The sequence below is a fragment of the Bacillus sp. RC51 genome (assembly GCF_044908115.1).
Taxonomy (GTDB): domain Bacteria; phylum Bacillota; class Bacilli; order Bacillales; family Bacillaceae_G; genus Bacillus_A; species Bacillus_A mycoides.
In genome coordinates this window covers 57,672-110,348 of the sequence record NZ_JBIYCW010000017.1, presented here as the reverse complement: position 1 = coordinate 110,348, position 52,677 = coordinate 57,672, and the positions used below count along the sequence as shown (strand labels likewise).

Here is a 52,677-nt window from a genome sequence, read left to right as displayed (position 1 = left end):
GGATCTCCATGCTATTGAATTAGTTAATTTTTTAGATTCATATTCTCTATTTTTTATCACCCGCATTGTAGTAAATGTAGTCATGGATATAAAAAGTACTATACATAATAACAAAATATAAATATTATAATTCATCCTTCCGTACTTACAGTATAAGGCTAACTCATAACAAAAAATGCCGTATACAATTATTAGTATTGGATTTGTTACTAATGACAGAAGTAACCTTTTTGCATTTTCCCTAAATATAGAAATCACTCCTAATTACATGAATTACTGATATTAAGTATACTTTATTGTAAAGTAACAAAAAAGCTATTTAATCTTGCCGCCAAAAATACAATAGACATCTGTCTATTAAAGCCGTTTAAAAATCTAGTTGTTTCATAGACAATGGATTTTTGAGTGAATACTAAAATTGCTTCATTTGGGAGCCAAATAATGAAAATGAACCCTCATAATAAACATAACAAATAGAGTATTTGCATTTAAACTCTATAAAACTCAAATGTATTTTTTTCTAGACATATTGCTTCATCGGAATTTTTGATAATAATATCAAAACATTGACTGTATGGATGCATAAACACTTCGTACTGAATCCGACGTTCTGCATGAGACCGCCTTAAATAATTGATATCGGCTCTCCTTTCAGCAATATCGCGGCTAGACCTTCTCATTAATTCTGTTTCACCATCTGCATAGAAGTAAATTTTTAAATCAAATAAATCGGGATTAATAAAATGCGACACTCATTCCTTCTACAATCATTAGTTGAATAACCTAAGGCTGCTTCGGTAGCCATTTTTGTACCAACTGGCAGTTTAGTTTTCAATATGTGAAAAGGGATTTCCAAGTAATTAATTGAATATACATTTATTGTTTACTAATTTTTAGGAGGTCCCTTTATGGGAGATAAGCTTTACTGTATTGCTATCAAGTTCTTAATGAAGAAAGACTAGGAGTTTCGCACGGTTCTATAATAATTTATAGTGATGCTGTGACGGGAATGTCGTACACCAAGCTATTAAGGATTCAATTAATGAGTTAAAACAATGGTTGCTTTTATTCCAGTCAATCCCTACTGTTGAAGAAACGGAAATTATCCTGAGAAATGCCCATATAGATTTTTTAAAAAGAGAAAGCTTTCGCTATCTTATCTATCATAAGGATACTAATGATTTTATTGGAACTGCTAGCCTTCACGGAATTAATTGGAAGATTTCTAAATGTGAAATTGGATACTGGATTAACACGCAATTTAGTGGCAAGGGATATATGACAGAGGTAGTAAGTGAGTTAACAAACCTTGGATTTCAGTTACTCAAATTTAGAAGGATTGAAATAAGATGTGAATCTACTAACACTAAAAGTCGTACGATCCCTGAAAAACTAGGTTTTGAGCTTGAAGGGATATTACAGAATTTACGATACGGGAAAGCCCACGCAGGACTTTAGTCCGTCTTTAGACGTGGGATGAAAGCATCGTTTTTGCATAGTAAAACATGGTATACTTTATTCATAGTCATGCAAAAGACTCTAAAACGACTGTTCTCTGAAAATAGAATACATATGAGGTTGGGGTAGCCAATTCTTCTACTCCGTAAAATGTATTAAGTCGTCATGCAAAAGACGTAAAAACATTTGAGAACGAACAATCTGTACGGTATGGTCACAGTACCGTAGCCCACGAACCTATATGGTCTGTTGTGGGAGTGGTGATGGCACACCGCAATCTTGCACGTCAGCGATACCAGAAATGGACTTCGCCTTTGGTAGCAAGAATCCCACTGACGTTAGTCAGCTGGCCCCTTTAGGGGTGGGAGTGTCAAGTAATGAAGATCTTTCAGCTGACAGTAAAAAACTAACTGATACCTGCATCTATGCAAAGATAAATTAGATTAAAAGTTTAATACTCAATTGAGTATGTTTACACAGTTTATTCCCCTTCTAATCCGTTATTATGATTTGTTTAGAACTATAGTACATCAATATGTTTAAAATGAAATGTACTGAACTGGTATATTCTATTAAAACAAGAAGATTTACTTCTCATATTAATAACATCAGTATTATATACAAATGTTACAATCATTTTATAAATAAATTACTTCATGAAGTTATGAAATTAGGACCGTACATATTAGAAATATGTACGGTCCTTTTGTTTACTAGTACTTATCTAACCTAAAGATAAGTATGTGCTTCTTTTACAATTTGAATTTCTTTGTAAGCTTCTTATATTTTCTATATGAACGTCTAACAATGTTTAACATGAAATACGGTATTTTAACAGGGAAAGGCAATTTATAAATGAAAGGCAAGTAAAAGGTGAAATATGCCTTTTCTAAGTCTCTCCACTTACTATCTTCTTTTGTTTTTAAGAAATCAGATACATCGACTACATATCCCCTTCCGTTTTCCATCATCACATTTTTTCCGTGAACATCACAAGGAGTTAATCCTTGCTCCCTTGCATACTCTATAGCTTCATTGATATCAAGGATTACCTGCTTAGGAATTTTAATCCCCTTATGAATAGCATCGTATAAGGTAATCTCTTTTAAACGTTTCAATACTATGAAATTCTCTCCTTTATACATAAGCTTCGAATAAGAAGGATGATTTCCGATTCTTCGGTATACTTCTGACTCTTTTTCAATTCCTTCTCCTTCTCGCGCGTAAACTTTCACTACCCAATCTTTGTATTCTTTGTGCATAAATACTGCGGCATAATTACCTGTCCCTAAACACTTCCAAAGTCTAGGAATATCTTTAACTACTATAGGCTCGAATTCATCCTCACTTCTTATGCTTACCTCTTTTAATAATTCGTCCTTTATCAATCTCACAAAACTATTTATACTCATCATTTCCACTCCGGTTTTGCTACAAGGGGTACTACCCCATACCCACCAAGTTAAAAAGTACCTTCTTTCCTAATACGAAAAAAATGAGCAGACTTCACTAAGTAACTAACTTTAGCGAAATAAAATTTTCATTTAGGGGGGTACTTCAAAACCTTAAAATGGATATTCTACGCAAATATATATTATTGATACAATAAGTTATGTTAACTTCACATGATTATATTATACAAAAACTCAGCAAATACCGTTACAAAAAGTGTACAAGCCATATCTACTCTCTCTAAATAGTTTATTGCGAATCTATTTTAAGGAGAATTCTTACATCACAATTTCATAAATCTAAGGTTTCAAACTATTCATTACGAAAAAAAGACCGTATCACTACGGTCCTTTTCTCGCTCTTATGCAAACACTATGACTGTGTAACTTTATTAGAAACAAGTAGTTTTTCAATACATATAGGTAACATATCTAATAACGTTTCAAATGCGTAATTTACGTCCAGACGCTCCGTCCATTGATGTGCATCTTTTCCTACTGGTCCCATATTTAATACTGGAACGTCAAACTCTTCTAATTCCTCTAGTGGAATCGAATAACCTTTATCCCATAATGGCATATTGTCTACGAGAGAACTCATTGAATCCAATGGGTTTTGTAAGCCCACATAGCTTAAATCTGAAATTCCTCCAAAATAATTTTGGTTTTCAAATGTAATGCTATGATTATAGTGGGCATACTTTTCCATTTCTACAACTACCTCTTTAATTAAAGGATTGTTGCGTGAACTCACAGCTGGATAGTATGGCGGCGCAAAGAAAAGTACAATCATTGGAGCCTTTTCTTTACATAAGATAGCTAATTTGTCTACTAAATCAATAGTTACTGCACGATCATCTTTATCTTCTCTATTTTTTATAATATCGGATTGAATTTCATCTATTTTTTCTCTTCCATGTTGTTCAATTGCATAAGCAATAAGCTCTTCATACGTTAATACATTTACTTTAAGATTAGGCGGTATGAACGGATTATGCTTAGAAAAATGATACGCTCGCTCCTCATACGATTCTTCAATTTTCTCTGCTACTTTCGTTACTTTTTGGCGTAACAATGAAACTACATCTGTCATCGTTTTTTCTAGTAAAAACAAATTAAATAATGTGACTGCACGATGAGGAATTTGTACAGAATAATCCTCCTTTAAGTCTCTTTGAAGCAAGTTAGTTGGTGGAGGACTCGCTTCACCATCTACAATATCGCAAAGGTCAGTATTCAACTCTAATTCAGCTGTTAATAATGCAGCCATATAGCTCCCATTTAATCCTGCAAAAGGTTCGCCTACATGTGTCTCTTTTCCATAGCAAAGGAAACCAGGTAACACCTTACCAATAGAACCAGTATAAATATACTTATTTTGGTCACCAGGATGCCTTGAAAACATAGGCTCTGAATTTAGGACCGTTTTATACTCTAAGTCATGTTCTTTTGCTAAGTCTAATAATCTTGGAACAGCGGCTCTCATCCCTACAGAGTTCACTTCTTCATCTGGAACAGCCAATAAAAGAACATTCCCATCAAATCTTCCTTCACAAGCTTGCTCAACCATCGCCATTTGTAAGGCTAGACCACATTTCATGTCCATCGTTCCTCTACCAAAGAGCCAATCTCCTTGTTCAATATCTTCACGTACATGATCTGGTAGCTCATCTTTATGAGAATAAAACATAGATGTTAATTTTTTAGGGTTAAATGCATCTTCTTTCCACACTCCGTAATCTTGTACATCTACAACATCAAAGTGACTAACAAGAATTACAGTATTTTTTGTACTATCACTTTTCTTTACTAGAGCTGTAACAAAATATCGTCCATCCCCCGTCAGATTTTTTTGCAAATGATGCGGATTTTGTTTGAAATACTGTAAGTCAGATAGTTGTTCTACAACAAAGTCTGGCAATATAACTTCAGCTTCTGAACCTGTAATACTAGGAATTTCAACAAGATTGCTTAATAATTGAACCAATTGTTCTTTAGATTGCCACTTTGACATATAAATCCCCCTATTTTTCCGCATTATGAAATTCATTTCCAATATATGAATAAAAAATGACGACAGCTATCAAAATTATAATTTTGCCGTTTGGCAAGCTTATGGTTCTTTTTGTTTGCGGCAAAAATATGCTTCCAGGATTTGAAGAATATTTTTAATATCGCTTTTAAATAAAATCACTGTTTTTATTTAAAAGCGCGATGTTTTGCCCCTTTGGATCTGTTTATCTAAAGAGATGTTTTTATAGTGAAAAGAAGATCTGAACTGAAAGGCGGATTAAGAAACTGCTGAGTAGCAATAAAGTTACTCCACTAAAGGGCCAGATTGTTGAGGAACGTTTTCAGGAAATTAGATTATTCGAGTTTGAATATATCATTGAGATTATGAAGGTTTTTTACTTAAACTGACGGGGCAGTAATACTCAATTAAAAATAATGGTAAAGTTAGCGAAAAGAAGAAGGATTGAAAATCGTATAGATTCATTCATTGTAATACATTTTAAGTTTTTGTGTGGCGAGGTATTTGAGAAGTAAGAATGATTTCATCAAAAAAACATTGAAGCTCCAACGGGTTTTTATATGACTATTTTTCCAGACCCAATTTAACATCACAAATTACAAATAAACATTCTATACTTTTGGTTAGATTTTTTATATAGTTTGATTGACAGCAAAACCTAAGAAAAGGGGTGTTATTCATTGAGAAGCACTTGTCACCTTGATCAATCTGATTTGCAGGAGTATATGCAAAAAGTCTTTGGTACCAGTTATTTGGTTTCTAGTGTAACGAAAATGCATGGCGGTGCACAAAAGGTAGTCTATAAGATTGATTGCAGCAATGGATTTTCCTGCGTTCTGTATGTTTGGGATCTTACCATGAATTATTTTCAAGAAGAAATAGCAAACCGAGATATACATGAGCACTCCTATAGTAGTGATTTATTTGAATCAAATAACAAGTATTTAATTCAACAAGGAATTCAAACTCCCCTTCTATATGATCTGAATAAGGAAAGAAACCGTCATCCTTATGATTATGCTCTCGTTGAATATGTAAATGGACAAAAGGCAGAAGTTTATTTTCAACATTCCGATTCATATGTTAAAGATAAAGTGTTTCAGCGGATAGGAGATATGCTGGCAGACATGCATGCCAACGAGAGACTTACTCATGGGAAAGTGAATCAAAGTGGGATCAACACGGAAAAATGTCATCACTTGCAAATGAAGAATGCAAAAAGAGATTTAGATTACGCATGCCAACATATTGACAGCATCAGGGCTAGTCATAGCAATCTACTCGATACATTGTACGAGCTTGAATCAAAAATTGAAATAAGAAGTCGTTATGGATTTATACATGGGGAACTCGGCCCCGATCATGTATTAATTAATGACAAACTAGAACCTTATTTGATTGATATCGAAGGAGCCGAGTTCTTTGATATTGAGTATGAGCACAGTTTTTTGCAGTTTCGATTTGGGGATTATTATCGATATTTAAAGAATGATACTCTCGACCCCAACAGGATGTTATTCTATCGATTCCATCATCATATATCCTTAACTTCAGGCGGGTTGAGATTGCTTCACAGAGGATTTCCGAATCAACAATTTGCAAAAGATCTAACCGATTACCATTCCCGTTGTGCACTGCGTTTTATTGAAGGTTGAACTTATGTCATTAAAAATTTAAAGACAGACAGGAGTTAAATACAATGATAAAAGGTTTCGGAGGAATATTTTGGAGAACTAAAAATCTTGATGTTATAAAAAAATGGTACAGTGAAGTGTTGAAGATTGAAATAGAAAATTGGAATGGGACTGTGATTAAACCCGAATTAGGAACAGAGACTATCTTTTCTTTCTTTACTGAGAATGACAGTTATTTTCCAACAGAACAACAAGTGATGTTAAATTTCCAAGTACATAATCTAAACGAGACTATTCAGCATCTTGAACATATTGGTGTACCTCTTGAAAAGAAAGAAGAGATTAGTGAATTTGGAAAGTTTATTTGGATTAAAGATCCTGAAGGGCGATTGATCGAGCTTTGGGAGAAATAGCCGGTTGTAATCATTTGCTATTAAGCTAACAGATGCTTTAGTTCAATAAGGTAAATAAAAAAAGTGCATCTCCGTTTATTAGACACAGTCTAACAATCGGAGGTGCACTTTTTCACTCTAAATTAATACTTTTAATAAAATCAAAATGATTTTCATCAGCTAATTTATCGATATAACCAGTTATATACAGATTTGCTTTAGATACTTCTGTATTCTTAAATTCAGAATAAAAATCAGGAGAAAATGATACTTCTAAAACAATACTATCCCCAGGTTTAATATTTAACTTATTACCTTTAGCTAACACTCTAAATGGATTTGTTGTTTGGCCAGAAACAGTAGGTGATTTAGGAAATGAAAACATAACATTATTTTGTACAATAATATAATCGGTATTATTAGTCATTTTTATTTTATAAGATATTTCAGTGTTCGTATTTGTATTTTTAGAAAGTAATTCATACACTATTCCCTTTTCAATATCTGCTTGTTTAAAAGTAGTATTATTTTTACTAGAACAAGCACTCAAAATAAAAAACAAAACCAATATGATTATTCCACATTCTTTTTTCATTGATCTATTACCACCTATCAGTAAACACTATATTCTCTTTGGATTGTCATAACATTTGAAACGTACGTAACACTAGTAATACTCTAAAAGCTAGAATTAGAACCGATAATGACAGTAGCGTCCAGTTCCTTGTTTCTAGCGACTTTTGTGCTAAGCCCAGCACCAGCAAAGATTTCAAAGGCCTGGGGTGCCTGAACTTCGCTCGTCTCTATCAAAAGATGTCCATCCAAAGCTAACCAGAGTAAAGCTTCTTCTGCTACTCTTCGCAGAATGTTAAGACCATCTTCTCCTCCGTCAAGCGTTACATTTGGTTCATATAGGCGTGCCTCCCGGGGGAGAAACTTTATTATTTCAGTAGGAACGTAAGGTACGTTCGCAACTAGGATATTTACATGGCCCTTAAGTGAGTCTGGTAGAGCTTTATACAAGTCACCTTCAAAAGCATGACCGCCAAAATTCGTTACATTGCGGCTAGCGCATTGTACTGCGATAGGGTCAATGTCAACAGAATACAATTCAACTCGTCCCAAAGCTGCTGCCAGTGCTGCGCCCACCGCACCTGATCCACAACATAGGTCAACAATGATATCGCTAGAACGTGACAGAGCCTCTGTTTGATGAACAAGGAACTCGGTACGTTTACGCGGTACAAAAACGCCTCGATCCACTTCTATTCGTAGACCACAAAACTCCGTGTATCCAACAACGTATTCCAGAGGTAAACCGTTGACTCGCATTTCTACCATTTTCATAAGGTCCTCTGGAGTTAGTGCCTCTGACATAAGTAACCGGGTCTCATCTTCTGCAAAAACACAACCGGCACTTCGAAGCTTGCTAACTATATATTTTTCCATTTTCATATCCAAAAATAAATTTGTTTTATTCTCTATATTATCTCACCACTTTTGATAAAGTTTGTTTGTAATTCAGAGTTCGTTAAAAATAGCTAATATCCTTTTTCAATAATCTGATTCTTACATAAACTGCCATTTGATGGACATATTCGTCTATGACCATCTCTTTCCCTTGTATATAGAGCATTCTTTTCAATTTCTGTTTTCGTCAAATCTAATTAACAGAGATATAAACGAAAACACATATTTTTACACTATTTCGATTTATATATACAAACTATATTTTTAACGTTTTGGGCTATTTGCTTTGCTTAAGTTGATTTGCATAGATACTACCCCTCTTTGAAATATTTCAGTTCAAAATGAAATAACATTTCAACATAGACTATCAATCTACCTAGACATTATGACAACCACCTTAGATATCTGAATTTTCTATACATTAAAGGTTATCACCTAAACAACCTCGAATATTGTAATAAACATACATAACATAAGGAGGTTGAGCTATTTTGTTTCGTTCATTTACAAATGGATGTGTTGCCCTTGTGCAGCGTTTCTTACCAGAACCGTTTATTTTATCATGTTTATTAACTGTTTTCGTTATCTTCTTCGGCATGTTTGCAACGCACCAAACACCGGTCGAAATGATTACGCATTGGGGCAATGGAATTTGGGGGCTTCTCGCCTTTTCTATGCAAATGGCTCTTGTACTCGTGACAGGATCTGCATTAGCAAACGCTCCTCTTATTAAAAAAGGATTAACGAGAGCAGCGAAATTACCGAAAACAAATGGACAAGGTATTATTGCTATTTCAATCGTAAGTTTACTAGGAGCATACATAAACTGGGGATTTGGTATTGTTGTATCGGTTTTATATGCAAAAGAAGTGGCCAGACAGTTAGAAGGATTAGATTATAGGTTAGCAATTGCTTCTTCCTACTCTGGATTTCTCATTTGGCATGCCGGTCTTTCTGCTTCTATCCCTCTTACGTTAGCAACAGGCGGCGAAACGTTAATCAAAACGACCGCTGGGAGTATTAACGAAGCGATTCCAATAACAGAAACGTTATTCTCGCCATACGCTCTCGTTCCGGTTATTATCTTTCTCGTTACGACGCCTCTTATTAACCGAGCAATGCATCCAGATGAAAAGCATACAATTACTGTAGACCCTATCGTGTTCCATGAAGAGGCTGCCGCTCAAGAAGTGGCGCAAAATACGTTCGCTGAAAAAATGGAAAATAGCATAATTATTACACTTTGTATTGGATTATTAGGTCTTATTTATATTTTCAACTACTTTTATACGAAAGGCTTTAACCTTACACTTGATATCGTTATTTTCATGTTATTGATTGCGGGTCTTATTTTCCACCGTACTCCGATTCAATATATTCGCGCTTTCTCTGACTCAACTAAGAGTGCTTCAGGCATTTTACTTCAGTTTCCGTTCTATGCTGGAATTATGGGGATGATGATTGGAGTAAATAGTGAAGGGCTTTCGCTTGGAGGAGCTATTTCTACTTTCTTTATTAGTATTTCAAATGAAACCACATTCCCGCTCTTTACATTTTTAAGTGCTGGCATTGTAAATATTTTCGTTCCATCTGGAGGCGGTCAATGGGCAGTGCAAGCACCAATTATGATTCCAGCTGGCGCTGAACTTGGTGTACCTGCCGCGAAAACAGCGATGGCAATTGCATGGGGCGATGCTTGGACAAATTTAATTCAACCTTTCTGGGCATTACCGGCATTAGCGATAGCTGGTTTAGGCGCTCGTGATATTATGGGATTTTGTGTTGTTAACTTACTATATGCAGGATTTATCATTAGTCTATGTTTCTTATTTATTTAAACGAAAAGCTAGTTTTATACTAGCTTTTTTATATAATAAATCATTCGTTATCTATACAGCTTATTACCTTCCTCCACTCTACCTCTGCATGATTTAATGCTTCATATGTAAACAAATCTTCACATACTTTTTCAATCATATGAGGATTGTTCTTAAGGAAATTCCACTGCAATACTTTAGGAAGAAAATATGTTTCATATTCTTTACTTCCCCTTATCACCTCATCAACTTCTCTTTCACAAATCCCTCTTATTAAATAATCATTTCTTAATTGTATCTGAATTTGTTTTAACGTTTCACTACACTTCTTTAATTGGACTAAACAATTAATATACGTACGAAAAAGTTCGTCATCACAATTGCAACACTTTATAATACGATCGATTTCATTCATAATGTACGAGCCTTTTCTTCTATTTGTAATAGCCACTTTTCACGCTTCTCTAGTTTACTCGTTTTCACAGATTGAAAAGTAGAACGTTTTATATCGCGAATACCACAAAAACGTAAAACCCCTCTTTTCATCATAATCCAATCCGCTGATCGATATAGTAGTGCTACGTACCATAACGGTGAGTCTAACGTATTAATAACCCACGCCTTCTTACCTTTAAATAAGCCTGTCGGTAATGCCCCCTCATATTTATAAGCAAATCCAGCTACAAAAATACGATCGATAAATCCTTTTAAAATAGCAGGCATCCCCCACCACCATATCGGATATATAAAGAGAAGCGTATCCGCTTCTTCCACTAACGTTCTGTACCGAGCTGTTTCTTCTTCATTTACTAAATCACGTCTTTTCTTCTCTTCATTAAATACAAGGACTGGATCAAATTGTTCCTTATATAAATCAAGTACCGTAAGCGAATGATTTGTTTCTTGTAATCCTTTTTGCACATGCTCTAAAATTGCCCAATTAAAGCTTGAAGGATTAGGATGAGCGTATATAATTAGTACGTTCACTACAAAACAACTCCCTCTTTAGTTAAAGTTTCCCCTTCTTTAACATCTTCTCTACAATTTGCACATTTTTCGAACTTTGTAACAAACGATTTAATACTGTTAGTAACTCTTCTTTTTCTAAACCGTTCAGTTTCTCTTTAACCGTACTCTCACCAGCACCTTGAATTTCATACACAACTGCCGCCATATGTTTACAATAATTTTCGTACGGACACTCGCAACTACTTTCTGCAAAATCTTCAAGATCAATAACCACTTCATAATTTCCTGCATTACCAGTCACAAAAGCAAATACTTTATTATCATGTACTTCAACATCTTCTACATGTCCCTCTTCATAATATTCATAACCTCTATCAACAATATATTTCGGAATATACCTATGTAGTTCTTTTAATAAATATGCGTACATAACAACACCTCTTCCTTTAATTCCCTTTTGACTTCCAAAATCCTGCATGTTATTCTAATAACTGTCAAGTAGCGAGTCTACGTGACAAACGACTGACACCTATTCGGCGAAGGTGTCTCTTTTCATTTGCAGCCGATATGAAGTGCCTCTTTCAGGCACATTCAATCTTTGACACTACACACTCAACACCATTCCCTTGTATCAGGCTGCTTTAGCAGTCTTTTACGCTACATACTTCGTTATTTCAAGAAAAAAAGAGAGCCTAGCTCCCTTTTCCCGCTTTATAAAATACCCCTTTTTCAGCATAGCGATATTCATCATCAGCTAAAGTAATTTTCCCATCCAGTTTGAGTTCATCTAATAGTCTTGATAAATAAAATTGATGTAACATTTTTTTAGTGAATTTTCCTTCATGATGCGAAACGATATGTTCTTGAATATCTAACAATGATATTGGCTTATCTTGCTCTATCATATATTCATAAACTGTACTACGCAGTTTTACGTATTTTTCGAGTGTCACAGTACTTCGCAACCCCTTTCTTCTTATTATAAATTTTCGTAATCGGTTTTTTTGCAACAAAAAAACCTCTCCGATAAGAAGAAGTTACGTATATCTTCGTCTTATCTCCCAGAACAAATATGTTCTGCTGGAATTAGCACCTGCATCGCGGTTGCTGGGTTTCATCGGGCCAGTCCCTCCACCTCTCTGGATAAGAAAATATTCACTTTAAATTTAACTATACGTAATTTTATTATAATTGTCAAATAAATATAAAAAATTATATTTTCTTATTTATTGTTCATACTACAAAAAGATGTACAAAAGGAGGCTACTACTTTGAAAAAGAATGCTCGTGGATACGTACAAGATTCTTTTCATTCCTTACAAGAAGCGAAACATTGTTTAGAAGATGCATTACAGACTGTTGAAGAAGATTTTAATCGCGCACGTATTGAACAATCCCTTTACGCTGTAGAGCAAGCATTACAAAGATGTGATTATACCGTTCACATTTTAGAACAAGAATGAAAACTTCCCATCAAAAGATGGGAAGTTTTTTCAAATGGCATACTTCATCATTATTACCGTTATTATTAAAAAATATACAGAATTAACAATTTCTAAAATCCCTACTTTTAATATAGAAATCTTTTTGCCATACAACATAATGGCCCGAATTACACTTGGTACAAATATGAGTGAACACCATGGATTTATAGCAAATACAATTACCGTTAATACAATATGGTATCCCCAAGATATAAAACGATACTTCGGATTGTTTTTTTCACGAATCATCGTTTTCACATAAACCGTACTTCCTAAAAAATATAGAAATGAAATAAGCGCAATGAATAATGCTGTTTTATCTATGAATTTCATGGAGAAATAATAACTGATTAAACCACCTATACAAAACACTATAATCGCACAAACATCATTTAGTAATGCTCGTTCATCTTTCCGACGAGCGTAATGCATATTTACAATAAACAATGGAATCATTAATACTGCGAATAAAAGAATTCGCCATTCATATAATAAAGAAATCATCCCAAATACAAATGCAATGATAAAATAAACAATTGCAGCGTGTAGAAATTCTTTTTTTCGTCTTTGCCTTATGTACATGAGAAATGGATAAGTGGCTAGATAGATAAAAAACCAGGCTAAAAACAGTGGGATATGATAAAAAGTAGGTTTACCAAGTAATACACTTAATAGAAATGGTATGACAAGCATCGCCCATGCTCCATGTTGCTTCGGAATAACTAACTTCATTAACTATACACCTCCCTCTTGAAAATAATTCTCACCTACTATTATACAAATAATTTCATATAATAACGGATATATATTGAATCTATTTTTTGACAATAAAAAATGCTTCTTACAATATGTAAGAAGCATGAAAGAGGCAAACGAATATGTAAGTCGCGACCCTACCTTATATGAGTATGCTTTTCTATGTCACCTTATGCTCATCTAATATACCGTATTTCTTTTTAAATCTTGTGAGGATCGTAATCCATGACGTACTAAATAGCAGAAGGAAAATAACATTCGATATCGCATGACTAAGATCGAAAGAAAAACTTGCGACATAGTAAGCAATAACTGTTTCCCACGTTGCTTCCTGTATAAAACCAAGCAGACCCCAAAAATTCATAATCCAGCCAAATAGAAATCCAACGGCAAATCCGTACAACAGTCTTCCCCACAGTTTTTTCATTAAAAATGTATTACGTAATAGTCCAGCTATAAACCCGATCATACCCCAAGAGAACATTTGCCACGGAGTCCACGGACCTTGTCCTAAAAAAATATTAGATACAATGGCAGCCGTTGCCCCAATCATAAAGCCAGTTTCACTTCCAAAAACAATTGCAGAAACGATAATGACAAAAGAAGTCGGTTGTACACTTGGTAAAATAGAAAATGGTACCCGGCTAACCGCTGCAATCGCCGCTAACACAGCAACGATAACAATTTCACGTGAAACAAACGCCTTCCTTTCAAAACGAACATAGAAAGGTAACATAATGACAGCTAATAAAAACAAACTACTTACCATGTAATACCCGTCCATAATAAAAGTCGTAAAGAGTAGTGTACATATTACAACAGCAAAAATAAATATTATGAATGCAACATATCGTTTGGACACGCTTCGTACACATCCTCCCACGTTAATGCAAATGGCAACTCTCTACGGATGAATCGATTAATAGATGTTGTATAAAAGAAGTTACCACTAAAGAACTCTTTCGGTGCATCATTCATAATGACTTTCCCGTCAAATAACATCATGCACTGATCAACGTATTTCGCTGCAAACTCAATATCATGCGTTGCCATTACAATTGTTGTACCTTCTTTTTGCAACTGTTTAAATAGCTCTCCTACTCTTTCCTTTTTCCATGGATCTAATCCCTTTGTCGGCTCATCCAGTAATAATAAAGTTGGCTTTGATAATAACGTTGTACATAATGCAAGTAGTTGTTGTTCCCCGCCGCTACAATCATGCGGATGACGTTCTTTAAGCGAATATAACCAAAACTGTTTTAGCATATTTTCTGCTATTTCTTTTCCTTGTTCTCCGTATAATTCACTTGCACGTTCATACACTTCTTCCCACACTGTACCAAATGTAAAATGATAATACGGGTGTTGTGATACGTACCCTATACTTTTAAATCGTTCTTTCGAATCAATTTTATGTATCATTTTTCCATTCCACTTTACCTTACCTCTTCTAGCTTTTTGTAATCCTGCTAAAATCGTTAACAGCGTAGACTTCCCGGTTCCGTTTTTCCCAACTAGAGCTGTCCATTTTCCCTTTTCGATGTTCACTGTTAAATCGCGTAAAATAAGTGGACTACTTTTTTCATATTGAAAAGATATATGTTCTGCACTTAAAATTACTTCTTGCTTTTCCCATTGTTCTACTTGCCCATTCCTATATGATATCGCTGAAAAATCATTCATTTTCATTTGTGCCTCTCGCACTGTAAATGGAATCTCTTTCACATTCCACTCTAAAAACAATCTTGGAATTTGCGGAATGAATGGACGAAACTTTTCTACTTCCCACATGTTCGCTATCACACTTTTAGAAGTACCATCATAAATGATTCTGCCATTATCCATACAAACAACGCGTGTTGCGAGCGGTATAACTTCATCTAAACGATGTTCACTTAAAATAATCGTAATTCCAAGTTCTTCATTAATACGTTTTAATAATCCTAAAAACTCTTTTGCAGCAATCGGATCTAGCTGCGCTGTCGGTTCATCCAGTAATAGTAGCTTCGGCTGCATGACTAATACTGCTGCTAAATTTACTAGTTGTTTTTGACCACCAGATAAAGTATGAACAGATTGATGTAACAAATCTTGAAATCCTAAAAAGCTAATGAGTTCCGCTATTCTTTTTTGAATAATATGTGATGGTAACCCAATATTTTCTAAAGAGAATGCTAATTCTTGAATAACCGTATCCATTACGAGCTGATTTTCTGGGTTTTGAAACACCATACCAATTTCTTGGGCAGATAATAAATTTGGTACTTCTTCTAATAAAGCACCATCATAATATGTATGTCCAGAACGCGTGCCAATTGGAAGTAACTCCTTTTTAAAATGTTTTAATAAAGTTGTCTTCCCAGAACCTGAACCACCAGCAAGTACTATAAATTCTCCTTTTTGAACAGAAAGAGAAATATGCTGTAACGCTTCTTCATTTTCATCAGCATATATAAATGATAAATTTTTTATTTCTGCATGCGCCACCATATCCATTCCCTTCCTTCCATTACAATCGGTAAACTAATAAACATCATAAATAGGAAAAACATCATTCCATCATATTGCTGGAATAGTATTGATTCCACTTTCGGATAAATGATCAATTTCCCTCCGCCATAATAACTAAATATGAATGAGGCTATAAATAGAATACTTAAATAACTTAGCGTGTACCAATCGCGTCTTTCCATTCTATACCGAATATAAGTCGTACGTTTCGTTACACCAAATCCACGAGCTTGCATAGAATCCGCTGTTTGTAGTGCATCTTCTAACGAACAAACTAATAACACTTGCAGTAATTTCATTCCATTTTTTATACGCTCAATGAGTGAACCTGAATCTAATTGTACACCTTTCGTTTTTTGGACGAGTGTAATTTTCTTTAACCGCCTAATAAACAAAGGAACAAATCGCACTGTAATCATCGTTAGCAATGCAACTTTCGGTGAAATTCTTGAAAACAAATATAAAAATTTATGACTCGAAATAATATCGTTATAAGAAGCAAATGTAAACATAATTGCAACTAATAATAATCCCATAACAAGTCCATACATACAAGCCTCAAGCTTAATCCGGCTATCTCCTAAATAAAATAACGTAGTCGCTCCTCTATGTGTTAATAAAGAATTAAATAAAATAACCATCAAAAAGAATACGATAGTACTAGGTAGCATCTTTCTGATTTTCTCACCATTTCCCTGTACTATATTTAAGATTACTATTAGTATAATCGCTCCAATTAAAAAAAGAGGATGAAGACACATCATACATAGTATCATCACCCCAATATAATAGAAAAAATTAACAAAAGGATGTAAAGAAGAAAAGCTTATTTTCATAGTCCTTTACCGAAGATCCTTTCCTATTTTAATACAAACACCCACTCGATTGTATCGCCTGGTTTTACTTTAACTACACCAGCACTATAGTTTGGAAAAGCACCGTTCACACGATATTTCCAGCCACTAGTAGCAGTAATATCTTTCTCGTATAAATCATTAATACCTTTTACATAAATATCACCTTTAGAACCACTCGCATCAACATCTAATCCTGTGCCCGTGAGCACACTGTAAACTGTGTCGCCTTCTTGTACATCAACCTTTTTCGCACCTAATAAGTACCCTTCATTTCCTTTTACGGAGATAGTAACTTGTTTTGCTTTAGGTACTGGCACTGGTACTACATCTGGTGGTGGTACCGGTGGTGGCGGAGCTGGTAGATTATTGTTCTCTTCTGGATTTTTCTTTTGCTCCTGCTTTGGTGTTTCTTTTGGCTGATTAACAACCTTTGCTTCTTCTTTTACTTCTGGCGCTTTCGGCGGCTGAGGTTTCTCTTCTTGTACTTTTTGTTCCGGTTGTTTATTTGCAGCAGGCTGTTCCTTTGGTTCCTCTTCTTTCTTTACTTCAGGCTGTTCCTGCGCTTTTTCTTCTTTCGGTTTCTCTTCTACTTTTTGTTCTTGTTTATCTTTCTGCTCTTCTTGTGGCTTTTGTTCCGGTTCAGCTTGCTTCTCTTCCAGTCTCGGTACATCTTTTTGTTCTTCTTGCTTCGCTACTTCTTTTTGCTCTTCTTGCTTCGGTTCTGCCTTCTTCTCAGGTTTTACAGCCGTTTCTTCACATCCGGCTAATAATCCCAATGAAAGAACTAAAGAAATGAACCATTTCATCTTACTCATGCTGTCCTCACCTTTCATAATAAAATTAGGAGCAAATGATTGCTCCTAATTTTTGTTAAGCTGCTTTACGTCTCCATAATACATATGCAGAAGCGATACATAATACACCCATACCTACTTGTGTTGCTGCACTATGAGAAGATGCTCCTGTTTGTGGTAATTGATTCTTATTCTTGTTTGTTTCTTTATTAACTCGTTCGTTATCTACAACAACTTTTAGATTTTCATCTTTTGGTTGTTTTTGTAACTCTTCTTGTTGTTTCGGCTGTTCTACAACTTCTTTTTCTTCTACAGTTGTCTCTGGCTCTACAATTGGTTTCGTATCAATTTCATTTTCTACTACATTTGACCAATCATAAATCGATTTCCCAAGATCTTTAAACTGAAGTAACGCTAAAAATGCTTGCTCTGTAGCCATTCCGCTACCTTTTTGATCACTTGGTAACCATTTGAACTCACCATTTGGAAGCTGGTATGACATTAAATTTTGTACTGCTTTATTAAGACGATCGTGATCTACATCTTTAACTAGCGATAGTCCAATAATTGCTTGTGCAGTACTATTAGAATTCTCTTGTCCATCAGCGGCAAAACCACCATTACCTAGCTGCTGCTTGTATAAATAATCAACAGCTTTTTGAATAGCTGGCTTTACATCTGCTTGATCTTGATAAGGAGCTAATGCTGCTAATACCATACTTGTTACATCAACGTTACTAGCACTTTCTTTACTACTTGAACTATCATATGTCCAGCCACCGTCTGTATGCTGCGCTTGTAAAAGTGCTTGTACTAAAGCAGCTCGATTCCATTTTGCTTCGGCCGGAATCTCATATTTCTTTGTATCTAATGCAAGTAATGTAAATGCGTATCCTGTAACGGAATTCACTTTATCTGATTCAAATAAATTTTGCACTAAATTTTGTCCCTCTACCTTTGTAGGATCAACATTCATTGCATTCATCATAATAATCGTTCTAGCTAAATCTGTTGCTGAAAAACGATTTAAACGCTTCTTAACCTTTTCAGCTACTGGCTTAACATAGTTTATTTTCGTTTCAAGCGGAACATTTACACCTGAACGAGCAAGTCCAATCGCAACCCAATCACTACCAATTCCATCTTGTAACATCTTTTCTGATGTTTTAGAAATCGCTTCGTTTAATTGTGCTGCTGGAATTTCGACTTTCTCTTGCTTTGGTTGTTCTGTTACTTTATCTTCTGGTTTACCATCTGGTTTTTCTGTTTTCGGTTCTTCTGGCTTACCATCTGGCTTTTCTGTTTTCGGTTCTTCTGGCTTACCATCTGGCTTTTCTGTTTTCGGTTCTTCTGGTTTACCATCTGGCTTTTCTGTTTTCGGTTCCTCTGGTTTACCATCTGGTTTTTCTGTTTTCGGTTCTTCTGGTTTTGGCTCTTCTACAGTTTTACAAGTGCCAAATTTATCTAACGTTTGTTGCAACGTTTGTTGACTCATATTGCTCCAGTCTGCAACGTAACGAAATGCAACAACATCCCCAGACTCTAATTTATAACTATCCGCACCAACTTCTGCAGATTTATCATTTACATCATACAACCAACCGCTCGTTGCTCCGGCCATTAATCCATCGATGCCCTTTATATACGTTCCAAATGACATACTTTCAGATGTTACTTTGTCACCCATAACTTTTTGTAGCAAACTAAAAGCTGTTTCTCCATCTTCAATGGAAACTTCTTTCGGACATAACATAATTCCTTTTTGTGATTCACCAATAATTGCAAGTTTCGCTGTCTTTCCTTCAGCAAACGCAATATGTACTGTATTCGCAAAAGAAACAAATACAAGTGCCACTGCCATTAATGATGTAAGCAGCCATTTCTTTAACATTGCCATCCCAAAATTCCCTCCCTTTACTAACATTCACACAAAAAAAGACCCTTTAAGGGTATGCGGTTGACACTCTCTTTTTGTAAGTGTCGAACAAAAATGTACAACACCTCCTACCCACATTATTCGCGGCTATATTTGTATAGGAAAAATAATTTCGTTTATGAACGCACCATTGTGATAACATTCACTTTTCTAGGCAAAATTTACTCCCTTTTCAAGTTATCCCGCTATTCGCCGAGCAGTAAGACCCCCACCTCAAATTCAGCGAAAGCAAAGAAGTTAGGTGGGGATCAACTGCCCGTAAATGCCCGATTGGTGAAGGCTAATAATCAGTGGGGATGAACAAAATCCCCACTGATTAAAGTTTCACTTTATCGTAAATCGATAAACCTATACATTCTGTAATTTTTAAATTCTGTATTATTTTACTATTGACAAAGAATTTTGTCCATGCTTTATCGGATTTATTTTCTAAGAATAATAGCTTAATAGCCTTCCATTAATAGAAGTCATCCCTCACTATGTAAGCTTTTATCACTAACAATAATTCCATCTTCATCTACATAAACATATTCATTCGGTTTCCATTCAACTTCACCAAATTGCAATGAAATATTTTGCTCTCCTTTTCCTTCTTTTACACTTCTATTTGGCATTGTCCCTAACGCTACAATACCAATATTAATATTTTTTAATTCACTAGAATCACGAACATACCCATTTACAATAATTCCTGCTAAGTTTCTCTCTTCCGCAATAGCTGCCAAATTATCACCGAGTAACGCACAATTTTTAGAAGCTCCGCCATCAACAACTAATACTGTACCTTCCGGTAGTGTTTGTAACCCCTCTTTTACTAGTACATTATCATCCTTCACTTTTACCGTTGCGATTTTCCCATAGAATTGTTTTTTCTTCCCGAAAGACCGAAAAGACTGGCGACATATTTGTAATTCCTTTTCAAATTCATCACATAGATCCGTAGTTTTCCACATCTCTTTCCCTCTTTTCTTTTCCTTTTACATTACATATTCTTGGATTTTTTTCGTTTCCCTGTCTAATATTGCAACAATTTGTATGTGCGGTGAAAGTTATATGAGAATGAGAGATAAGAAGATCAAATTGCTTTATTAAACAGGTCTAATCACTCCAGTAAATAGACTAGCACTACGAAAAATGAAAGAAACGTCAAGTAATCAAAGATATACAACTTTTGTCGTATATTTTTGAGTTATTTGACGTTTATGTTAAGAATTGAACTACCTTTACCCCGCATTAACGGGCAGTAAGACTCCCACCTCAAAATTCGTCTGGAGCAAAGAAGTTAGGTGGGAGATCAATTGCCCGTAAACGCCCGATTGGTGAAGGCTAATAATCAGTGGGGGATGAACAAAACCCCCACTGATTATAGTTTCACTTTATTTATTCGGCATCGAATCTATATACTTTTTAACTACTTCATATACATATTCTTGATTTGCCGCTGCTGTATTCGGGTTGTATTTTCCGCCGTTTGTTTTATTGTTAGATAATACTCGAATTCCTAAGAATGGTACGTCATAAGCTTTTGCGATTTGCGCTGCGGCAGCGCCTTCCATTTCTTCTACAGATGTACCGTATTTTGTATGGAACCACTTAATTCTATCAACTTCATTATTCCAAACGTCTGCTGAACCTATAGTACCTTCCACCACTTTACCTTTTGTATATTTATCTTTCACTGCATTAGCTGCTGCAAGTAAATCCTTATCTCCCTCATAGTATCGGATTTTCTCAGCATTTGGATCTTCTCCTGCACTTCCTTCAGAAGCCATTAAGTCCATAGATATCCATTTTGCCGGTTCAATCCCTTGGTTCTCATCCATATTTGTTGTTTTTAATGACCCTATATTCGCGACTTGTTTTCCTAAAACAATATCAAATACGTTTAAATTAGGATCATGTCCACCTGATGTTCCTTGGTTAATAATTGCTATAGGCTTATATTTTTCAATAGCCACTGCTGTAGCGGCTGCTGTATTTTCCATTCCTTTACCTGTTTTCGCAACGATTACAGGATAATTGTCTACAGTTCCTTTATAAAATACGAAACTCCCAGATTTTTCTTCTTTCACATTTTTTAACCTTTTTGCAAATTTTTCAGCTTCTATTGGCATTGGGCCTTGAATTAAGATAGGGTTTTGAGTGCTTTTTGCCTCAGCTACTTGTTTTGAACTAGCATTACATCCTGCAAGTATTGAGAATGATAATGCGATAGTAGTTGCTAGGGCACCATATTTTTTCAACAGATTTTTCTTCATAAATAATCTCTCCTCTTTCTCTTGTTGTTTTCTATACTCGAGGTTTTGGTCCAAAGAAAAAAGCTCTAGAAATTGTAGAAAAATCTCTACTTTCTAGAACTACGGTAGTCAAAGTTAATTAAGCAAAAGATGAGGCCATTGCTAAATTATAGAACGGTAGCGGCTCACTACACCACACGACCGAATACTTTAACCCGTAGTCCAGTTCTTTCATTGGGAACTAGGTAGAAACGCTCGGACCATATTACCGAGTATATACGAGTGATGTTATTTAAAATTATTATATTGGTAATATAACAAACTTTTAGTTTATACGCAATCTAAAAGTGAACATTTTTGATAAAAAGAATAAAAATGTTCGTTTTTACAACTTAAATAGTTAGGGTTTATCATTCTTAAATGGGAAACGACGATAAAAAACTTATAATCCCTATGCTAAACTAGATTAACCTACAACCACCGATCTTTTACGGACAATTACTCTCCCTTCCAACTTCCTCACCTTCGCCTAATATTGAGCTGCGAGTCTTACTGCCCGCATATTGCGAAGTAAAATTCGCATCCATCCAATTCACAATAATTTCTTCCAGCTTCGGATGAAGCGGCTTATCTGCACCTTCCGCATAAATCTTTTTAAATTCTAACGCTTTAAAATCACCTTCAAAATATTTTAACGTATGATCCATATTTTTTATTACATGTACTTCGGAATCACCTTTAACATAATCACCAATTCGCTTCGCTTTTTCAGGATCTGTCTGAAAGTCTTTATCACCAGCAATTGCTAGTAGTGGACATTTTACTTTCATTAAATCTTTATAAATGTCATGCTGAAAATGCTCTCTAAGCCATTTTGCATTCATTGGCTTAAAACCAATTTTAACAATATCTTTTTTGGAGTTTATCATTTTCTCTGTTACTTTTTGCGCCTGCTTTTCTCCCCGTTTCTCAATATTGAGAAGACGCATTAATTTTCCTTTTATTCCTTTTTGCTCTTTTAACTCTTTATAAATAATCTCTCTTTGTCTTTTAGTAGCTTCTTCTAGCGATTCCGCAGCTCCTGTAAGAAGTATGAGTCCATTAACTGGCGTTCTTGCGTTTACTACAGTCGCTAACATACACCCTTCACTATGACCAGCTAAAATGATATTTTCCGGATCAACAAATGGTTGCTCTTTCAAATACGCAATAACAGCTTCTATATCGGATACTAAATCCCACATCCCAGCTTTCATAAATTCACCCCTACTTGCTCCAACACCACGTTTATCAAAACGTAATGTAACTACTCCGAGGTTTGTAATCAGATGTGCCAAGTCTTTATACATATTCCCTTTCATATTCAGTGGTACTATCGTTCCATCACGATCAACTTCTCCAGATCCAGCGATAATGATAGCCGCTGCATACTTCCCGTCAGCTTTTGGCTTTGTAATCGTACCGCACAAAGTAAATTCACTATTTATCGATACTTCATATTCATCAAAAGTCATTATATTTATCCTCCCTCTATTCTTTTATATCCAATTTAAACTTCAAACTCGCTATTATATTTTTGTACTCTCTTACATCTTTCATCGATGCGAAAATTGGGTTCTCTGCAATACCTTGTAGCATGCTTCGCTTTATAATATCCTCATTTCTAACCGTTTTAGCGCCAAGCGGAAATTCTGCAAACCATCCATCAATCGCATCAAAATATGAATCGCCGTGTAAATGCAGACTATTTACTGTGAAGCTATCCGTACAAACAGCTGCATATTTCCGTAGCATTTCTAATGAACCTTCAAAATTTTCTTGCATGCAATATACTTGTGCAGCAGCATAGTATACTTTTAAAGTCATATTAGGATGTAGTTTTTCTATTTCATACATGTCTATTAACATGAAAGCTCTATTTAAAATTACCTCTACCTTTTCAGCGTTTGAGGCATTTACTACTACATAATTCGGTATTGTCGCAACGAGTTGTATTAAATGTTGATACATACTAATTTGCATCATTTCATTCGCCTTCTCAGTATTTCCAAGCATTTGATACGCCTTCGCGATTAGATCTTCCTCTGGAAAGTTCGGACGTATCGTTTCACCAAGTAATTGAAGCACCTCATTTGGTCTATTGAGTATAAGATAGCAAGTTGCTTGAAACGATACCGCCTCTTTCACAAGAGAAACATCTTCACTTTCTTCCTGCACTCGGCTAAAGAGATACATTGCCTCTTCTAAAATTTCAGTTCTTTTATCCGTATCCTCTGTTAACATATGGTGGTTAATAAAAAGTAGCCCCATTTGAAGTAATAATGGAAAACAAGAATAATATTTTTTAATCATTTCTCTGCACTCCATCATTACTTCATCAAACGGTTCTTCACTAAAAGCTTCCGCTAGTCTATGATATAAATTTTTAATATCTTCCTGTTCCATTTGTGGTGTATAACAGATTAATTCATCTATACTTATGTTAAAGTACGATGCTAACAGTGGTAAAAATGTAATATCCGGATAACTCTGCCCCGTCTCCCATTTGGAAACAGATGCCTTCGTAATACCGATATACGCCGCTAACTCTTCCTGTGTAATTCCCTTTTCTTTTCTCTTATCCGCAATGATTTTATGAATATGAATCTCTCTCACTGTATCACCTCATACTTTTATTATATGTACTATATTCTATACAGAATATGGATTTAGAGTCGACTTTCGTTAACAAAATCAACTGTTAGGAAACATCTCTCTAAAATAAAAGAAGCTCCAAATTTTATTATATTTAGGTCATAGATATTAAACTTAATAAAGTGAAACTTTAATCAGTGGGGGTTTTGTTCATCCCACACTGATTATTAGCCTTCACCAATCGGGCTTTTACGGGCAGTTGATCCCCCACCTAACTTCTTTACTTCCGCTGAATTTTGAGGTGGGGGTCTTACTGCCCGTTAATGCGGGATAAAACCAAAGGCAGGAACATATTTAATATGTTCCTGCCTTTTTATTGTGGGGTACCGATACATAGCCATCTAGCTAAGATTTTGAAGTGCTTCAAAATCAAAAATTTCATCTCACCACAGTTTTCTATGAGAATCCAGTGAACAGCTTATTTACATAATTTCCGAAAGTGGAAGGTATTTTTCTTAAATAATAATATATTTTTCTTGAAAATTAGAAGTAAAGCCTCCTACGTGAACATCTGTAATATTATTAAAATCAGTTGATACATTTACAATAATCTCTGAAGGCTGATCCATTACATATCCTTGCTCAAAAGTGAAGGTATTATGTTTTTTTAAATTTTTATTTTGTTTTATTAAATAACATGCTAGTGCTGCATTTGATGTACCAGTGGCACTTTCTTCTGGAACATTAAACAAAGGTGCAAAGTTTCTGCAATGAGCTGTAGAATTATATAGTGTTTCCAGTGTAAATACATGATAACCAATTACATTATATTTCTTACTTATTTCAGCAATCCTCTTCATATCAGGAATAATCTTTAACAGGTCTGAAAGTTTTCTGACAGGTATAATAATATCGTGTAAACCTGTAGATACGATTTGAATAGGCATATCAGGTATTAGTTGTTCTTCATCTAGATTTAAAGATTCAATAATTTCTTTACAAGGAAGTGTTGTAAGGAAATTAGGGAGATTTTGTTGTAAAGATATCATTTTATTTTCGTCAATTTTTACGTTAAGCATCCCCGCTTTAGTCTTTATTGTATACACTTTTGAATTTATTTCTTTCATTTGGGCTAATAAGGAAAAAGTAGCAATTGTAGCATGTCCACATATAGCAACTTCTTCATTTGGTGTAAAATATTTAATTTCGTAATCTGAATTTACAGAAGGAAGTACAAAGGCAGTTTCGGAGAAATTTAGTTTGTTTGCAATAGCTTGCATATCTTTTGTTGTAAGATCCTTTGTGTCTAAAACAACCCCAGCTGGATTCCCACCTTTTGTATTTTTAGTGAAGGCGTTTAACATATATGTTTTAATCTTCAATCCAATCACTTCTTTCCCTTTTTTCCCAGTATATCATGTTGTAGATATAAAAAGTGACATGTACATTCCATACATCCCTAATTAACATAACGTCCTATTATCGGGACTCAATGTATTTAGAAAACTATTAAAAGTCCTTCAGATTATTTAACTGAAGGACTTAAGTGATTTTGAGTTGCAAGAGGTTTTATTTTTTCTCACTAATTTTAAGTCGTTTTGCATTTATGAAAAATGCGCTTCCAATTGTGAATATAACGGAAGAGATATACATTGTTATCCCTGAGTATTTATTATCAAACATTGTAATATTAAGTAAATTAATGAACATCATCAATATAAGTGATATGTACAATCCATTAATATATTTCACTTATGCCCCCCTCTTACTTTTTTTCTTTTTCATCTCTTTTTTCGGTAACTTCTATGTGATAAATAGTGGTTTCTAAAGGTATTATTTAGAATATCCCTTTTCCCAATTTTACCATTTGAGAGAGGTGATATGTTGTTTGATTTTAGTTGCATATTGTATACATGATCAGTTAACGTAACATCTCATTATCGGTAGCAAGGAAAAAGGATAACCCTGCTCTCACAAGGGAACCTTCTTTTTAGTTCTATGAATCTATACATTTTTTTATACATTCCTATCCTGGCATGGTTTTAGGGCTCTTGTTTGTTACTGGATTAGCCAAAAAACTGTATAAAATCTTGCATGCTCTTAGCGTGGGGGTTTTCCAAAATACTGGCATCCCCCAATATGTGCTTTCTTATGGATATTTCTTGAACCCTCATTAAAACACTCTCCCGTCCTTTGTCTATCTTTAAGAGTAACTCTGCTTGTTTATTTAAAGTCCTTGCAACGAGGCATTGTACTCCTCCTAAAGCCAAACAAATGATTAAAATTACACATCCATATTATACTGATTAAACTAAAAATTCAATCTCTTTTCATTTCATTCATTATGTAAATAAAAAAGGATAATCCGCCCTCATAATGGACTAACTATCCTATAAATTATTATCTGAATTTAATAAAACTAGGACTTCTTTCCCTATGTATATTTACTTCGTTACTTCACCAAACTGCGCTCTCGTCACTTTCGCCAAGTCATCAACTTTCAGCTCAATTTGCACGCCAATTTTCCCGCCACTTACAATGATCGTTTCAAGCGATTGGGCACTCACATCAATACATGTAGAAAATAACTTCTTCATTCCTACTGGTGAACAACCACCGCGAATATACCCTGACACTTTCGTAATATCTTTAACAGGAATCATTTCTATCTTTTTTTCACCGACTGCTTTTGCAGCTGCTTTTAAATTTAGTTCCTCATCTACTGGGATTATAAAAACATGATAATCTTTACTATTCCCTTGAGCGACAAGCGTTTTATATACCTCTCTCACTTCTCTACCAATTTTCCCAGCAACTGATACGCCATCAATTTTCCCATCGTTTGGATCGTATGACATCATGGAATATTCAATTTTTTCTTTATCTAATATTCGCATCGCATTTGTTTTATCTTTTTTCATGAGCTTCTCCTTTTAATACATAGAAATTTATTTCACATCATTAATTTTCCTTTTATTATACACCTTTTTCAAATTCTCCTACAAAACTTCACATATTGTTCAATTTAAAGTAAAACTTTAATTATTCATCCTCAACTTAAAGGTACTAAGAGAGCAAAAAGAAAACCGACTCTCACCTTCAAATAAAAGGCTTGATGTCGGTTTTACATTTAACGTCCAAACTCCTTATTAAATATTTTATCCCTCCCCTCAATAACCTCTGGACCTACTGCATTGATAGCAGTTACTAAAATATGCTCTCCTCCAATAGGTCCACCGACCCTCGTTTCAAATCCATAAGTCCCACCAGCATGCCCCCAATATGATTGTCCGTCCGGTGTTTTTTCTTCATAAATTCCTAGTCCAACCTTACCTATAGGTGAATCTACTGTTTTGAACATCTGATCCATTAGCTCTTGATTTAGAAGCTTTCCACCCAACAGTGCACTGAAGAAGGTAGTCAAATCTTTCACTGTTGAAACCATATCTCCAGCTGCATTCGCCCATGACTGATTTATTTCTGTCAAATCATATAAACGACCCGATCTATCCATACTATATCCTGTAGCATGTTCACCTGGTATGTGCGGACTTGCTTCCATTACGAATGTCTCTTTTAACCCCAGTGGCTCAATGAATCTTTTTCTAATTTGCTCCGCATACGTATCTCCTGTTACCTTTTGAATAATCTTCCCAGCTATAACAGTATTTGTGTTCGAATAGTCCCAGCCCTCCCCTGGTGCAAATACAGGCGGCTTTGCAAGCGCTAAACTGATAAGTTCATCGGTACTATAGTACCGAAATGGGTTTTGGGGCAGTGTAAGATCTCGCATATCCTTATCTATATTGGTTGCAATTCCACTTGTATGATTCAACAACTGACGAATTGTAATTTTATTTCCATCATATCCGTTACCCTGTACGACTCCTGGCAACCATTTTTCGACTGAATCATCAAGGTTTAATTGTTTCTCTTCAGCCAATTGCAGTACAACAGAAGCTGTGAATGCCTTAGTGATACTTCCGATACGGAATGAAAAATTCGGTTCCACTGGGCGTGGTATTTCATAACTTGCCGTCCCTGTAGCATAAGACCACCGCTTTCCATCCTTTAATCCGCCAGCTATAACACTTGGGATTTTTTTATTCGTTACTACTCGATCCATTACGTATTTTACTTCTTCTCTATGCTTACTTTTCTTTTCCTTATCCGCAGGTTCCTTTTTTGATTTTTCTGCAAATTCTGAAGCTAATATATTGTTAATCTGTTTTTCTGCTCCTAATACATTAATGTTTATCGAGATAACATGTTGACCATTTTCCGTTCCACCAGCAAAGTTAGTAAAACCAGGAATACCACCACCATGTCCCCATACTTCAGTACCGTCTGGCAATTTTGTTGCGTGAATGCCAAGCCCATACTTTCCTAATGGGGTATCAACTGTGTTAGTCACCATTTCCTTCTGTATCTCCGGTGTCAGTAGTTTACCACTTAATAAGGCACGGAAGAACGTTGTCATATTTTCTCCTGTCGAAATCATTTCACCACTAGCATTAGCAACTGATGGATTAAACAAAGTAATATCTACTAATTTATCTCCCGTATTCAAGTAGCCACGGGCATTTTTTTTCGGAATATCCATCGAACTTCCAGGAAGGACTGTTTCTTTTAAACTAAGAGGTTCAATAATTCGTTTTTTTATCTGCTCGGTATATGATTCCCCTGTTATCTTCTGAATAATCAATCCTACAATAACCATATTCGTATTCGAGTATGACCAGCCTTTTACCGGTTCTAATTCTAAGGCACGGGAAATTAATTGTTCCGGTCTATAATTCTTACTTGGATTCTCTATTAATTTCGCTTTAAGATTTGGAGTCAAGTAATCTGCAATTCCGCTTGTATGATTTAATAATTGACGAATCGTAATTTTGTTACCATCATAGCCTTTCCCTTTTATAAGTCCCGGCAACCATTTCTCTACCGTATCATCTAGACTTAGTTTCTTCTCTCCAGCAAGCTGCAATGCAACTGTAGCTACAAACGTCTTCGTTGTGCTCCCGATCCTGAAAGCAGAGTCAGCATCTACCTTATGATTCCTCTCAATATTTGCTTCACCAGAAGCATATGACCAACTAGCTTCTCCATTTTTCACAGTAACAATGACTCCTGGAATATTTTTTGTATCGGCAGCTTTATCGACAACTTGCTCAGTTGATATCTTTTTGTTTACCGCATGTATGTTTCCATGAGAAGGTATCGCTAACGCTCCAACCAATATAGTCCCTGTTAAAGTAAGGGCCGTTCCTTTTTTTAAGAAAAATAACTTCATTATACATCGCTCCTATTATTTTGAATTTTTCTGTTGCCTCACTCCCTCACCTTAACTTCAATATTGTTAAATAACATAGTGACAAAATGCTTTAATTTACTCGTGACACTATGTACACCTCTGTCACATAAAACATGTGATAAACTGTCAACTGCTTCATATGACATGCTTTGTTGTCTGTCTTTCTATTGACGATTTAAAAGATATGTTACATGATGAATCTGAATCATTAGATAATTAACCTTAAAATATAAGTAGGTGCATAATTTATGTTCTCATTCACAAAAAAATGGTTTTGGTATGATTGGATATTTATATTAGTACGAACGTTTTGGCTATTCATTATCATCGGTACTAATTTTATGTTTCCATCATTCATTCATACGTCAAGTATAATCGTACTTGCTCTCGCTTTTGTCGTTTACCTTGTACCATTAATTATTCGATATAAGAAAACAAAATGGTACCCTGCATTCGATATTATCACCGCAGGTTGTTTTTATCTTTATTTAGCATCCGTAGCCCCAAATTTACTTTGGCCTTTCATTTTACTCGTAATCACTATTGGCCTATGTAGTAATCAAAATAATTATATATGGAGCGGTATTTTTTGTGGATTTGTATTCCCATTATTGAACGCCTTGATTGCCGGGCGGTCGCCATACGAAATGATTGTTAGTTGTAGTATCGGTTTTGCCATTGGCGTTTCTTTTAATATATTAATTCAGTATCATAAACAATCTCGAATTATTGAAGAGCAAAAACTACTATTAGAACAACATATTAAAAGGATTGAAGAGCTTACTCTCATAGAAGAGCGTAATCGATTGTCACATGAGCTACATGACACAATTGGTCATACACTTACTTCTCTCATCGCTGGCGTCACATCACTAAAATCATCAGTACCGAATTCACAGTTTGAAAGAATTGATTCACTTATCAGCATTGCTCAGCATAGTCTAGATGACATTCGAAAGCATCTACACGAGCTATCTCATAATCCACTTAGTAATTCATTAAGTGAATCACTGCAACAATTAACAGAAGAATTTATAAAATCTACAGGTACAACCGTTACATTTCGTACGATTGGCAATGAAACTCTTGTGATGCAAAAAGTGAATTTCTGCCTATATCGTTGTCTTCAGGAGTCGTTAACAAACGCTGTTCGGCACGGTAAAGCGAGCGCCATATCCGTTCAACTGCATTTCGACGGACAACAACTTCGATTGCAAATTGAAGATAACGGTATTGGAATGGAAGAAATTCAATTTGGCTTTGGCCTCAGCGGAATGAAAGAACGACTTGAACAATTTCACGGTACATTATCTGTTCATTCTAGTACTGAGCAAGGAACATTCATCGTTTGTAATATTCCATTACAAACAGAGTTTGTACATAACATAATTCGCTTATTGGTCGTTGATGATCAGGAACTCATTACAAATAGTTTAGAGCAAATTTTAGAGCATCACACTGATTTTACTGTTGTTGGTAAAGCACACGATGGAGCTGAAGCTTTAAAACTATGTGAACAATTACAGCCTGGCATTGTACTAATGGACATTCAAATGCCAGAAATGAATGGTATTGAAGCTTTACTAGAAATGAAGCGACGTTGGCCTAATATGAAAATTGTTCTTATGACAACATTTGAAGATTCCTTACAAGCAGCAACTGCACTAGAGCATGGGGCTGAAGGTTACATGTTGAAGTCTATTCATCCACAAGAAATGAAGGAAGCCTTGAAGCTTATTTATAATGGTGGGACTTGGATCGATCAATCGGTTGCTACACGAGTTTTCGAGGAAATGAAACTTCAACGTGAGCAATTGGAAAAAATCGGATCGACTAAACAAACTTACCCGTACGGACTTACAAAACGCGAAATGGAAATTTTAGAGCATCTATCAAAAGGATTACGCTATAAATCTATTGCTGCTAAGCTATTTTTATCTGAAGGAACGATCCGTAATTACTGTTCAAATCTCTATTCAAAGCTAGGTGTCAGCAATCGTGAAGAGGCGGTAAAAATGGCACGAACAGAAGATATCTTGTAGCTACTGTGGAATTAAAAGGCTTTCCTTTAAAACTGAAAATATTGATATTTCGAAAATCATCTGTTATACTTTGAAAAAAACTTATTAAGGAGAGATTTCATATGTGGACTTTCAATACTTCTTTCCAACTTCATCATCATACGTAACGCCGTGTATCCGAAGAAAAATTTTTCTTCGTGGGTACAGGGCTTTTCCTGTTGACCCACGAAGCGTTCATAAAGCTATGTGGGTATTTTTATACCTGCATAGCTTTTTTTAATTTAAAAGAGGAGTGATTATAGTGGAAATGAAAAATGTAAAAGGGACAAAAGACTATTTACCAGAGGAGCAAGTATTGCGAAACAAAATTAAAAGAGCATGTGAAGATACGTTTGAACGTTATGGCTGTAAACCGTTAGAGACATCAACGTTAAATATGTATGAGCTTATGTCTTACAAGTACGGTGGTGGCGATGAAATTTTAAAAGAAATATATACACTTAAGGATCAAGGAAAACGCGATCTTGCCTTACGTTATGATTTAACAATTCCATTCGCAAAAGTCGTGGCGATGAATCCGAACATCCGCCTACCCTTTAAACGCTATGAAATTGGTAAAGTATTTCGAGATGGGCCAATTAAACAAGGAAGATTCCGTGAGTTCATTCAATGCGATGTTGATATAGTTGGTGTAGAATCTGTCATGGCAGAAGCTGAACTCATGAGCATGGCGTTTGAACTATTCCGAACGTTAAACTTAGAAGTAACGATACAATATAATAACCGAAAATTGTTAAACGGTATTCTTCAGGCGATTAACATCCCTACTGAACTAACGAGTGACGTAATTTTATCATTAGACAAAATCGAAAAGATTGGGATTGATGGTGTACGAAAAGATGTATTGGAGCGCGGGATTACCGTAGAAATGGCCGATACAATATGTAATACTGTTTTATCTTGCCTAAAACTTACTATTGCCGACTTTAAAGACACTTTCAATAATACACTTGTTGACGATGGAGTAAACGAATTGCAACAATTACAGCAATACTTACTCGCTCTCGGAATAAATGAAAATACGATATTCAATCCATTTTTAGCAAGAGGACTCACGATGTATACAGGCACTGTGTATGAAATCTTTCTAAAAGATGGCACGATTACATCTAGCATCGGTAGCGGTGGTCGATACGATAATATTATCGGAGCATTCCGTGGTGATAATATGAACTATCCAACAGTCGGTATTTCATTCGGATTAGATGTCATTTATACAGCTCTATCACAGAAAGCAACAACATCATCTACAGCAGATCTTTTTATCATTCCACTCGGGACAGAATTACAATGCTTACAAATTGCCCAGCAATTGCGTTCTACTACTTCCTTAAAAATCGAACTTGAACTAGCCGGACGTAAATTGAAACGTGCCCTTAATTATGCAAATAAAGAAAATATCCCGTATGTACTTATTATTGGCGAAGAGGAACTATCTACAGAAACAGTTGTATTGCGTAATATGAAGGAAGGTACTGAAGTGAAGATTCCCCTCTCTTCCTTGGAAAATAACACATTTAATAACTATATATAATAAGCGCCACCCTCATTTGGGTGGTTTTTCTAGTGAAGAAATAAAGTGAAACTATAATCAGTGGGGGGTTGTTCATCCCCCACTGATTATTAGCCTTCACCAATCGGGCTTTTACGGGCAGTTGATCTCCCACCTAACTTCTTTGCTCCAGCCGAATTTTGAGGTGGGAGTTTTACTGCCCACAAATAGCGGGATTAAAAACCATTTAGTTTACATAATATAATTATCGATTGATATAAATATGATTTTCAACCATATAAAAAAAGAGGGCAAATATGCATCTCCCTCTTTTTGTCTAACTCTTTTTATTATTATTCTTGTTCTTGCTCGTCCATAATCTTCTCGAACGCCGCAGATACTTTTTCAAATTCCTCGTCATTCTCTATGTATGAGAATTCATTATCTTCTTCTATTTTTAAAAAGAAGATATCAATGTCTTCCTCAGTTTCTGTTTGAATGTCTTCTACAAAGGCAACCGCAATGTATTCTGCACCTTCGACATCCATCGCTCCAAGCACTTCAACTTCCTGTTCTTCATTATTCTCATCGGTAAGACTAAAAATTTCGCCTACTTCAATTGCTTCCATATTCATTCTCCTCCTATCATACTCTAAAAAATAAAACGTTCAAATTGCACACTTACTAACATATCTTTCCATAAAAAAGTTGAATTCATACAGAAAGAACAACAAATTTTTGCTGATTCAGCAAAAGTATTCAACTATAAGGATATCATTTATGAATAGGAATGAACATATTTTAAATGAGATAATTGGATTAATTAATTTAAAATCCTTCTTTAGATTTCCGAAAGACCTCCATGTCCCATAATGATTCTTTCATATAGGCAGCTGGAATGCCACCTTTCAATCTGTAAGTAAATACTAAAATAGCACCTCCTATCCTGATTCCTTTCCGTACGTTTTTAGGATGAGAGATAAATCCTTCTATATAAACTAAAGAGACTTATGCAGCAATTCCAGTACATCTTTCATCGCAAAAGGCCCATCTTTTTTCACATGCTCAGCGAATTCCGAAACGAGACGTAACGTTTTCACACTTTCGATTGGATGCTCCCCTGACGCACTTTCAGCAGAAAGCATAACAGCATTCGTCCCGTCCAATACAGCTTGAAATACATCTGTCACCTCAGCTCTTGTAGGAATAGAATGATCTACCATAGATTGAAGCATTTGTGTCGCTGTAATGACATATGTATTCGTTCGATTACATTCACGAATCATCATTTTTTGTAACAGTGGAATAAATTGATACGGTAATTCCACACCTAAATCTCCCCTTGCGATCATAATGCCATCCGCTTCGTTGCATATGTCTTGAAAATTCTCGATTGCTTCCATCGTTTCTATTTTTGCAATTAAATTAGGAGATGTTTCTTTATGTTCATGTATAAAACTTCGTATTTCCTTTATATGACTAGGTTTTCGAACGAAAGAACACGCAATAAAATCAACTTCCTCTTCTAGAAGAAATTGAATATCTTTTTTATCTTTCTCCGTAATAGCTGGCAAACTAACAATTGTACCTGGTAAGTTCACCCCTTTATGAGAGAAAATATTGCCTCCTGTTTTTATTCTCGTTTCTATTTTTTCCGAACTTATCTTTTCAACGATTAACTCAACTTCTCCATCATTAATAAGAATTCTACTTCCAACTTTCACGTCATTCGCAATCCCCACATAATCAACACTTGCTTCTTCTTTATTCCCTTGAACTGGATTGGTATGTAAAGTAAATAACTCTCCTGCTTCAAGTGTAATTTGTTCTTCTTTCATTTCACCCAATCTTATTTTAGGACCTTGTACATCCCCTAGAATTTTAATAGAATCGTCTAACGATTTTACTAAACGCATGATGTCTTTATGACTTTCATGCGTACCATGTGATAAATTTAACCGAACAATTTTCATACCATTGTTTATTAACTGCGCTAACGTTTCTTCATTATTACTCGCTGGCCCAATTGTACAAACTCGATCAATTGTCATGTCCCCACCATCCTTTTTTAAATGTTTCCCATAAAATAAAAAGAAGATTCTTTTTATAAGAAAGACCGTACAACTAAGGGTGCACAGAGGTTTTATATGAGGAGAAGCGATTGCTGAGTAAGTAGCTTAAATTTAACTTTTTGACTCCATAGTTATTGTTAGTTTCGTTGCAATAGGGTACTACTAATAATAAATCTTGTTTACATACGAACGTTAGATTTGGATATCGAAAACGACCTATGGAGGAACCACAATGACTACTCTTCGAAAAAAAATAATGGGACTAACATTAGCGGGAACGATAGCACTATTTACATTAGCAACAGGAATCATAATGAACGATAACGAGGTAAAAGCTGAGGTAAAAAAAGCAGGAAAGCAACCTAAAAATGTAATTTTCATGGTTATAGATGGGACAAGTTCTTCGGCTACAACATTAGCCCGTTGGTATAAAGGCTCACCTCTTGCACTAGATCAAATTGTATCCGGAGGTGTTCGTACGTATTCGGCAGAATCAGCTATTACGGACTCTGCACCAGCAGCCACAGCTTTAGCGACAGGAAACAAATCAAATTCAGGTTACGTGGGCGTATTACCTTCTGTTGTAAATTCACCTGGCTTAGAACCCATTAAAGAAGAATGCAAGTTTCGTCCAGTTGCCAACGTCTTAGAAGGCGCAAAACGTTCCGGCCGCGCGACAGGAATCATTGCTACATCAGAAATTCAACATGCTACTCCAGCTAGTTTCTCTGCCCACCATGCTAACCGTAAAAATTTCGAAGTACTTGGTGAACAGCAAGTTTATCAAAATATAGAAGTTGTATTAGGTGGTGGAAAGGCATCACTTCAGCCTACGACAAGCAACGGAATTCGTAAAGACAACGAAGATTTAGTAAAAGTGATTCAAGACAAAGGGTACGACTTTGTCGAAACAAAAGATGCGTTATTAAACTCCAAATCAAATAAAATCTGGGGTTCTTTCTCTAATACTGCCCTTGCGTTCGATATGGATCGTAGAATAACCAATCCTAATCAGCCAACTCTTTCCCAGATGACGAGAAAAGCCATTCAAACATTATCAAAAGATAAAGATGGTTTCTTCTTATTCGTAGAAGGCAGTAAGGCAGATTGGGCAGCACATGCAAATGACCCAATCGGGATGATTAGCGATATATTGGCGTTTGATGATGCAGTTACAGAAGCATTAGAATTTGCGAAGAAAGACGGTAACACTATGGTCATTGCTTTAGCGGATCATGGTAATAGCGGTATTTCCATTGGCAACAGCAATACCACAAAAGGATATGATACCACACCAGTATCAGCTTACATTGCTCCACTGAAAAAGGCGGAAATGACACTTGAGGGTGCTACAAATAAACTAAAAGATGATTTATCTAATATAAAAGAGGTCGCTGCTCTTTACGGTTTAGACAACCTAACTGAGGATGAAAGAGAAAAGTTAAACGCTGCACATAAGAAAGCTGATGTAGGTCCAATCCTTACTAAATTATTGGCCAACCGTGCGAACATCGGTTTTACAACTGGTGGTCATACGGGTGAAGATGTATTCTTATACTCTTACGGTCCTCAAAAGCCATACGGTTTAGTCCAAAATACAGACGTTGCGAAAATAATGGCCAAAGCAATGGGCTTTCAATTAGGAGAATTATCTAAGAAATTATTCTTAGATGCTGAAACATCCTTTAAACAAATTGGTGCAACTGTAACGATTGACAAAAAAGATGTACGAAACCCGGTGCTTGTAGTAAAACGCAATAATACGGCGGCCAAATTGTTTGTTAATAAAAACATTATCTATATTGGTGGGAAAGATTATGAATTAGGAGGCATCGTTGTAGAAAGCAACGGGAAATTCTATGTCCCTGAAAAAGCAATTCAACTATTCACAAAGCATTCTCGCTAAATTTAAAAACAGACATAAAAAAACGCTATCCTTTCTATAGAAAGGGTAGCGTTTTTTTCGTTATATGGATACAAATTTATCTTATTAAATCCATTCAACAATAGTATCCATAGTTTGTCTTGTTTTATTAAATTTTGGTTCTCCTTTACGGTATCCGAATGCAACCATAACTGACACCTCAAGATTATCATCTTTTAAAATTCCTTCTTGACGAAGTAAAGAATCTACTTTTTCTTTATCGAATCCTTCCATTGGACAAGAATCAATACCGATTTGAGCTGCACTAGTCATCATATTAGCTAAAGCAATATAAGATTGCTTTGATGACCAATCAAATACAGCACGTTCGGAGTCTAACAATTTAAAATCCGATTCTTGGAATTTTTTGAAGAATTCATATCTCATTTGTTGGCCTTCTTCAGGCAATCCAATAATATCTTTCATCATGTGCTGAATATACTCTGCATCATAGTGCATATCTTTGATGTTTCTTGAAAGAACAATGACAAAATGACTTGCTGTTGAAAGTTGCCCACCTGCTCCCCATGAATATGGTAATAGTTTTTCTCTTAATTCTTTATTTTGAACCACAATAAATTTCCAAGGCTCATATCCAAAAGAAGAAGGAGATAATCTTCCTGTTTCTAAAATAAATTTAAAATCATCTTCTGAAATTTTCTTCATAGGATCAAATTCTTTACATGCATGTCTAAAGTTAAAAGCCTCAATAATTTTTTGTTTTGTGTTAGTCATAAAAAATCCTCTTTTCATTAATTTATTACTCAACTAAATTATATTTTTTAAGTATCAACTTTACAAGTAAGCACATTTATGTGCTATAGTATCAAAAAAGATACTATTGTTAAGGGAGAGTCTTTTTATGATTAGTTCAAAAGAAGATGATATAAATTATCCATTTTTAAATAAATATTCTTGTCCCGTAGAAGCTATCGTCGAGGTTATTGGTGGGAAATGGAAAGGGGTTATTCTTTATCATTTGTTAGATGGTAAAAAACGATTTAATGAATTAAAAAGGTTGAAACCTAATATCACCCAGAGAATGTTAACACTTCAACTTAGAGAACTTGAAGCAGATGGCATCGTACATCGGGAGGTATATCGTGAAGTGCCTCCTAAAGTAGAATATTCGCTAACCGAACTCGGTGAGTCACTACGTCCAATTATCCTTTTAATGATGGAATGGGCGACCAATAATATGGAGCAGGTTTTGGAAAGTAGAAATAACACTAAATAGTATTTAAAACCTGTAATTAGCCATTACAAACAACTCAAAAAAGATTGCCTCTTAGGATACAGGCAATCTTTTTTCTTTTTTTAAATATGAAATTTATGTTTTTGCAGCCTATCCCCATCAAAGAGCTATTTTTGTTTTGTCATTGTTCGCTATAAAACATATACAGTTTCATACGGTAACGATCGAAAACAAATTCCATTCTTGTGTAATCTACATCGGGTAATATGATTGTGATGGGTAATACACCTGTGGTGGATAATAAGACTGTAATGAATAATACGATTGTGGTGGATAATAACTTTGTTGCATTTGTTGCGCTTGTAATGCTTGTTGCTGTGCTTGTATAGCATGATGAACAGCTTGAATAGTGCTTTGCGCAGGACCCTGCCCTCCTAAAGGGCGCATTTGCGTTTCATTGTAAAAATAATTGAAAAACATTCTTTATTCACCTCACCTCTGCATATATTTTTGTCTTCATGTTTCATACTATGAATATTGAATTAAAGTGGATAATCCCTAAATTTCTTTCTATTCAATAAGATAAATCAAATGTAAAATAAAAGTTAATTTCAAGACAAATCATTGAGATTTTCGAATTTTTCATATATTGTTTTAATTGGGTTTAAACTCTCGAATGTAAGAGGTGTTATTTATGAAAAAGATATATATAATTATCGGGATTTTACTAGTTTCGATACTTATAATTTATATTTTGTTCAATACTTCAATTATACAAAGCCCGAATTTATCTCATGCACCTTCTAAAGAAAATATGAAAAAAGAAAAACAGAGAGAGTCGCAAACTAATACCGTTTCTTATGGATTAAAGGATGATCAAGGTCAACATATCGACAATGGAAGTGAAATTACTAGTGAGGATAATAAGATTAACGTATCGTTATCATTTGTACATAATATTAATGAAGACCGAAAATATGGGTTAATTGTTTTAGAAGATTACGAACAAAAGCCTTTTAAAATAGATGACACTCCAAATGCGGTATCCCACTATTCTTTCGATATAAAGCCAAATAGTTCGATCACTACTAAAATTCATTTACAATTTTCTCCTAATGCTAGAGAATTAACCTTTTTAATAATTAAAAAACCTGAATATAAATTAAAAGATAATGACCTAAATAAAGCCGCTATATTAGAAGAAGTTCTAAGTATGCGATATTCGATTAATACTCATCATAAAGATAATGAGAAAATACAACTTACTCCTGTACAGCCGAAAACTGTTTTAAAAGATGATCTTTATGAACCATTATTTGTTACTAGAAATGAGGAAAAACTACAAGCGGTGCTTTCTGAGAATAAAGGTAAAGAGCTAACTATATCTAGCGGAAATGAAACGACAGAAGAAATGAGTTATGCAATCGTGGCCTTTAAAGATTGGGAGCAAGTTGAACTATTAAATAACAAAAAAGTTGCTTATACTACGGTCGCTCCTGAAACGAGACAAATTTTTAAATTCACATTACCTATAGTGGAACAAGAAAGTAATTTCCAGTTAGTTGCTTTTCCATTTCCTTATAAAGTCAGCAAAAATAATTTTATGAGTCAACAAGCATTCGGTTCATTTCGCATCGTAATTAAAAATGAACAATAAATTAAGTCAGACTGGATGTAGCGAGCCCCTTATACTACCTCAACAAACTAAAAAGGCCTACTCACACGAGTAGGCTTTTGAAACTATGAAAGCTTCGTCAATAATTGATTTAAATCCTTTTTCGTTTTCGTCGTTAATGACTTCATTTTATTAACATCTATCTTTTCTTTCTCCGCTCCTACAATTAACGGATACATACTTTGGCCAATTGTTTTATATTCAGTCGGATGTGATGCTTCTAACTCTTTTTCAATGACATCCCACTTCTCATTAATTTGTTTTCCGATTTTATTAACTGTTTCTAACTTAGGATTTGCAGCTAATTGCTTGTCCAAGCTTTCAATTAATGTAACGACTTCTTTTACATTTGTTTTCACAGCAACGCTTTTCTTCGGATCTTTCGTTGTCTTTCCGTTATTGTTTGTACTTGTACTTTGATCTGCTGTCTTTCCGTTATTGTTTGTACTTGTGCTTTGATCTGTTGTTTTCCCGCTAGTAGTTTGATCATTCGTTTTTCCTGTCGTTTCTTTTTCTTTTGTTGTTTTGCCGTTACTTTCTGTTCCTGATGATTCCTTTGTATTTTTTGCATCCTTATCTGTTTTTTCATTCGAAGAAGTATTTGTGTCTTTTTCAGTATCTTTCGTTGTTTTTGACGCTTCATCTGCACTTGTCGTTTTCGATTGCTCTTCATTTTGTGCAGTTGCCTGATCCTTCTTTGCTGCATCTTTATCTGTGGAGGTACTACAAGCTGCCATTGTAAGCATTGTACCAATTGCTACTGATGCGATAGCGACCTTTTTCATTTTCATATAAATCCCCCTATGTTTATATAATTTATCCCGCATTAACGGGCAGTAAGACTCCCACCTCAGAAGTCGGATAGTGCAAGGAAGTTAGGTGCGAGATCAACTGCCCGTAAACGCCCGATTGGTGAAGGCTAATAATCAGTGGGGAATAAACACCCCCTCACTAATTAAAGTTTCACTTTATCCTCCTCTTTACGATTCTATTTCCCCTTAAAAAATCCCTTTTCATACGAATCACCATCTTTCCGACAGTAATCTTCATAATAATACGTACAAAAAACGATAAATTCATTTTAATATTCGAGTTTTTTCTACTACATTTTCCTCCTCTGTAGCAAAAGAAAAAGAGTATGTTGTCACATGAAGATTTACAATCTACAAATGACAACATACTCCCCTATCAATTTTTTATCTTTCTTGACATTTTATTTATAAAAAAAACAAAATAATTACTAATTTTTTTATTTCTCAACACTTGTTAACATAATATTTTTATGAATAACCACCGTTCGAATGAATGACTTGCCCAGTAACCCACTTCGCCTCTTCACTTACTAAAAAAGCAATTAAACGTGCCGCATCCACCGATTCTCCAGCTCTACCTTGCGGGAATTTCCATACTAAATGATGCTGTAATTCCTCTGTAATCCATCCTGTATTCGTCGGTCCTGGATCAACAGCATTGACTGTAATCCCCTTCTCCATAGCTACTGGTGCAACTGACTTAGTAAATGCTTCTATTGCTCCCTTTGTCGCTACATATGCCAGTTCATCTGGCATTGGCGCTAGTGACTGCCCAGAAGTAAGATTGATAATACTACCACTTGTTTTGAGTGAAAAATATTTCATAAATAATGAACTTAATAGTATAGGAGCACGAACATTAACCGTATAATGTTTATCTAGCTGTTCTACATCTAACTCTTCAATTTTCGTAGGAGTAGAATACGCCGCATTATTAATAAGAATAGATGGATCACCTAAACGTTCTGATACCATAAACAATACACGATTAGGCGAATAAGACTGCGATAAGTTGATTTCTGCCATTTCACATCGAACGCCGTAACTTTCAATTTCCTTTTTCAACAAAAAGGGCTCTTGATCATTCATTCCCCATGGCATCGCTTTATCATACCGAGGCCAGTACGTGAAAAAGACGTCTATCCCCTTTTGAGCAAGCACCTTGCATACAGCTGCACCAATTCCATTCAGACGAGTTGCCCCTGTTACAATTGCTATTTTCCTCACCTTTTCTCCTCCATCTATACGTAGATCCTCTGCACGAATACAGAGGATCTACCTTCTTATTGAATATTTGACAATATACGCTCAGCGCCTAATTTTAAAATTTTAATAAAGATATAATTTACAATCGTAAACATTACAAATAAAACGATAAACATAATCCAAAGTCCTACTTGAAGGAAGAAGTATAATACACTTACACCTGCTACAATAACTAAAGCTATTAAAATATTAGCTAAAAAATTCCACAAAGTTGTATATCGACTTTTAAATAATTTCTGTTCTGTATCCCAATGAATATCTGCAGTTTGTGCATCCCAGCGTGTACCTATTAAATTAATTAACAATAAACCGTTCGCACTTAGTAAGAACCAAAGTATCATGAAGACTGGCGAAATACCTGCTACAACTGCCATCGTAATACCGAATACTGCTAAAATGACCACATTAATTAACCAAGCAGTTATTGCTTTCGCAAAAAAGATATCCGAAGCCTTTACTGGTAAGTAACGATTCACAAACCAAGAGCTTCCATCTCGTGAGAATGACGTTGTTGCAATAACGTTACTCCCCATTAAAAATAAGGAGGCACAAAGGCCAACACCAATTGCGAAACCTGCTGATTCTGGATTATCAATATACCCTGTAATCCATTTCAAATTTCCATCTTGTACAAACAAAACAAAGAACAGCATAATTGGCATAACGAAAGTTTGCACAATACAATTTAAGAAAAATTGTGGCGTGCGGAATAACGTTTTAAATTCTTTTTTCACATATGCTTTTAAATGCGAACTTTGTACCGTTGATTTCTGTAAACCTTCTGCTGAAATTACCTCTTTCTTTGCTGTACTCGTTGAAAGTCCAATAACTCCTTTCAAATATGTACGCTCTGCAATGTAGTAAAACAGCGCGAAAAATGCGATAGAAATAAGAATGTATATTAGTACGTATAATATTCCCTTCCACGATGCATTTTCTACTAATCCCATCGCTCCAAAATATGTAGTTGGAAAATAATTTGTCATTTGTATGAAAAGTGAGGATTCATTATTTGCAAGATAATTCGCAACCGAATCTCCAGCTCCAGATACTGCACTTTTATTTCTCCATTGCATAAATACATTGATTCCGACGATAAATAGTATACTTACGATTCCAATAAATATACTTCCTCGATCTTTATTTTTCGCTATATTCGTATACCTCATAATAATTGTCATAATTAACGAAGCTAAAACTAGCGGAATGATCGGGAAGAATAAGTAAATGACAATCATATAAATGTAATATGTAATGAAAGCACCACTCTTTAAACCGTAAGTAATAAAGATAGGCAATAAAATAAACGAGCTCATTACGTATTGTGTAATTAACACTGTAAAGAACTTTGCCGAAATAATTTGCGCTGGTTTTAACGGTAACGGTAGCAACATTTCAACATCATTACTATAGTAAAACACTGTTAAAATGTTCATAATACTCATCAAAAATACCCATATACTAGCAACTGCTAATCCCATCGCAATAACAATTCCTGGATCCTGTCCGAGGTGTATCATTCCTTCATATATTCCATGGGTCATCGAACCGAATATTAAAAAACCTACAAATAAAATGGCTGCAAATGAAAATAAATACGCCCATCTTTTCTTTTTATCTGTTATGAAATCTGCATAATTTAATTTCAATAATACTTTCGTTAACGTCCAAATTTTACTCATTTCCCGTCATCTCCAAGAACATTTTTTCAAGTGATTCATTGGATTCAAAATGGTCTCTCATTTCATTTAAATTCCCTTTAAACTGAAGATTTCCCTTATTAATAATCGCGACGCGGTCACATATTTTTTCAGCTACTTCTAATACGTGTGTCGAGAAAAATACAATCTTCCCTTTATCTGCATGTTCTCTCATCATTTCTTTTAAAATATAGGCAGATTTCGGATCAAGCCCTGTTAACGGTTCATCTAAAATCCACACATCTGGTTCATGTACGAGCACACCGATAATAACAATCTTTTGTCTCATACCGTGTGAATAACTTTGAATTTGATCAGATAAAGCATTGTACAGATCAAACTTCTTCGCTAATGACTCTATTCGTTCTTGTCTTACTTCCTTCGGTACTTCATACATATCAGCCATAAAGTTTAAATATTCAATCCCTTTTAATCGTAAAAACATATCCGGGCTATCTGGAACATAGCCAAATGTTTTCTTCGCTTCCATCGGATTTTTCATAATATCTTTACCGTTGATTGTAATGGTTCCTTTGTCCACCCCATGAATACCAGTAATCATCTTAATTGTCGTTGATTTACCCGCACCATTCGGTCCTAAAAACCCAAAGATTTCTCCGCTCGGTACAGATAAACTTAAATCTTTTACTGCATAGTTAGATCCATTATAACTTTTTGACACATTCAAAATTTCGATCATTACATCCAATCCTTTCCTTAATTACCAATTAACTATATTAACATTATAGCATACTTATATTTTTAGATTTTTATATTTTTCAGTTTTTTCAACCTTTAAAATAAATATAAATTCCTAATCCAACGATTAAAACAACGGCTAGTATTATATAAATCATCGTAAGTCGTTTAATATTTCCTGTTGTCGCTTTACTATAATTCGCATCACCATTTCGCCCAATTAACACCGTTCCAATTACAGTAATAACTACAAGTAATATAACAATCATTATCCCAGTTAACATTTCTTCCTCCCCCTCCTTACATCCATTTTACGATATTTCCCTTTTTATTTTACAGAATATTTAACCTTTTTTACTATTATTATGAAATAAATCGTAAAACTATTATTACTATGAATTTCCATATGTGATATATTTATAACATATAGTGATTTATCCCGCTATTTGTGAGCAGTAAGACCCCCACCTCAAAATTCGGCTGGAGCAAAGAAGTTAGGTGGGAGCCCTGCTACCCGTAAACGCCCGATTGGTGAAGGCTAACATCGAAAGGAGAATCTATCATGAAAACGACTTGGATAAAATATTTAGGTTTTCTCGGTTTCTTTGGGTTTCTCGGATTTTTTTATGAAAAAGGATTGTTTACTATGTTTTGTTTTTTCTCCTTTTTCACGACGTATAGAAAAGTTCATCACGATGAGCTTTTTGAACAAATCGTCAATAAATCTTGCCGCAACGCCTTTATCGTTACGTTATTAACTACCGCTATCATTATGTTTATTGAAATGTTATTTCCGAATCCTACACTACAAGAGATTGATATTGCTCTTATTTTCAGCACACTCATTCTTACATTCGGATTCTCTATGTTCTTTTACGATAAACCAGTTGATGAAATGGAAGATGCACCATGGCGTTCGTAACGAAGATAAAAGAATATCGTGCCAAAGTACATATGACGCAGGAAGATTTAGCGAAAAAGGTTGGTGTACGTCGTGAAACGATTAGCCATCTTGAAAAAGGAAAATATAATCCTTCCTTACAACTTGCTCACGATATAGCGAGGGCACTACATAGTACGATTGATGAGGTTTTTATTTTTGAGGATTAATAAAGAGCACCAAGTTTAATACATAATACTGAATCTAAAGTAATTAAATATATACTAGACGACGCATGTTGTTTAACAATGTAGTTTTAAGGTGTATCAACACTTTGCTTGATACGCCTATTTTTTATGGTTTTTATCACTGCATTCATCAAAGCGACCAGTATGTTGCAACGAAAATACCGTACTTTTTCCAGAACCACATAAAAAAATACCGGTATCCTTCCCATGAAGAATACCAGTACTTTTCATTTATCACCCATACAAAACCGCATGAAATACGCCTAACAGTAAGTATTGATCCTCTATATAATCCTCATCATATACATTCATCTCGATGTAATACATATCTTCCTCAAGACGAATATTCCAATCTGCGATTACATAGCCCTTTCGTAATAGCTTTCCAATCCCAAGTGAATTTTTGTGAACAACATATTCTTCTGTCTTATATGTAAAGGTAAATAAGAAATTTGCATCCAATAATTTTCCGTCACATACCATTATTTCATGCTCTACATCATCATTATCGATGTACGTTACTAAAATCTTTCTTTGGCGCCGCCTACTTACATCCTTTGCGATGATCCGAATATTATCCTTACTATCCTTTATTTCGTAATTGATATTACTACCAACTTTCGGAATGAAGTCTAGCACTTTCATCAACGCATTTTTATAATAACCCCGTACTACGCCTTCTTGTTTGCTTCCATTGTAAACCTCTATCGGCGTCATGTCCGCTTTACTTTCACACAGTCGTTTGTAAGAAAGCTGCATCATTCGCTCTCCTCTTAAGTACTGATCAAACGTCACAGGATATTCTATCACACGCAGTTCCTTATTTAGCTCATACAAATAGCGTTGAACGCTCTCTACTAATGTTGTAGTTGATATACGCTCTTGAAGTTCAAATTGCTGCCAACTGGAAAAAACTCTCCACTGATCTTCCTCTTCATATACGAATCCGAGAATTACTTCCTCACGGTCACTCGTTTCATAATTCAATTGTTCTTTCTGTCCATGTTGCACTTGTTCCATCCACTGTCCTAAATAAATGCCAAGCTCTGCAACCTTCATGCATGACTTCTGAAAAAATACGCTGTCACTCACGCGAATTGTTAAATCCCCTTCAATAAAGCCATTTGCATAAGCGGCATACCGTGGCTCATCCTTCTGCGGGATAGCCTTGTCTAACTCAAATAAAAACGTTAACATCCTTCACTCACCTCTAGTTGTTACACAGCTCATACATGACATCGCATCACTCTGAGAAACTATGTATATATGAATATTTAATTATCGCATTATAACACGTGAAAGACCTTAGTATAGTAGCGCTATTTTTGCTTCGCGAACTCCCTCACAATAGAATAACTATCCTTTTATTATTTTTTTCTTGACTTAGAGTTCACTCTAATTATTATAATCAACTCATAGTTCATTCACAATAAAATCAATTGGATAAAATTCAGGAGGGATCGGAAAAGCTAAAATCAAAAGTGGCTGACATTAACGCAGACCTGAATGTTGTCATTCGAACCTTTGATTTATCTGTTAATACAATTGTACATTAAGGTACTAATCAAATAAAAACCTACGATTTCCTGTACGTTAAGAAGTCAGTGATTCTTGCCTTATTTTACTTTCTCTTAATAGTCGTAAAGCTTCTATAATTTATTTAGTACATATAAAAAAGACGGAATCATAAAATCAGCAAATTAGAAAATAAAACAGGATGGGAGTCAGTTATTATGGAGCAATCAAATAAAGCGTTTAGCCAGGCATTAGTAAAATCGTTAAGAGGAGAACGAGGACATCTTCCCATCAAGAATGCTTTATCGGATATAGACGTGGCGCTTGCGGGAAAGCGCCGAGAGGAACTGCCTTATTCTATTTATCAATTAGTGAAACACATGACCTATTGGCAAGATTTTCTCTTATTATCCGCTCAGGGGAAGAAGCCTACATTGCCTGCCCATGTAAAAGAGAGCTGGCCTGAAGAAGAATGCCCTGGCAGTGAGGAAGAGTGGCAACAGATTATTCAGTATTTTCTTCAAGGGATTGAACAGGCATGCACGATCGCCCAAACTGTTCAATTGGACAAAACATTGGAGGAATGGCCTGGTGAAACCCCTGGCGGTGTTCTACGGAATATTGCATCTCATAACTCCTACCATTTAGGAGAAATTGTGCTGATTCGCAGATTATTTAGTGCTTGGCCACCGCCAACAGGCGGATATCCGGTCTAAGCAAGGAAAGGGTTCCACCCCATGCCCATTAACTTAAGATTTTAAATTACACCCAAAACGAAATTTTTACCACTTTACAGTTATTTATGAGAATTAAATTCATTTTTTTCATTACTGGGGAACAAACATTTTTTAAATTTGATGGAGATAGGGTATAAAAATACAAATTTCATCTCCCAAAAAAATAAAAAAACGATTGCTTGGATCCTAAGAGGCAATCGTTTTTTTAGCTGTTTGTAATGACCAATTACAAACAGCTAAATATATTATTTAGTGTTATTTCTGTTTTCCAAAACCTTCTCCACATTAATCCTCAATTTCAATTCCAGCTTGTTTAAATGGTTCTAATTTTATTTCTGTTTTCTTTCAGTAAAATTATTTTGACTTGGTGCCATCTTTTTTGTCTCATATCTTAGTATATGAAATTATATGCACGATTTTCAAATACATCTACCGTAACTTACAATATATCAACTATTCGACAAATCTTAACAAGATTAAAATGAGACTACCTTTTCTTCCGCAATTTCTAAAATTTGTAGCAGGTTCTCCACTTCATAGGTCGGCTTAACACTTGTCTTGTTTTCTTTCAGACTCGGATTATACCAACACGTATCAATACCGTAATCTTCTCCACCTTTCATATCAGAAGTTAGCGAGTCTCCAACCATTAGTACACTTGATTTATCAGTAATCCCAAGCTTGTCAAACGCATAATCAAAAATCTCACGCGCTGGTTTTTGATGGCCGACTTCTTCAGAAATAATAATATGATCAAAGAAGTTACATAAAGGCGAATTTCCAATTCTAGATTGTTGCACTTTTGTATATCCATTCGTAATGATACCTAACTTGCAATCTTGAAGATTCTCACATAATTGCACTGCACCTTCTATAAGATGTACTTCTTCCCCTAAGTTTTCAAGGTATACGTCACTAAAATGCTGCGCATCTACTTCTAGAGTATGAAGAGCAAATAATTGTCTAAATCGATCTACCGCTAATTCACTTAGCGTTATCATTTTATTCTCTAAATCTCTCCATAATCCATTACTAATCTCTTTATAACTTGCAAGATAATCATTATACCCTGTAGGCATGCCAAATTGTACAAACGCGTTATGTAATGCGTTTCTTTCTGTTTCAGGGAAATCTAATAATGTATCGTCTACGTCGAATAGTATTACTTTGTATTTCATGATGTTCGCCTCAATTCCTATATTAAACACTTCTTATAGCTTAATTATAAGCTTTTATATATTTCATTATAAAGCGCTTTGACTCGCTCTTTATAGAATACACCTTTATCTTCTATTTTCAAATGTGCTATAAATAAGTTTGCAAGCATGACCGCAGTATCTAACCTATAAAATAAACTAACAATATGCGGGGTATCGTTAAAGATACTATCATTCTTATATCCCTCTTCAAATTCTTCCCAATTCACCTCATTCGTTTCAGCTATTCTCATAAGCTCCAATAATGGATGACCAATTAGAGCGTTATCCCAATCCACTATCGCTTTAATTTCTCCATTATATCCAATTAAATTGGCTGGTCGAATGTCCATATGCAATAAACTCTTTATATGATCAGCTGTACTAAGAATATGTTCAATTGTTTTTGTCTCTGGAAGTTTAATTCCACAGTTCGTAATTGTATTAAAACCTTCTATCCGTTTCACAATGCGTTCCGCTATATACTTACTAATCGGCTCTCTAATGTTCTGCTCATATTGTAAACCATCGATTGGTATACTATGAAGCTCACTAACTAACTTCCCTATTTTACATGCAGAAATTGGCATATGATCAGTAGATACATAATCCGATATTAAAAAATCAAGTTCGGCAGAAAGATGCAATCCATGTATCTTTGGCACTGGAATACCTTTTGAATAACAAAACTTAGAAAGCTCTGTTTCCTTTTGCAATGAAATCCGACTATTAAATAAATCTTCATTTATATTTTCTACTTCTCTTTCCCACGGCACTCGAAAAGCTAAAGCTCCCTTTTCTGAATCTCCGCGAAAAACAATATTTTGCACTCCCGTTCCAATCACCTTTAAATCCTGAACAGCTAGTTCCTTATAATCTTGACTTAGTATTGTTGCTAGCTTTCCTCTTAACCCCTCTGCTTTTACACGTGTATGAATCATTTTATCCCCCGATTCTTAAGTTTTTTTCATCCATTTTCTCCCCGGTGCACAACAATCCTCATAAACAAAATTATAGCAACAATAATAAAAGGAGGCTAATCCAATTAGCCTCCCTCCTCATTATTTATCCCGCATTAACGCCTGATTGGTGAAGGCTAATAATCAGTGGGGATGAACCCCCCCACTGATTAAAGTTTCACTTTATCTTCTAGCAATAACACTTTCATTTCTTCTAGCGATTCTTTCGTAAAGCCAAGTGCTTTTTCAGCATACGCTTCAACTGAACCGTATTGCTTTTTCACTTCATCAATCGCAGCTTGTAAATATTCAGCGCGTGCTTCAAACATCGCACCTAATATCGCTCTACTTTCATCGTTTTGTAATTTTGCACCTAAAAAGGCCATCATTTTTTCATTTAACTTTTCACGGAAGCCGTTACTTAGTAAGTAATCTTCCATTACTGTTTTTTCTGGTACACCTAGTAAAAGTAATAATAATGCCGATCCAAATCCTGTACGGTCTTTTCCAGCTGTACAGTGGTTTACTAATGGTAAGTTTTCTGGATTTTGCGCTAAGTTTAAGAAACTCACGAATGCTTCATTACCACTTACGAAATCTTGATTCATTTTCACAAGATACTCACCTGGCTTCCCTAACATAGAAAGGTCACCAACTTGGAAAAATTCATTTATGTTTAAGTCTTTCGCTAAATCTTGCATAACTGGTAAACACACTTGACGAGCACCTGTAATCTCTGGATTCGGCTTATGCTTCACTTCAAAGTCTGTACGGTAGTCACAAATTAATTTTAAGCTAGACTTCTGTAAATACTCGATATCCCATTCTGTTAATCCTGCTAATTCTTCAGAACGATACAATTTACCCCATTTTACTTTACGGCCTTCAGTCGTTTCATATCCTCCCATATCACGGAAGTTAAACGCACCTTGTAATGGCAATCTACGCTCAGCTACTGTCACTGCTTGTCCATTACTTCCTACTAGTCTAAAATATGGACGCTCATTTTCACTAGGGTTTTCAATTGTACATGATGATTCTCCATTTACTGTTGCAAGTAATCCTCCATTTTCTTCAATATGATCTGGTGAAGTACTCCAGTAAATACGAACTTCTTCTATATTATTTTCCCACTTTATATGTAACGTATTATCTTCATTTCGTTCTACAGTTGCTTGTAGCCAATTTCTTTGTTGCTTCATACTTTCACCAACGCTTTCTTCGTATAGTCTAATCCTTCTCTATTGTATTATAGGAAAGCTTACTTTGTCGTTTCGATTTTTCTTTTTATCTTACAAACATGCAAAAAGTTCTTTTACTTGTTCAAAATTTGTACATGGATTCCCGCGAAATACATATGCGATTTGCTCATCACCTAAATCTTCATATACAACTGTTCCACGATCTGGGTGCGAATAAACCTCTAACCCGTTTATCATCTTTTTAACGCTATAATTCGTTTTCCATGAAGAAACAGGATAGTACGCTTTGTTTTTATGCCTACAAACCCAAAGTGCATATAGTTTACTATTTTCATCCCAGTATACATACTGCGTTTCGTCATTTCCTAATCCGATCGATTCGAGCTTCCAACTTAACTTTTCATGAATTGGCAATTTCGAATATGATGCGTCATGTGGAAAATTCCACTCTCGACATCTTCCTATTTCACCAATTCCACCTCTTTTTGCTTGAAAGCTTAATAAATGAAATGGTGTATGTAATATCGTTTTCGCAAACTCCATATTTACAGGTTGTAACCCAAATAGAAATCTTTCCATTTCATCTTGGTTTACATTTCCACGATCAATAGAAATTTCAATTTGCGTTTTCCATTTAGATGTAACGTAACTTTCTTTTCCCTTATAATTTACACCTTTCCAATACACAAGCCCTTTATATTGAAAACAAGATCCTTTTGCTTGAGAAATACAACTATCTGGAAATACCGGCTCCATTATATCGAGGAAAAACTCTTTTACCCGAAACATACTAGTTGGCGTAACAACTTGAAACCAAAATGTTTCCCACTTTTCACCCTCATAACGCTCTGAAACTTTTTCGATGTTCCAACCTTCTAACAAGATTTCTGGATACAGTAAAACAAAAGAATGAAATTGTTTTTCCAGCATATATAACCCTCCCACTAAATGAGTTCGAGAGAGTAAGCCATCCATCCTTCTAAAACCTTCTCACATATCGCTCAGTAGAGCTCAGCTGCTGACATCCGTTCTTTTCAAAAACATCCTTCATCCACTCGTTTTGTACATTTGTCTCGCCAATATAATAAGATGCACCTATTTCTTTCAAGACAAACATTGCCCCTGTAAAGAATGCTGCTTCATACCCTTTATTTCGCATATTTGGAGCGACTGCGAAATACATAAGTTTTCCTTCTTCTAACGTACCTCTTTCAATATGCGGGATTACAATTCCTATTGGCTCTTCATCGATACTTGCTGTTAAACAATGTTCTTTCC

Annotated in this window: 49 protein-coding genes, 3 pseudogenes and 2 riboswitches (1 of these 54 cut by a window edge); of the genes and pseudogenes, 13 read left to right on the top strand and 39 right to left on the bottom strand. The window is 35.1% G+C overall.

The annotated features are described in order from the left end of the window. Both ABH959_RS25535 and ABH959_RS25530 read right to left on the bottom strand, forming a co-directional pair. Positions 1-258, bottom strand: a pseudogene (locus ABH959_RS25535) (WD40/YVTN/BNR-like repeat-containing protein); the annotation flags it as partial. A 230-nt stretch (positions 259-488) separates the two neighbouring features. Further along, positions 489-777: pseudogene (locus tag ABH959_RS25530) on the bottom strand (uridine kinase); the annotation flags it as partial. 225 nt (positions 778-1,002) lie between these two features. On the opposite strand from ABH959_RS25530, the pseudogene ABH959_RS25525 reads away from it, so the two are divergent. Continuing rightward, positions 1,003-1,458, top strand: a pseudogene (locus ABH959_RS25525) (GNAT family N-acetyltransferase); the annotation flags it as partial. Positions 1,459-2,210: 752 nt separating this feature from the next. Here ABH959_RS25525 and ABH959_RS25520 read toward each other — a convergent pair. Next, on the bottom strand, positions 2,211-2,879 hold the full coding sequence (locus ABH959_RS25520; RefSeq protein ID WP_113935904.1) for a protein kinase family protein: 669 nt from the start codon (positions 2,877-2,879) through the stop codon (positions 2,211-2,213). Between the two features lie 403 nt (positions 2,880-3,282). Continuing rightward, complete coding sequence (locus tag ABH959_RS25515) at positions 3,283-4,923, bottom strand: M20/M25/M40 family metallo-hydrolase (RefSeq protein ID WP_113935905.1); 1,641 nt, start codon at positions 4,921-4,923, stop codon at positions 3,283-3,285. Positions 4,924-5,666: 743 nt separating this feature from the next. Between ABH959_RS25515 and ABH959_RS25510 the strand changes: the two genes are divergently transcribed. Then, positions 5,667-6,596 (top strand): phosphotransferase, encoded by a 930-nt coding sequence (locus ABH959_RS25510; RefSeq protein ID WP_113936099.1) that lies wholly within the window; start codon positions 5,667-5,669, stop codon positions 6,594-6,596. A 44-nt stretch (positions 6,597-6,640) separates the two neighbouring features. Beyond that, the gene (locus ABH959_RS25505; protein WP_000589586.1) at positions 6,641-6,988 is read left to right on the top strand and encodes a VOC family protein; all 348 of its coding nucleotides are present in this window, start codon (positions 6,641-6,643) and stop codon (positions 6,986-6,988) included. Between the two features lie 112 nt (positions 6,989-7,100). On the opposite strand, the gene ABH959_RS25500 is transcribed toward ABH959_RS25505, so the two are convergent. Next, on the bottom strand, positions 7,101-7,562 hold the full coding sequence (locus ABH959_RS25500; protein ID WP_404493342.1) for a hypothetical protein: 462 nt from the start codon (positions 7,560-7,562) through the stop codon (positions 7,101-7,103). Between the two features lie 83 nt (positions 7,563-7,645). Further along, positions 7,646-8,416 carry a putative protein N(5)-glutamine methyltransferase gene (locus ABH959_RS25495; protein WP_113936100.1) on the bottom strand — a complete coding sequence of 257 codons (771 nt, stop codon included), beginning with the start codon at positions 8,414-8,416 and terminating at the stop codon, positions 7,646-7,648. A gap of 512 nt (positions 8,417-8,928) precedes the next feature. Here ABH959_RS25495 and ABH959_RS25490 point away from each other — a divergent pair. Further along, positions 8,929-10,275, top strand: coding sequence for a short-chain fatty acid transporter (locus ABH959_RS25490; RefSeq protein ID WP_404493341.1), 1,347 nt, complete (start codon positions 8,929-8,931; stop codon positions 10,273-10,275). Positions 10,276-10,315: 40 nt separating this feature from the next. On the opposite strand, the gene ABH959_RS25485 is transcribed toward ABH959_RS25490, so the two are convergent. The 4 genes from ABH959_RS25485 to ABH959_RS25470 form a co-directional block, all read right to left on the bottom strand. Continuing rightward, on the bottom strand, positions 10,316-10,669 hold the full coding sequence (locus ABH959_RS25485; RefSeq protein WP_113935908.1) for a group-specific protein: 354 nt from the start codon (positions 10,667-10,669) through the stop codon (positions 10,316-10,318). After that, positions 10,666-11,241 (bottom strand): NAD(P)H-dependent oxidoreductase, encoded by a 576-nt coding sequence (locus tag ABH959_RS25480; protein WP_113935909.1) that lies wholly within the window; start codon positions 11,239-11,241, stop codon positions 10,666-10,668. The genes ABH959_RS25485 and ABH959_RS25480 overlap by 4 nt, the downstream gene beginning before the upstream one ends. A 22-nt stretch (positions 11,242-11,263) precedes the next feature. Then, positions 11,264-11,653 (bottom strand): SWIM zinc finger family protein, encoded by a 390-nt coding sequence (locus tag ABH959_RS25475; protein ID WP_002165383.1) that lies wholly within the window; start codon positions 11,651-11,653, stop codon positions 11,264-11,266. A 262-nt stretch (positions 11,654-11,915) separates the two neighbouring features. Then, positions 11,916-12,236 (bottom strand): hypothetical protein, encoded by a 321-nt coding sequence (locus ABH959_RS25470; RefSeq protein ID WP_235661777.1) that lies wholly within the window; start codon positions 12,234-12,236, stop codon positions 11,916-11,918. A 38-nt stretch (positions 12,237-12,274) separates the two neighbouring features. Then, a riboswitch (SAM riboswitch) is annotated at positions 12,275-12,373 on the bottom strand. 121 nt (positions 12,374-12,494) lie between these two features. On the opposite strand from ABH959_RS25470, the gene ABH959_RS25465 reads away from it, so the two are divergent. Then, a complete protein-coding gene (locus ABH959_RS25465; protein ID WP_002084448.1) occupies positions 12,495-12,686 on the top strand; it encodes a hypothetical protein in 192 nt (63 codons plus the stop codon). 30 nt (positions 12,687-12,716) lie between these two features. Here ABH959_RS25465 and ABH959_RS25460 read toward each other — a convergent pair whose 3' ends face one another. The 14 genes from ABH959_RS25460 to ABH959_RS25395 all read right to left on the bottom strand — a co-directional run bounded on the left by ABH959_RS25460 (position 12,717) and on the right by ABH959_RS25395 (position 29,725). After that, entirely contained in the window at positions 12,717-13,439 is a 723-nt protein-coding gene (locus tag ABH959_RS25460; RefSeq protein WP_404493340.1) for a YwiC-like family protein, read from the bottom strand. Positions 13,440-13,623: 184 nt separating this feature from the next. Further along, a complete protein-coding gene (locus ABH959_RS25455) occupies positions 13,624-14,325 on the bottom strand; it encodes an ECF transporter S component (protein ID WP_002084445.1) in 702 nt (233 codons plus the stop codon). Then, positions 14,298-15,959, bottom strand: a complete 1,662-nt coding sequence (locus ABH959_RS25450) for an ABC transporter ATP-binding protein (RefSeq protein WP_113935911.1) — start codon at positions 15,957-15,959, stop codon at positions 14,298-14,300. Before ABH959_RS25450 ends, ABH959_RS25455 begins: the two co-directional genes overlap by 28 nt. Then, positions 15,932-16,810 (bottom strand): energy-coupling factor transporter transmembrane component T, encoded by an 879-nt coding sequence (locus tag ABH959_RS25445; RefSeq protein ID WP_113935912.1) that lies wholly within the window; start codon positions 16,808-16,810, stop codon positions 15,932-15,934. Before ABH959_RS25445 ends, ABH959_RS25450 begins: the two co-directional genes overlap by 28 nt. A gap of 23 nt (positions 16,811-16,833) precedes the next feature. Then, positions 16,834-17,646 (bottom strand): DUF4430 domain-containing protein, encoded by an 813-nt coding sequence (locus tag ABH959_RS25440; protein WP_113935913.1) that lies wholly within the window; start codon positions 17,644-17,646, stop codon positions 16,834-16,836. A 55-nt stretch (positions 17,647-17,701) separates the two neighbouring features. Beyond that, positions 17,702-19,522 carry a DUF4430 domain-containing protein gene (locus tag ABH959_RS25435; protein ID WP_404493339.1) on the bottom strand — a complete coding sequence of 607 codons (1,821 nt, stop codon included), beginning with the start codon at positions 19,520-19,522 and terminating at the stop codon, positions 17,702-17,704. A gap of 506 nt (positions 19,523-20,028) precedes the next feature. Continuing rightward, entirely contained in the window at positions 20,029-20,514 is a 486-nt protein-coding gene (gene rraA / locus ABH959_RS25430; RefSeq protein ID WP_113935915.1) for a ribonuclease E activity regulator RraA, read from the bottom strand. A 423-nt stretch (positions 20,515-20,937) separates the two neighbouring features. Next, entirely contained in the window at positions 20,938-21,819 is an 882-nt protein-coding gene (locus tag ABH959_RS25425) for a 5'-methylthioadenosine/S-adenosylhomocysteine nucleosidase (RefSeq protein ID WP_113935916.1), read from the bottom strand. A 177-nt stretch (positions 21,820-21,996) separates the two neighbouring features. Beyond that, positions 21,997-22,100, bottom strand: a riboswitch (purine riboswitch). Between the two features lie 186 nt (positions 22,101-22,286). Then, a complete protein-coding gene (locus tag ABH959_RS25420; RefSeq protein ID WP_113935917.1) occupies positions 22,287-23,312 on the bottom strand; it encodes an alpha/beta hydrolase family protein in 1,026 nt (341 codons plus the stop codon). Positions 23,313-23,328: 16 nt separating this feature from the next. Then, positions 23,329-24,453 (bottom strand): helix-turn-helix domain-containing protein, encoded by a 1,125-nt coding sequence (locus tag ABH959_RS25415; protein ID WP_219303147.1) that lies wholly within the window; start codon positions 24,451-24,453, stop codon positions 23,329-23,331. 494 nt (positions 24,454-24,947) lie between these two features. After that, the gene (locus ABH959_RS25410; RefSeq protein ID WP_113936101.1) at positions 24,948-25,814 is read right to left on the bottom strand and encodes a PhzF family phenazine biosynthesis protein; all 867 of its coding nucleotides are present in this window, start codon (positions 25,812-25,814) and stop codon (positions 24,948-24,950) included. Positions 25,815-26,001: 187 nt separating this feature from the next. Next, on the bottom strand, positions 26,002-26,184 hold the full coding sequence (locus ABH959_RS25405) for a hypothetical protein (protein WP_000875167.1): 183 nt from the start codon (positions 26,182-26,184) through the stop codon (positions 26,002-26,004). A gap of 692 nt (positions 26,185-26,876) precedes the next feature. Then, positions 26,877-27,353: a Cys-tRNA(Pro) deacylase gene (gene ybaK, locus ABH959_RS25400; RefSeq protein WP_113935920.1), complete on the bottom strand. Its 477-nt coding sequence runs from the start codon at positions 27,351-27,353 to the stop codon at positions 26,877-26,879. Positions 27,354-27,562: 209 nt separating this feature from the next. Next, on the bottom strand, positions 27,563-29,725 hold the full coding sequence (locus ABH959_RS25395; RefSeq protein ID WP_404493338.1) for a serine hydrolase domain-containing protein: 2,163 nt from the start codon (positions 29,723-29,725) through the stop codon (positions 27,563-27,565). A gap of 269 nt (positions 29,726-29,994) precedes the next feature. On the opposite strand from ABH959_RS25395, the gene ABH959_RS25390 reads away from it, so the two are divergent. Both ABH959_RS25390 and ABH959_RS25385 read left to right on the top strand, forming a co-directional pair. After that, positions 29,995-31,788: a helix-turn-helix transcriptional regulator gene (locus ABH959_RS25390; protein WP_113935922.1), complete on the top strand. Its 1,794-nt coding sequence runs from the start codon at positions 29,995-29,997 to the stop codon at positions 31,786-31,788. A 277-nt stretch (positions 31,789-32,065) separates the two neighbouring features. Beyond that, a complete protein-coding gene (locus ABH959_RS25385; protein ID WP_404493343.1) occupies positions 32,066-33,361 on the top strand; it encodes a histidine--tRNA ligase in 1,296 nt (431 codons plus the stop codon). A 311-nt stretch (positions 33,362-33,672) separates the two neighbouring features. Here the strand turns inward: ABH959_RS25385 and ABH959_RS25380 are convergent, their stop codons facing one another. Continuing rightward, on the bottom strand, positions 33,673-33,954 hold the full coding sequence (locus ABH959_RS25380; protein ID WP_003190466.1) for a DUF1292 domain-containing protein: 282 nt from the start codon (positions 33,952-33,954) through the stop codon (positions 33,673-33,675). A 363-nt stretch (positions 33,955-34,317) separates the two neighbouring features. Next, the gene (locus ABH959_RS25375; protein WP_404493337.1) at positions 34,318-35,370 is read right to left on the bottom strand and encodes a pyruvate kinase; all 1,053 of its coding nucleotides are present in this window, start codon (positions 35,368-35,370) and stop codon (positions 34,318-34,320) included. A 253-nt stretch (positions 35,371-35,623) separates the two neighbouring features. Here ABH959_RS25375 and ABH959_RS25370 point away from each other — a divergent pair, with 253 nt between their 5' ends. After that, a complete protein-coding gene (locus tag ABH959_RS25370) occupies positions 35,624-37,297 on the top strand; it encodes an alkaline phosphatase (protein WP_113935924.1) in 1,674 nt (557 codons plus the stop codon). An 84-nt stretch (positions 37,298-37,381) separates the two neighbouring features. Here ABH959_RS25370 and ABH959_RS25365 read toward each other — a convergent pair whose 3' ends face one another. Next, complete coding sequence (locus ABH959_RS25365) at positions 37,382-38,068, bottom strand: NAD(P)H-dependent oxidoreductase (RefSeq protein WP_395921515.1); 687 nt, start codon at positions 38,066-38,068, stop codon at positions 37,382-37,384. Positions 38,069-38,177: 109 nt separating this feature from the next. On the opposite strand from ABH959_RS25365, the gene ABH959_RS25360 reads away from it, so the two are divergent. After that, entirely contained in the window at positions 38,178-38,552 is a 375-nt protein-coding gene (locus ABH959_RS25360; protein WP_000625800.1) for a winged helix-turn-helix transcriptional regulator, read from the top strand. A gap of 210 nt (positions 38,553-38,762) precedes the next feature. Here ABH959_RS25360 and ABH959_RS25355 read toward each other — a convergent pair whose 3' ends face one another. Continuing rightward, a complete protein-coding gene (locus ABH959_RS25355; RefSeq protein WP_002084417.1) occupies positions 38,763-38,990 on the bottom strand; it encodes a DUF3947 family protein in 228 nt (75 codons plus the stop codon). Between the two features lie 214 nt (positions 38,991-39,204). Between ABH959_RS25355 and ABH959_RS25350 the strand changes: the two genes are divergently transcribed. After that, a complete protein-coding gene (locus tag ABH959_RS25350; protein ID WP_404493336.1) occupies positions 39,205-40,167 on the top strand; it encodes a hypothetical protein in 963 nt (320 codons plus the stop codon). Positions 40,168-40,250: 83 nt separating this feature from the next. Here the strand turns inward: ABH959_RS25350 and ABH959_RS25345 are convergent, their stop codons facing one another. From ABH959_RS25345 to ABH959_RS25325, 5 genes are all read right to left on the bottom strand, one after another. Further along, positions 40,251-40,976: a hypothetical protein gene (locus ABH959_RS25345; protein WP_016091803.1), complete on the bottom strand. Its 726-nt coding sequence runs from the start codon at positions 40,974-40,976 to the stop codon at positions 40,251-40,253. Positions 40,977-41,465: 489 nt separating this feature from the next. After that, complete coding sequence (locus ABH959_RS25340; RefSeq protein ID WP_113935927.1) at positions 41,466-42,224, bottom strand: SDR family oxidoreductase; 759 nt, start codon at positions 42,222-42,224, stop codon at positions 41,466-41,468. Positions 42,225-42,280: 56 nt separating this feature from the next. Beyond that, entirely contained in the window at positions 42,281-43,945 is a 1,665-nt protein-coding gene (locus ABH959_RS25335) for a putative ABC transporter permease subunit (RefSeq protein WP_113935928.1), read from the bottom strand. Next, positions 43,938-44,663, bottom strand: a complete 726-nt coding sequence (locus tag ABH959_RS25330; protein WP_002066081.1) for an ABC transporter ATP-binding protein — start codon at positions 44,661-44,663, stop codon at positions 43,938-43,940. Before ABH959_RS25330 ends, ABH959_RS25335 begins: the two co-directional genes overlap by 8 nt. A gap of 88 nt (positions 44,664-44,751) precedes the next feature. Beyond that, positions 44,752-44,946: a hypothetical protein gene (locus ABH959_RS25325; RefSeq protein WP_002066080.1), complete on the bottom strand. Its 195-nt coding sequence runs from the start codon at positions 44,944-44,946 to the stop codon at positions 44,752-44,754. Positions 44,947-45,224: 278 nt separating this feature from the next. Between ABH959_RS25325 and ABH959_RS25320 the strand changes: the two genes are divergently transcribed. Continuing rightward, positions 45,225-45,584: a DUF3796 domain-containing protein gene (locus ABH959_RS25320; protein ID WP_113935929.1), complete on the top strand. Its 360-nt coding sequence runs from the start codon at positions 45,225-45,227 to the stop codon at positions 45,582-45,584. After that, positions 45,572-45,772, top strand: coding sequence for a helix-turn-helix transcriptional regulator (locus ABH959_RS25315; protein WP_002084410.1), 201 nt, complete (start codon positions 45,572-45,574; stop codon positions 45,770-45,772). The genes ABH959_RS25320 and ABH959_RS25315 overlap by 13 nt, the downstream gene beginning before the upstream one ends. Before the next feature lie 252 nt (positions 45,773-46,024). Here ABH959_RS25315 and ABH959_RS25310 read toward each other — a convergent pair whose 3' ends face one another. Further along, positions 46,025-46,987: a tubby C-terminal domain-like protein gene (locus ABH959_RS25310; RefSeq protein ID WP_002137324.1), complete on the bottom strand. Its 963-nt coding sequence runs from the start codon at positions 46,985-46,987 to the stop codon at positions 46,025-46,027. A 536-nt stretch (positions 46,988-47,523) separates the two neighbouring features. Here ABH959_RS25310 and ABH959_RS25305 point away from each other — a divergent pair. Next, on the top strand, positions 47,524-48,021 hold the full coding sequence (locus ABH959_RS25305; protein WP_002128293.1) for a DinB family protein: 498 nt from the start codon (positions 47,524-47,526) through the stop codon (positions 48,019-48,021). A gap of 497 nt (positions 48,022-48,518) precedes the next feature. Here the strand turns inward: ABH959_RS25305 and ABH959_RS25300 are convergent, their stop codons facing one another. The 5 genes from ABH959_RS25300 to ABH959_RS25280 form a co-directional block, all read right to left on the bottom strand. Beyond that, positions 48,519-49,220, bottom strand: coding sequence for a YjjG family noncanonical pyrimidine nucleotidase (locus ABH959_RS25300; RefSeq protein WP_404493335.1), 702 nt, complete (start codon positions 49,218-49,220; stop codon positions 48,519-48,521). A gap of 44 nt (positions 49,221-49,264) precedes the next feature. Beyond that, positions 49,265-50,179: a phosphotransferase family protein gene (locus ABH959_RS25295; RefSeq protein ID WP_113935932.1), complete on the bottom strand. Its 915-nt coding sequence runs from the start codon at positions 50,177-50,179 to the stop codon at positions 49,265-49,267. Positions 50,180-50,367: 188 nt separating this feature from the next. Continuing rightward, complete coding sequence (locus ABH959_RS25290; RefSeq protein ID WP_113935933.1) at positions 50,368-51,399, bottom strand: tyrosine-protein phosphatase; 1,032 nt, start codon at positions 51,397-51,399, stop codon at positions 50,368-50,370. Positions 51,400-51,489: 90 nt separating this feature from the next. Further along, entirely contained in the window at positions 51,490-52,374 is an 885-nt protein-coding gene (locus tag ABH959_RS25285; protein WP_113935934.1) for a hypothetical protein, read from the bottom strand. A 4-nt stretch (positions 52,375-52,378) separates the two neighbouring features. Continuing rightward, positions 52,379-52,677 carry the 3' end of a GNAT family N-acetyltransferase gene (locus ABH959_RS25280; protein ID WP_002084403.1) on the bottom strand. 424 nt of this gene lie beyond the right edge of the window, so 299 of the gene's 723 nt are visible here — the last part of the coding sequence; the start codon falls outside the window, past its right edge; its stop codon occupies positions 52,379-52,381.

Excerpts from the sequence above, each read along its gene's own strand:
- ABH959_RS25440 (WP_113935913.1), bottom strand. The coding sequence starts at position 17,646 with ATGAGTAAGATGAAATGGTTCATTTCTTTAGTTCTTTCATTGGGATTA.
- ABH959_RS25420 (WP_113935917.1), bottom strand. The coding sequence starts at position 23,312 with ATGACTTTTGATGAATATGAAGTATCGATAAATAGTGAATTTACTTTG.
- ABH959_RS25505 (WP_000589586.1), top strand. The coding sequence starts at position 6,641 with ATGATAAAAGGTTTCGGAGGAATATTTTGGAGAACTAAAAATCTTGAT.
- ABH959_RS25495 (WP_113936100.1), bottom strand. The coding sequence starts at position 8,416 with ATGGAAAAATATATAGTTAGCAAGCTTCGAAGTGCCGGTTGTGTTTTT.
- ABH959_RS25310 (WP_002137324.1), bottom strand. The coding sequence starts at position 46,987 with ATGTTAACGTTTTTATTTGAGTTAGACAAGGCTATCCCGCAGAAGGAT.
- ABH959_RS25460 (WP_404493340.1), bottom strand. The coding sequence starts at position 13,439 with ATGAAGTTAGTTATTCCGAAGCAACATGGAGCATGGGCGATGCTTGTC.
- ABH959_RS25450 (WP_113935911.1), bottom strand. The coding sequence starts at position 15,959 with ATGGATATGGTGGCGCATGCAGAAATAAAAAATTTATCATTTATATAT.
- ABH959_RS25330 (WP_002066081.1), bottom strand. The coding sequence starts at position 44,663 with ATGATCGAAATTTTGAATGTGTCAAAAAGTTATAATGGATCTAACTAT.
- ABH959_RS25375 (WP_404493337.1), bottom strand. The coding sequence starts at position 35,370 with ATGACAATTGATCGAGTTTGTACAATTGGGCCAGCGAGTAATAATGAA.
- ABH959_RS25305 (WP_002128293.1), top strand. The coding sequence starts at position 47,524 with ATGGAGCAATCAAATAAAGCGTTTAGCCAGGCATTAGTAAAATCGTTA.
- ABH959_RS25290 (WP_113935933.1), bottom strand. The coding sequence starts at position 51,399 with ATGAAGCAACAAAGAAATTGGCTACAAGCAACTGTAGAACGAAATGAA.
- ABH959_RS25295 (WP_113935932.1), bottom strand. The coding sequence starts at position 50,179 with ATGATTCATACACGTGTAAAAGCAGAGGGGTTAAGAGGAAAGCTAGCA.
- ABH959_RS25425 (WP_113935916.1), bottom strand. The coding sequence starts at position 21,819 with ATGAAGAAAAATCTGTTGAAAAAATATGGTGCCCTAGCAACTACTATC.
- ABH959_RS25435 (WP_404493339.1), bottom strand. The coding sequence starts at position 19,522 with ATGGCAATGTTAAAGAAATGGCTGCTTACATCATTAATGGCAGTGGCA.
- rraA (WP_113935915.1), bottom strand. The coding sequence starts at position 20,514 with ATGTGGAAAACTACGGATCTATGTGATGAATTTGAAAAGGAATTACAA.
- ABH959_RS25370 (WP_113935924.1), top strand. The coding sequence starts at position 35,624 with ATGACTACTCTTCGAAAAAAAATAATGGGACTAACATTAGCGGGAACG.
- ABH959_RS25390 (WP_113935922.1), top strand. The coding sequence starts at position 29,995 with ATGTTCTCATTCACAAAAAAATGGTTTTGGTATGATTGGATATTTATA.
- ABH959_RS25285 (WP_113935934.1), bottom strand. The coding sequence starts at position 52,374 with ATGGATGGCTTACTCTCTCGAACTCATTTAGTGGGAGGGTTATATATG.
- ABH959_RS25365 (WP_395921515.1), bottom strand. The coding sequence starts at position 38,068 with ATGAAAAGAGGATTTTTTATGACTAACACAAAACAAAAAATTATTGAG.
- ABH959_RS25360 (WP_000625800.1), top strand. The coding sequence starts at position 38,178 with ATGATTAGTTCAAAAGAAGATGATATAAATTATCCATTTTTAAATAAA.
- ABH959_RS25350 (WP_404493336.1), top strand. The coding sequence starts at position 39,205 with ATGAAAAAGATATATATAATTATCGGGATTTTACTAGTTTCGATACTT.
- ABH959_RS25515 (WP_113935905.1), bottom strand. The coding sequence starts at position 4,923 with ATGTCAAAGTGGCAATCTAAAGAACAATTGGTTCAATTATTAAGCAAT.
- ABH959_RS25320 (WP_113935929.1), top strand. The coding sequence starts at position 45,225 with ATGAAAACGACTTGGATAAAATATTTAGGTTTTCTCGGTTTCTTTGGG.
- ABH959_RS25345 (WP_016091803.1), bottom strand. The coding sequence starts at position 40,976 with ATGAAAATGAAAAAGGTCGCTATCGCATCAGTAGCAATTGGTACAATG.
- ABH959_RS25380 (WP_003190466.1), bottom strand. The coding sequence starts at position 33,954 with ATGAATATGGAAGCAATTGAAGTAGGCGAAATTTTTAGTCTTACCGAT.
- ABH959_RS25500 (WP_404493342.1), bottom strand. The coding sequence starts at position 7,562 with ATGAAAAAAGAATGTGGAATAATCATATTGGTTTTGTTTTTTATTTTG.
- ABH959_RS25485 (WP_113935908.1), bottom strand. The coding sequence starts at position 10,669 with ATGAATGAAATCGATCGTATTATAAAGTGTTGCAATTGTGATGACGAA.
- ABH959_RS25510 (WP_113936099.1), top strand. The coding sequence starts at position 5,667 with ATGCAAAAAGTCTTTGGTACCAGTTATTTGGTTTCTAGTGTAACGAAA.
- ABH959_RS25355 (WP_002084417.1), bottom strand. The coding sequence starts at position 38,990 with ATGTTTTTCAATTATTTTTACAATGAAACGCAAATGCGCCCTTTAGGA.
- ABH959_RS25335 (WP_113935928.1), bottom strand. The coding sequence starts at position 43,945 with ATGAGTAAAATTTGGACGTTAACGAAAGTATTATTGAAATTAAATTAT.
- ybaK (WP_113935920.1), bottom strand. The coding sequence starts at position 27,353 with ATGAAAAAAGATAAAACAAATGCGATGCGAATATTAGATAAAGAAAAA.
- ABH959_RS25395 (WP_404493338.1), bottom strand. The coding sequence starts at position 29,725 with ATGAAGTTATTTTTCTTAAAAAAAGGAACGGCCCTTACTTTAACAGGG.
- ABH959_RS25300 (WP_404493335.1), bottom strand. The coding sequence starts at position 49,220 with ATGAAATACAAAGTAATACTATTCGACGTAGACGATACATTATTAGAT.
- ABH959_RS25325 (WP_002066080.1), bottom strand. The coding sequence starts at position 44,946 with ATGTTAACTGGGATAATGATTGTTATATTACTTGTAGTTATTACTGTA.
- ABH959_RS25475 (WP_002165383.1), bottom strand. The coding sequence starts at position 11,653 with ATGTACGCATATTTATTAAAAGAACTACATAGGTATATTCCGAAATAT.
- ABH959_RS25445 (WP_113935912.1), bottom strand. The coding sequence starts at position 16,810 with ATGAAAATAAGCTTTTCTTCTTTACATCCTTTTGTTAATTTTTTCTAT.
- ABH959_RS25315 (WP_002084410.1), top strand. The coding sequence starts at position 45,572 with ATGGCGTTCGTAACGAAGATAAAAGAATATCGTGCCAAAGTACATATG.